Source organism: Legionella navarrensis, from assembly GCF_052527415.1.
Window position 1 is genome coordinate 57,672 of sequence record NZ_JBNVZR010000007.1, and the last position, 57,671, is coordinate 115,342.

Consider the following 57,671-nt stretch of genomic DNA (forward strand, 5'->3'; position numbering starts at 1 on the left):
GGCTCACCTGAGTTTTTGCGTGCGGTAAAAATGATTCTGGACGAGACGCATGAACTCACATCCAATGAAGCGGCTTTCCGTCGTAATTGTCTTAAGGACTTGTTTGCCAGGCCAGAACTGGCCGGGCATGTTTCGGCAAACGTGATTAAGGCGAGACGATATCAGAAGCAATTTAATTTTGAGCATTTTTCCAGGTTTCCCCAGGCCATCGACACGATTCTACTGAATGCCATGTTGAAAAAATATGCGTTGCTGCCCTATAAAAACCACATCCTGGAAATACCCTCTCTGCCTGACTTTATTCTCTCACCCTGGGTGTCTGAACGTTTTATGAATAAGCTGAGGGCTGATTGTGGGGCTGATTGTGTCGGACAAAAAACCTGGCTGGATATGTACAGGAAAGAGATGCCTCTGGTTGAGCTTTTGCATCGTCGTGGTGTAAAAACAATCGATATCGGGACCCTGAACGAAGAGTATGCCGCTGTCGTACGCATCTGTGATCGTGTTTTGACCATGCACTCGGAGTTTCAACGCACCCTGAACCAGTTTTTTTATGACTCAGCCCGCTATCTGCCTGGCAATGTTAATCCGGTTCGGGCTGTTAATGCCCTTGCTGATGCCGGCGCGGACAATCTCGTGCTGTGGCTGCGCCGAATGAGGGCCAGCAGTCCAGCCGAGGCTGCACGGATTTACATCAGGGCGGCTTGCCTGCTCGCCGAACAGGGGGCTTCATCGGAGCGATATAATGAGGTTTTAAATGCCCTGGAGTCCAGCGGGAATACCATGGAAGCACTGAGGCATGCTGCTAACGAAATCTGTGGCAGGAATGTCTGTGATCAGGTCATGGTAATCAGGCCTTACGCCGTGGGTAACCACGCCGTTGCAGTTCAGGATGAGGAACCCGTGGCCTTACAAATCATTGATCCCCGGAGTAACGTACTTGAAAAGCTGCAAAGGATCGGTGGTGGTCTGGACTGGTTACTCAGTGATTTTATTCAAAATACGCCGTCCTTGAATGAGTTTAATCATTTACTTAGTCTGGCCGATAGCGAAGATGACGTTTTTGCCTGCCTCAGACTGTGTGAGCAGCTGGATGCTCTGAGGCGCAAGGGCGCCAGCTTTGCTGTCGACAGTGAGCCCTGGCTGGCGTTTCAACGGCTGATTTCCAATGTCTCTGGCTCGATTGCCACCCGTTTTGAGAAGAACACCAATCCGGGATCACTATCCTTTGACAATCAGTGTCGTCTTTTGTATCGGGATGTCAGCCAGCATATTAATGAAGCGAGACCCGTATTGGGAGGGCACCGCGGCCTGTTAGGCTGGGTGGATTCCCTTCTGGCGGCCCTCGCGTCGCTCGTTTGTCTGCGCCCCGGGAATGGAGCCTCGCCGCATGCTTTTTTCCAGACCAGGTCCAACATCTTATTGAACCGCTTCGAACATACCGCACACAATATGTTGCCTTTCCAGGGAGCCTGACCATACCTATGATTTTGGGTGTTCAAAAAAAATATTAGATTTTTCAAACATGGATTGCGCAATAGTCTGGGTTTATGTCTATTATTTTATTAACACAAAAAAAAGGGAATGACTATCATGATAAACAAAACCATACTGGGTACAATAATGGGAGCCAGTTGTATTGTGTTAGCACCGATATCGTTTGCTGCAGCTGCAGAGGAAATGAGTAAGGATGAGTGGCTTGGTAAACTAAAAGACGTCGTTCCCGCCATGATCTGCACTAATTTTCTCAATAACGAAGGCGTCAGCAAACAGCTGAAAGTGTTTAATATTGATTACAGCAAATGCGTGTCCTTAATTCCTGCCAGCGTTGATAAATGTCGTGACAAGTATTACAAGGAAATTCCTGACAAGATTACCCGAGACAGCGCACAGCAATGGGGCAGCACCATTGGTCAGTGTATAGGAACGGATTTCGCCGTGACTCATTTATCATCTGCAGCACCTGAATCTGCCGCACCTGCGCCCAGTACAGCACCAGCCAGCGAACCCGTTACGGATACAGCCACGCCAGCCAAAACACCCACTCCGGAAGCAGCGGCTCCAGCTCCAGAGGCTTCTGCTTCTGATGCCTCGACCCTGACCAAAGATGCCTGGCTGGCAAAATTAAAAGCCGTGGTACCCGATTTAATCTGCAAAGGCTTTCTGGGTGATGAGTCACTGGGTAAACAGTTAGGCAAGCTGAACATCAATTACGATAAATGCGTGACCTTGATTCCAGCCAGCATGGACAAATGCGTGTCCGAACTTTATCCTGGCATTCCGGCAACGATTGACGATGAAAGCGCCGGCAAATGGGGACATGCCATTGGCGAGTGCATTGGCAAGGATTTCGCGGTTAAATACCTGATGTGATGAGGTAGATAGCGGAGCCTGTACATCATTGCGAACACAGTGAAGCAATCCCCGTTCGGAGCGCTGAACCATGGATTGCTTCGTTTCACTCGCAATGACGTATAGGCCCGGCCTCGCGCCCAATGCACGTTTTTTGCCTTTTTCCACACTTTTGCGCATAATACTCTGTCTTTTTTTAGTGGATGGTTTGAAATGGGCTTAATGAATATTGCAAGTGGTCGTAACGTACCGAACGAAATTAATGTCATCATCGAAATTCCCATGAACGGAGCGCCGGTTAAATACGAAGTAGACAAGGAAACCGGAACCCTGTTTGTTGATCGTTTCATGAGTACCGCGATGTTTTATCCGGTGAATTATGGATACATTCCCCATACGTTGTCTGAAGATGGTGATCCGGTTGATGTTCTGGTGGTCACGCCTGTACCCCTGGTCAGCGGTTCCGTTATTCCCTGCCGTGTCGTTGGCATGCTGAAAATGACCGACGAGGCCGGTGTGGACGCCAAATTGCTGGCTGTTCCCATCAGCAAGCTCACTAAAATGTACGACAACGTCAAAACCTACACAGATTTGCCTGAATCGCTGTTGGCTTCACTGGAGCATTTTTTCCAGCATTACAAGGATTTGGAAGTGGGTAAATGGGTGAAAATTGATGGCTGGGAAGGCATTGAGTCAGCGCACCGGGAAATTCTCGCCAGCGTCGAGCGTTTTCATCCTAAGGCATGATACAAGTAAACATCCCGATGCTTAGGCATTCGGGATGTTCCTGTGCTGTTACTCGGCAACTAAACCGATATTGACTCCGCGGCGAGACTGAATCCAGGTGCTGATAAACGGCGGCAGACACATCAGAAGCAAACCCGAAACCAGCGTTAACTCATAACGACCCACTGAACCAACATTGATACCATCTGGTGGCATAAAACTGACGACCAGCGTGGTGGTCACACCAATAATTCCGACGCCACACACAAACAGCAAACCAGGTAATCCCCCCGGAATACGAAAGCCTCGAGCCTGTTCTGGCTGTCTGATGCGCAGTTTAATGGCCGCGGCAAACATCAGCAGATACATCAGCATATACAATTGAGCGGCGAGGGCCGTCAGCAGCCAGTACGAACCGTTTACCGTCGGCATGAAGAGAAACAGCGTAGACAGGAGCGTTACAATAACTGCCTGGGCAACGAGCATGACAATAGGGGCGCCGTGTTGATTGGCGCGTTGAAAGAGCTGCGCCATGTTGCCATCGCGGGCTGCAACCATCAGGCCTTTGGTCGGGGCGATGATCCAGTTGCTGACGCCGCCCAGGCCACCCATCACCAGCATCAAGGCCACCACGGGCATCATGCCGGATAAATGATAACGGGCAAAGAACGCATCAAAAGCCTGCATGATACCGGCCACCAGATTAATATCCTGTTGTGGTAACACTACGGCAATGGCCAGTGAGCCTAAAATCAGGGTGCTGAGAATAATCAGCACAGAAATAACCAGCGCCTTGGGGAAGGCGTGCTGCGGGTTGTTGACGTCGTTGGCGTGTACGGTGGCAATTTCAATTCCACAAAAGGACATCATAATCGCGGTCAGGGAAACCCACAGAGATTTGTCCTGAATATGTGGGACGAGACTTTGTGCGTCGAATGACACCTGAGATGGATTGCCTCCCAGCAGCCAGGCGGCACCCAGACCGATAATCAGGGACATGGGCAGCAGCAGGCCTGACAGGGCACAGACGTTACTAAAGAGAGCTGAAGAACGCATGCCGCGCAGATTAATCAGCGTAGCGCCCCAAAACGAGGCCACGATAATGCTCCAGAGAAACCACGGATTACCAGTCAGGCCTGGGTTGATCAAATAACCAATAGTGCCTGCAACAAAAGATAAAATAGTCGGATACCAGATGACGTTTTCAATCCATTGCAGCCAGATAGCCAGAAAGCCGGTTTTTTTACCAAAGGCTTCCTTGACCCAGATATAAATACCGCCCTGTTTCGGCCAGCCAGAGGCCAGCTCGGCGGAGACAAGTGCTGTGGGAATTAAAAAAAACAAAGCGCCCAGTAAAAAGAAAAAAATCAACTGTCCGCCAAACAGGGCGGTAGCAGGCAAATTGCGGATGCTGTCTACGGAGCCTACCGTAATCATTGTCAGGCTGAAAATCGTTAATGCGTGTCTGTTACTGCTCATTGCATTCCTTCTTTGCTGTTAAAATGCGCGCTGATGGAGCATTATAACAACTTTTTATTAAAAAAAACTTAATAATAGAGTAAAAAATAAACAAAAAAACAGAGTAACTCTACTTTATACCGGCTGATTTGTAAATTGACTATCCTTCGGCCAGACCAAATAGTCACCGAACAAGTGACAGGCCTGACCAGCCTGCGCTAGACTGTGCTTTTTTAACTGGCGGGCTGTTCATGAGTGTCACTGATGTATTAACGACCCTGAGAGGGCGTTTGCCTGAACTGGAATGGCAGCTCCATAAGCCGGGCCTGTCCTTTTCGCCTAAATCCCTGCCTGCCGGTCTGTTCCGCACGCATCATGAAGAGCCAGCGCATTATATTGCTGAAATCAAAGCCGACATTAATACTCTCGCGGCACACCCCAATCCCCGTATTGTGCGTTATCTTGCTGAAAAAATTAATCAGAAAATCAACGTGCTGGTGAGCCTGTGCTCGCGTCATAACCGCGACAAACCGAGCCAGGAGCCAACAGGATTTATCGTGAATCAATTGACCACCAGGCGACAATGGCTGCAGTCTCTGGAGCTTGAAATTGAGCGGCTGGAAGAGCAGAAAAACGCGTTGTTGACAACGCTGTCTGAAAAAGACAGCCGCCGGGACAGCACGGTTGCTCTGAGGTTGCAGAGCGAGCTCGGTGCGCTGGAGAAAAAACTGACGCTGGCACGGGAAGCCTGGTTAAAGGCCACCCAGTAAAAGCCCGCCAGGTCAGGACTCGTTAAACAAGCGGATAGTTATCGATCAGGCGAACATCACCAATCAAGACTGCAGCGTAACGACGACCTTCATGTTCGGTCAGATACTCCACCTGAACACCCTGCTGCTGCAGTTCGGCCTGAATGCTGCTAAGGGGTTTGGTCTGATGAAAGCTACGGGCAAATGCCTCTGCCAGCAACTTCTGGGACGGGCTCAGACGATTATTGCGCGAACTGTATGCCAGACCGCTGCTTTCTCGAATGGTTGGGCAGGCCTGTATGTTGACTGGCATGAAAAAGGCCTTAACCATGTCTTTGATGAGCCGGTATTGCTGATAGTCCTTTTCACCAAAATAGGCCGTATGCGGCTTCACCAGATTTAACAGCTTCATGACGACCGTCAACACACCGTTGAAGTGACCAGGCCGGTGCTCCCCCTCCATCAGCAGACTCAGGGACGTCTCCTCCAGGCGGTAACGGTATTGATCCTGGTACATGGCCTCTTCGTCCGGCAGGAGGCAGCAGTCAACGCCTTCGCGTTCCAGCAGTTCCAAATCAGCGTCCACGCTGCGTGGATAGTGTATGAAGTCATCGGGTCGATTAAACTGCGTCGGGTTAATAAACAGGCTTACAACACTCATATCGTGTCGGGCCTTGCTGGTCGCCATCAAGGAGGCATGACCTGCGTGCAGATTACCCATGGTAGGTACAAAGCCAATCGATACGTCAGATTTGAGCGAGCGGCGGAATGCCTGCCACTCGTCCAGTTGGTGAAAAATGTGCATCGTGTATTTTCCTCGTTAAAACGTGTGTTCCAGCGCAGGAAACTGCGATGCGCGGACCTGTTGAACGTAGGCGTTGATGGCCTCAAGCAACAAGCCTTTGCCTTGCGCGTATTGTTTCAGGAATTTCGGCTTAAATTCATCCTGCAATCCCAGCATGTCGTGCCATACCAGTACCTGGCCATCCGTTGATGCGCCGGCACCGATGCCAATGACGGGTATCTGCAAGGCCTTGCTGATACGCCCGGCGACTGACTCGGGAACACACTCCATCACAACAGCCGAGCAGCCTGACTTTTCCAGCTGCTGTGCCTGATAGAGCAGACTGGCTGCGTCGGCATCATTTTTACCCTGCACTTTGTAGGTGCCGAGCTGGCAGATAGACTGAGGCATCAGGCCAATATGGCCAATCACTGGAACGCCTGAGTTGACCAGGTATGCGATGGTCTGACAGGTATCTGCGTCGCCACCCTCCATTTTAACCGCCTGGGCGCCGGCCTGGAGCAGGCGCCGAACATTGTTGATGGTATCGGCCTGGGAAACACGATGGCAGAGAAAGGGCAGATCGCTGATAATTAACTGCTGCTTAATGCCACGGGCAACTGCTGCGGTATGCAGCGTCATCATGTCCATATTGGCCATAATCGTGCTGTCGTGACCATGAACCGCCATGGCAACGGAATCGCCAACAAGCACACAGTCAAGATGGGATTCCGCGACGATGCGCGCGGAAGGGTAATCGTAGCAGGTGAGCATGGTGATTTTTTCGCCCTGCTGTTTTTTTCTCAGGAAGTCGGTAATTTTCATCGCCCGCTCCCAGGTTGAAATATCGTCTGTTGCTCAGGTACCCGTCTCATCGATCAAGTCCTCCATCAGGTTAATCATTATGTATCGTCACCGCAGGTATCTGTCGGCGCGTGGCAGGGCTTTCAAGTTAATTTTGACATGATGACTCTCCTGCCCTGACCTCAATTCTAAAGGACGCGCATCAAATTGCAAGATGCGTTATGATCAGGGATTTGATAACGAGAGAGATGAGATGATCCCCGCCCACGCTTTGCAAACACCAGGTGAACACCCGTTTTTTTTTGATGGGGCCGGCGTAAGTCTGGAAGCCATCCTGACGGTTCCTGATACCTTGTCTGGTTCTTACCTGGCTCTCTTAGGACACCCACATTCCCTGCAGGGCGGCAGCATGAATAACAAAGTGGTGACCACGCTGGCGCGGGCCTTTCGTGAGCTGGGCATACCGTCCATCCGCTTTAACTTTCGTGGTGTGGGACAGTCATCTGGTGTCTATGATGCCGGCGTGGGTGAAAGCGAGGATATGCTGGCGTTGAGAGCGCAATGGGATGCCTTATATCCAGGCACCCAGGTTATTTATGCCGGTTTCTCATTTGGAACCTATGTCACCTATCGGGCTGCTGCTCAGAGTGAGCATGAACTTTTAATCAGCGTAGCGCCTGCGGTGACGCATAATGATTACCATGAGTTTTCGCCGGCACCTGCGCCCTGGTTTATTATCCAGGGAGATGAGGACGAGGTGATTCCCTCGACCGAGGTGTATCAGTTTGCCGCCAGCTCGAAGCCTCCCATACCTGTGACTCGTTTTGCCGATACCACGCATTTTTTTCATGGCAGACTGCTGCCGTTGAAAACCGAAGTCATGCGTATCGTAACCGAACAGGTCTTGCCATCATGAGCCTGCTGCAGCAATACGAAGCGTTTGTAGCGCGTGGCGAACTGGATGACGATCCACTGCAGCGCCAGGTGCTGGCGCCTCTGGAAACGCTTGCCCTGGCTCTGGAGCGGTCCCGGCGTTCCTGGCTGCCCTGGCGCGCCAGAAAACCACTCACGGGGCTGTATATTTATGGTCCGGTGGGGGTGGGTAAGACTTTTATCATGGATTTGTTTTATGACAGCGTGACAACACAAGCGAAAAAACGCTTTCATTTCCATCATTTTATGCAGCAGGTGGACGCCCGTCTGCGTGCCTTGCAGGGGCAGAAAAATCCTCTGCAACGCATCGCGGATGAGATTGCTCAGTCTACCCGTTTGCTGTGTTTCGATGAATTCATGGTTGACGACGTTGCCTACGCCATGATTCTGGCTGAGTTGATGCAGGCTCTTTTTCGTCATGGCATCACCCTGGTTGCCACCTCCAACACACGCCCCGATGATTTGTACCTGAAAGGTGTTCAGCGCGCTCGCTTTTTACCCGCGATTGCCGCGATTAAAACGTATTGCGAGGTTGTCAGCCTTGGCGATAAGCGTGATTACCGCCTGGGACGTATGCCAGAAATTGATACCTGGCTGATGCCTCTTGGGCCCGCTACGGATGCCTTATTCGCCCGGCAGTTTGAGCGTCTCGCGCCCGATGCGCAGTCGGATGGGACAATCAGCATTCAAAATCGTGAGATCCCCTTTGTGAAATGCAAGGGGGCGATCATCTGGTTCGATTTTAAAGTAATCTGTAATCTGCCGCGCAGCCAGCTTGATTATCTGGAAATTTCTAATCGTTTCGATACCGTATTTGTATCAAACGTACCTGTCCTTGGTGAAAAAGACACCGTGTTTGCGATCATGCTCATTCACTTTGTTGATGTGATGTACGATCGCGGCATCAAGCTCATCCTTTCTGCCGCCGCCCCGATAGACGAGCTGTACACCAGCGGTGAGATGAGTCACAGCTTCAAGCGCACCGCCAGCCGCCTGCAGGAAATGCAATCGATTGATTACCTGCAGCGTCATCCGCATCGAGACGCCGAGGCCTTGTCGCATTTGGTTTGACAGGGCTGTCCCATCTTGATGTGAACTGAAGTTAATCAGTTGGCACCATCGGCTCCCTTCTCCCTTGAGGGAGAAGGGTCGGGGATGAGGGTGGTGGGTATGGCTCGTCCTGAATAAATACATTGACATACGCTACTTGATTTAACAGCATGAGGTTTTTAAAAATATACAGGGTATGATGGACGGGATGCTTAATTTACTCGAGACTGTGCCACACCCACCACCCTCATCCCCAGCCCTTCTCCCTCAAGGGAGAAGGGAGCCGATGGTGCCAACTGATTAACTTCCGTTCAAATTAAGACTGGACAGTTCTGGGGTATGAGAGGCCATTTTTGCAACTATATTGTACTTTGTGCTATATTTCGCCTTCTTTTAAACAGGCAGGCTGGGTTTTGGCCTTTAGCTGTCAGACTAAGAATATTTTTATGAGAGTCGTCCCCGCCTGCGCTGCTCCTACCTGAACTATGGATATATTCAATGGAAATCAAAGTAAATTTTCTCGACAATTTAAGACTTGAAGCCCGGTTTGATGACTTTGCGGTAATCTCCGACCAGCCGATTCGCTATAAAGGTGATGGATCGGCACCCAGTCCGTTTGATTATTTCCTGGCCTCATCGGCTCTCTGTGCCGCTTATTTTGTCAAAGTGTACTGCAAGGCCCGTGATATACCCACAGAAAACATCCGCTTATCGCAGAATAATATCGTTGATCCCGATGATCGCTATAACCAGATCTTCCAGATCCAGGTCGAGCTGCCTGATGATATTTCAGAGAAAGACAGGGAGGGTATTCTACGCTCCATCGATCGCTGCACTGTAAAAAAAGTTGTGCAGACGGGGCCGGAATTTAAAATTGAAACCGTTGAAAACCTGAGTGCCGATACCAGCGCCATGCTCATGGAATACCCAGAAGGAGGGCAGAGTACCTTTATTCCGGGTAAGGACGCGCCTCTGGAACAAACCATTAGAAACATGAGTCAGATAATAGCTGACCTCGGCATGAAGATTGAAGTATCTTCATGGCGCAACATTGTACCGAACGTCTGGTCCTTACATATTCGCGATGCCGCTTCGCCCATGTGTTTCACAAACGGCAAAGGCGCCACCAAGGAAAGCGCTCTGTGCTCGGCTCTGGGTGAATTTATTGAGCGCCTGAACAATAATTTTTTCTATAACGACCAGTTCTTTGGCGAGGAAATTGCCAACAGTGACTTCGTTCATTACCCCAATGAAAAATGGTTCGCAATCGAAGATGACTCCCTGCCGGCCGATCTTCTCGATGATTATTGCCTGAGTATTTATAACCCAGACAACGAATTACTCGGCTCGCACCTGATTGATACCAATTCCGGCAATAAAAAACGCGGTATTTGTGCCATTCCCTACAGGCGCAGGTCCGATGGCGAGACCGTCTGGTTTCCATCCAATCTGATTGAAAACCTGTTCCTGAGTAACGGCATGAGCGCAGGCAACAACCTGCAGGAAGCCTATGTGCAGTGCCTGTCGGAAATTTTTGAGCGCGCCATCAAACGGCAAATCATCGAGCAGGAAATCGTTCTTCCCGACGTACCCATGAGTGTCCTCGAACGTTATCCTCGTATTCTTGCGGGGATTAGAGGTCTGGAAGAGCAGGGTTTTCCCATTCTGGTGAAGGATGCCTCGCTGGGTGGGCAGTTTCCTGTTATGTGCGTTACCCTGATGAACCCAAAAACCGGCGGCGTACTGGCTTCCTTTGGCGCGCATCCTGATTTTGAAGTAGCCCTCGAACGCAGCCTCACTGAGCTCTTGCAGGGACGGAGTTTTGAAGGTTTGAACGATATGCCCAAACCAACATTTAACAGCATGGCTGTAACCGAACCGGAAAATTTCGTCGAGCACTTTATTGATTCGACGGGTGTCATTTCCTGGCGCTTTTTTAGCAGTAAACCCGACTATGAGTTCTGCGATTGGGATTTTTCTGGCAGCAGCGAAGAAGAAGCCGAGACGCTATTTGGCATTCTTGAAGACATGGGCAAAGAAGTTTATATTGCCGATCTTACCGATCTGGGCAGTTCGGCCTGCCGTATTTTAGTGCCGGATTTCTCCGAAGTGTATCCGGTTGACGATCTGATCTGGGATAACACCAATCACGCGCTGCATTACCGGGAAGACATCCTGAATCTGCATTCCTTAAGCGATGACGCGTTGCGCGGGCTGGTGGAGCGTCTGGAAGAAAGCCAGCTGGATAATCAGACCGATATTCGCACCCTGACAGGCATCGTGTTCGATGAGAACACGCCCTGGGGTAAACTGACCATTATTGAGCTTAAGATCCTGATTTATCTGGCACTGGGTGCTCATGAAGAGGCCCTTGAACTGGTTGGAGAGTTTTTGCAGTTTAACGACAACACGGTCCAGCGGGGATTGTTTTACCAGGCGGTTAATGCCGTACTCGAAGTCACTCTGGATGACGAGCTGGAACTCGAGGATTTTATTGAAAATTTCAGACGTATGTTTGGTGCTGAGATGATGGACAATGTGCTGGGCACGGTCACGGGCAAGGTTCGCTTTTATGGCCTCAGCAAAACCAGCATGGCCCTTGAGGGCATAGAGCCCCACTTAAGACTGATTGAAAGCTATAAAAAACTGCATCAGGCGCGCAGACTCAGGGCAGGGTTCTAAGACCCCGCCGCCTTTACATTCATCCTGCGTTAATTAAACGCCGGACTGCTTTCCTCTGCTGACCGCCTTTCTTCGCAGGGATGACTGGCCGTTCTTTGTTTTTTTTCAGGGGATTCTGGGGCTGTCCTGAAAAATGTCGGGCTGCTTCGTTTGGCAGAGGGGGGGCGCTCGGGCGAAGGCAGGGCCGGTGGGGGCGCATTCTCGTCATTGGGCGTCACGCTCTCTGCTGTCAAGGACACCTGTCTGGAGTTGTCCAGGGCTATTTGTGCCTGTTCATAAAAGGCATCGTGAACCAGATCCGGGGAATAAAAATTCTCGATATCAAATGTTGTTGTTGTGGCATGGACTGCTGTGACATGGGAACAGTCTTTAAACGATTCGATATGATACAGTGAATCATCCAGCATCACAAAATGCATTCCCTGAAGTTCCGGATGGCGATCGATGTAATTCTGCAGGCGCTCGTTTTTGGGTAAAAGCGCAATGTCTTCGGAAGAGAGACCTTTGTAGTGTTCAACCGTGTTTCCCGGTGTTATGAAATGGCATGCATCCAGTTTATCCGTGGTGCTTTCTGTGATATCAAGGTTATTTTTCAGGATATATTTTATGCTGTCCTCTCCCCAGAGGCCGGCTGTTAATATCATAATCCCGTCATGGTTTTCGCAGGCATGTTCTATCAGGGTACTCAGTTTTTTCGGGTTAATGATTCGCACATAATCTGCTTTCGGTTTGCCTCTACAAATGAGTTCGGCCCCCAGAGCTTTGCTAATCAACTCATGGGTAGAGCTATTAAGTCTACCCAATTCACTCTCGGCAACGATAACGGTGAAGTCAAGATCGAGAACCAGTATGCTCATAAATATTTGCCTTAGTTTTAGAAAAAGACAAAGATTATACGCTGTGCTTTAATACTGGTCAATCGAAGGTTGTACGATATGCCATGTTATCATGGTTGCCTGTAAACGACATTAATGCGAATGATAATCGCTATCATTTGAAATAGTGTGTTATAATAATACGTAATGTGGTAAAGGTGATGAAAATAAGATGCACATTCATGAGTTAAGCAAGGGTGATCATGTTCGCCTGATTGATTTTGGTGATACGCCGCTGGCCTATCGACGCCGAATGTTATCCCTTGGCATTACCCGTGGTTCAGAAATACGGGTTGTTCGCGTTGCACCGCTCGGCTGTCCCTTACAGGTGGACGTGCGGGGCACGTCTCTAACCCTGCGTAAAGATGAAGCAGATCAGTTATTGTGGGAGCGCGTATGACGCATGTGGTATTGGTGGGGAACCCCAATTGCGGAAAAACCACGCTGTTTAATGCATTGACCGGCGATAACCAGCGCGTTGGTAACTGGCCAGGTGTAACGGTTGAGAAGAAAACGGGCGCCTACACATACGCTGATCAGGCTGTGACCGTGACCGATTTACCCGGTATCTACTCGCTGACCATGGCCGATGAGGGGGCAAGTCAGGATGAGCGCATTGCCGCTGCGTCTATTGTTTCTCTGCCGGCTGATTTAATTGTCAATGTGATCGATGCCTGCCATCTTGAGCGACATTTGTACCTCAGTACACAGATTCTGGAACTGGGCAGGCCGCTGGTGATCGCACTGAATATGATGGATATTGCCTTACAGCGTGGAATACATATTGATCTGGACGCCCTGTCGCAGCAAATGGGCTGCCCCGTCATCCCATTGCAGGCGCATAAGGGCATAGGTATCGAGGCCTTGAAGCAGGCAGTCGGCCGGAAGGTTGAGCATTCCAGACCTCTCGCTTTGAATCTGCCTGATGCAATGAGCCGCTATGCCCGCGAATGCCAGCAGCAGCTGATGGCCGACGCCGACATCAGCCCTGAGCTGGCGGCCTATTATGTCTGGCGCAGCATCGAAGGGGATACGACCCTGGCTGAGCGCGTGCCTGAGCACAGGCTGGCAGCGGTCGCGGGATATGAGCGCGATTTTGATGTACTGCTGGCCGATGCCCGCTACCAGGCGATTCACCGGATTGTGAGCAGCGTACAAAGCAGGCGCAGCGATGCCAGCGAGCATTTTACGGCCAGGGTAGATAAGGTTGTCCTGCATCGATTCTGGGCCTTGCCGATTTTCTTTTCGATGATGTATCTGATGTTTTTGTTTGCCATTAACATTGGCGGTGCGTTCCAGGACTTTTTTGACCTATCCACCAACGCCGTGTTCGTGCAGGGCAGTGCCTGGCTGATGCAGCAGATTCATACCCCGCAGTGGCTGATTGCCTTGGTAGCCAATGGGATAGGAACAGGAATCAGCACCACCCTGACCTTTATTCCCGTGATTGCCGCGATGTTTTTCTTTCTTGCCTTGCTGGAAACCTCGGGTTACATGGCCCGGGCCGCCTTTGTGGTTGACAAAATCATGCGCGCTTTAGGTTTGCCTGGCAAATCCTTCGTGCCGATGATTGTTGGTTTTGGCTGCAATGTGCCGGCCATTATGGCGGCCCGCACCCTCGACTCGGAGCGCGATCGTCTGCTGACGGTGTTGATGAGTCCGTTTATGTCCTGTAGTGCGCGTCTGGCCATTTATGCCGTCTTTGTCGCTGCCTTTTTCCCGACAGGTGGCCAGAACGTGGTTTTTGCTCTGTACCTCGTGGGTATCTTAATGGCGGTATTTACGGGATTTATTCTGCGTAAAACCAGTCTGCGTGGCCAGTCATCGCCGCTGATTCTTGAGCTGCCCGCTTATCACAAACCTGCCTTACGTCGACTGTTCAAAGAAACCGGCATGCGGTTGAAATATTTTATTAACCGGGCTGGTCGTGTCATTTTACCCGTATGCGTGCTGCTGGGAGGCCTGAATGCCTTGACTGTGGATGGCGGATTAAGTGCGGGTGAAGCCAGCTCCAATTCCGTACTGTCCCTGGTTGGTCAATGGTTGACTCCAGTGTTTGCACCGATGGGCCTGACCCCCGATAACTGGCCGGCCACGGTTGGTCTGCTCAGTGGCATGCTGGCCAAGGAAGTTGTGGTTGGATCTCTGAACACCCTTTATGCTCAGGTCGGTCATCTGGCACAGAGCGGGGCGACTGACTTTCATTTCTGGTCGGACATGCAGGCCGCGTTTTTATCCATTCCGGCAAACCTGGGGGAGCTGGGGCACGCGCTGCTGAACCCGATTATGGCCAGTGCCCCGGATAGCGAGGTATCGAAATCGGTATACGGCATGATGGCCTCCCGATTTGACGGCAAAGCCGGTGCGTTTGCCTATCTTCTGTTCATTCTGCTGTACATTCCCTGCGTGTCAACCATGGCCGCCATTCGTCAGGAAGCTAATAAACAGTGGATGTGGTTTTCTGTAGCCTGGTCCTTTTTGATTGCCTATGCCGCCGCCGTGGTCTTTTATCAACTGGCCCGATTTTCATTGCATCCGCAGCAGTCTGTGATGTGGATATTGGCCATGCTGGCGGCAGTCGGTCTGTTCATCGTCGCCTTGCATCAGCGTCAGAAGCACACGTCAGGAGGGCATTATGCTGCTGGACATCCGTAATTATCTGCAAAGGGAGAAAGTAGCCAGTAATCAGCAGCTGGCCCGCGAGTTTTCTCTGGATATCAGTGCGTTACAGCCGATGCTGGATATCTGGGTGCGCAAGGGGGTCATTGCCCATTGCCAGGAGGAATCGGCCTGTAAAAGTCGATGCTTTAAATGCCGCATACCGCCTGCGTACTATCGCTTTGTTTCAGACAAATGACAGCATAATGATTGCACTCTAATGTGTTCCCTGCTGTGCTTTGGTACCCTGTTTGAGCTAAGATAGGAAAATAGAACCAGAACCAGGATCATAAAATGACCGACTCAGAAAACAATGAGATGGATTTTATACAGATGGCTGAGCAGGCACGTCAGCAGATTATGAGTGATGAACTCAACGACCCGGATTTACTGACAGAGCGCGTTTATCAGTTATGGCGTCGCTGGGCTGATTTTGAGCTTTATATTGTTTCACCCACCATAGACGTTATTTTTCCACCCTTAAGACTGATGCCCGAACTAATCAGCGGATCTAACAGCGGGGTTGAGGAGCGGGAGTTTGTCTATCCCATTCAGGACTTTGGTTACAAACTGGTGACCTCGAAAGGCCTGGACATGTCAGGTATGTCCATGTGCAAATTGTTCTTTACTATTGAAAAGATGATCTACTTACTGATAGAGCGTTTAAAATCAGGCGGTATTGAAAGTGAGGTTGAAGTGCAGGTTGCGTTTGGCGGTCATGAAATTGCTCAGCGCAAAGCCTTTGAATCGGTTATTAACCTCAGCTACAACGTGGTGGTCACCAATTTTGATCCGGGAGCCTGGGGCGAAATGTACCTGCAGAACATCAAGCGTATCGCCGACAAAGGCTATGGTTATCCCTCGGAAACACCTCGGGTCAATTTTCGCATAGCACACAATAGCACTCCAGTACCCGGCGGGTAATATCCCGTGTTTTGGCTGTTGTGCCATGTGTCCGACACCCTGGTCTCATAAAATCGCAATGTTTTAATTTTAACCATCCGGTGATATTATGCGCCTCACTATTTCGACGCAAGTGAGGCACTCATGTCACTGATTAATCATAAGCTGACTGCGGCACAGGTACAAATGCTCTTGTCCAGGCGTGCATCTATTACCGAAAACAGAGATGGATCAAACGCGCTGCACTTTGCAGCTTCAAGTCCGGTCGATATGAAAGAAAAGCTCGGCCTTCTGATTGACGCGGGCGTAGACGTTAATCAAATCAGCAGGATGTCCGGGTATGGCAACACGCCATTGCACACCTTAATTGCCAACGAACGTCATATTGAGGCCGTCTTTTTTATCGAGCGTGCCGGCCAGCAAATTAATTATGAACAAAAAGACCGCGAAGAAAAAACAACACTGATAACAGCCACCAAAATAAATGCCACGGCTATTGGTCTGGCTCTCTTAAGTCAGATTCCGGATAGATCTCCTGTTCTTGATGCACAGGATAAAGACGGCATGACGGCTCTGCATTATGCCTGTCTGTATGGAAATATCGATCTCGCATGCACGCTAATCAGCAAGGGAGCGTCAGAGAGTATCCTGAATCAGGACGGTAAAACGCCTATGGACTGCGTGGTTTCAGGAATTACAAAAATACGCGAGACCCTGCGCTCCATCTGGATCAACCCCGATCGTGATGAACGAGCCTCATTAAATGTATTCTGTGCTCTGGACGGTCAGCTGTTTACCTATCCAGACGAATTCCTCGAGGACATCCCCGCGACACGAGAGAATATTCCGGCTCTGCTGGCCACGCTCTCTCTGCCCTTGTCCGATACGACATCCAGCTTCATTGGCAATCCACGTGACATCAGCGCGGAGGAAAAAGACGCTATCGTGGCCAACGCCATGCAGTTCACAGGAAAAAGTGTGGCTCAGGCCGCCTTGGAATCGGCAGCACGGTTGAAAGATTATTTGATTAACAACGGTCATTTTTCAGGGTTGGTACTGCGTTACGAAGCCGCGCTTGGTTCCTTGCCATCCGTTGAAAAGCTGATCGGCACTGCGCCCCATGCCATTAATGAGCCGGGCAGGGCGACCCTCAGAACGGCTTTGCACCAGGCTGCCATTCATGGGCATGCGGCCGTGTGTCAATGTTTAATAACCAACGGAGCGAGCCTGTCCCTGACTGACAAAGATGGCAACACCGCGCTGCACCATGCCGTGCAGCAAGGCCATTATGATCTGGCTGAAAAGCTGGTGGCGCTCGGCGCTGATATCTGCATTAAAAATAAAGCAGGTCAAAACGCCATTGCCACCCTCGTCACACCGGGTACTCAGGCGATCAGACTAAGATTGATTGAGCTGCAGCGGGATTATGAAGAAAACTGCAATAACGTCGCGGAGCCGGCATCGTCATGTCCGACAGTCTGACAGCCGAACATCGCTCAAGGAATATGGCGGCCATCAAAGGTAAAAATACAAAGCCAGAACTGGACGTGCGCAGGTTTTTACATCATCAAGGCTACCGATATCGTCTGCACAGAAAAGATTTGCCGGGCAAGCCTGATATCACCCTGACGAAATACAGGGCCGTGCTGTTCATCAACGGCTGTTTCTGGCACCGTCATGAAAACTGCCGACTGGCTTACAATCCAAAGTCAAACAGTGATTTCTGGCAGCAGAAATTCCAGAAAAACGTGGAAAATGATTTAAAAAAACACCAGTCTCTCCGGGATCTGGGATGGAAGGTTATCGTGATCTGGGAATGTGAAATTAAAAATCGAAGCTATCGGGAATGGATCTGCGAGAGGATTAAAAATTGAATTGACTGAGTATACTGGACTTCAAACCCCAAAAAATAATACCATCCATCGTGATAAATATATTACCCAGATTACAAGATGTATATTTTCCAATATGAGGAATGTTTGAATGTTCGAAGAAGATGAAAAAAGCGAAAAAAAATATACAACAGCTTGTGAAATTTATTTTAGAATGCTTTCAGAAGCTCCAGTTGTTAGAGAAGAAGAAATTGCTGGCGGCCCAGGCTTAGGTGTATCGACAGACGGCCAGGTTATCCTCTCAAGGCAGGAGCGGTCAGTCAGAACAAGTTATGATAAAGATACTAATGATCTCCTTCGCGCTAGATTTGCTTGTCAGGAAGACATGTTTGTTAGTCCTTTAAGCACCCAAAATCAGACTTTTTTTGCAAAAAAAGAAACGCTTAAAAGACATGAAGAAATCGCAGAACAACGCATGCGCAAACTTGAGGAACAACGTGCACAGGAACCGCAGGAACAAGAACGTAGATGCTCTATTCAATAAATGAATTTTAGCAGAATTTCATAAACTGTACCCCTGTTCCAGTTCTTTTAAAATAGATAAACAGACTTAAATTGTAACTACTCAGGAACGTCATCCAGAGCGTAGCGAAGGATCTCAAATGGTTTAGCATTGAGCCAAAATCAGGAGATCCTTCGCTACGCTCTGGATGACGTTCCTGGGTAGTTACCCAATACGATACCTCCTGTGTCCACGCTTCTAAAATAAGAGAAGCAGGTTTACCGAATTCCTCACTGGTCATTTTTCGTTATTAGCGCGGCCCCTGTTGCATTTGAGAGACAACACCCAGGCTGGTTGCCAGCAAATCGTCCAGCTCATCCTCATGACAGCCTGCGATCTTCCCATAATATTGGATCATGGCGTTGAACGTATTGATGGCGTCAGGGATTGCGCTCCCCAGGCTGCTCTGGCTTGTTGCGAGGATAAGGTAAGCCCTGTGATTATCAGAGGAAGGTTTGTGGCCTGGGCATCCCAGGATACTTTCGACCAGCGGGATAAAGCTTCTCTGAGAGGTGGACGCTTCTGACAGGCATTGCTCCAGAATATCAAGTATTCCAGACCTCAATGCATCGTCTTTATACAGGGCAATTTTCTGATAGTGGGCACTGCTGGGTGGCGTTTCTCCCCATTGAGCCGGATGTGTGTCTTCGCCGAAAAAACGCCACCAGTGCCCGGCATTTGCAGCTGCCATGGCTCTATTCCCTTCGGGTACATAATGCGGGTAGCGTTGAGCCAGCCCCCTCGGTTTCTGTTTTTCAGAAGAAGCAATCGACGGAAGCCGTGGCGCGGAGTCGGGCAGGTGTGTCTCAACGGCTGTCCAGGGCTCTTTTGCCTCTCGTCTGGCAAGGTTGAGCAAGTCGCGAAAGCAGGGCTGTGGTGTGAGGTGATGCTGCCTTGCGAAGGCGCTTTGTCTGTTGTAAGCCTGTACCAGTGTCATGGCTTTTTCAGGATGGATGCCGGTCGATACGCATAAAATATTGCGCATTTCCTCGCTGCTGTAGTCTGACAGGGTAGCGGTAATCATGCGGCGGGAAAGAGCGGTGCTTTGCGCCTGGCGACCAGCCATGGTAATGGGGTTTTGGGTACCGATTAGCATGAATCCGGGGTTATTCGGGCGTTCTCCATTAGGTCCTATGCCCATGAGCAGGCCATTGAGGAGCTTTTCCATCATGGGCGAGCTGTTGATTTCATCCATAATGACGACGGCTCCTTCATGAAAGGCTTTTAGCAGGAAGTCCTTTTTCTCCTCAATCCCAAGGCTTACAGGGATTTTATAATAGTATTGTCCGGGCGGACACTCTATGTGAGACAACGGCTTTTTTGTGTAACCGTGGTGTCGCAGAAATTGTCTGACGAACTTGCTTTTACCGACGCCTGGCTCACCTTCGAGAATGATGCCGCCGAGGCCGCCATAGCGTTGCGCTTCGTTTGTGGCTCTTCCAGACAGGCGAAACTGCCGAAGCTCCAGCATATTGGCAAACAGCGCCATGAGGGGTTTGCGTGAGGGCGGGACGAGAAAATTACCGGCCAGGATAATGGGTTCTGCATCAGCCAAAGACCCTGCTTCGGGTTTAAATTGCCGGTCAAAGTCGTGCCTGAGGGCCTCTGGCAAGGCGTGCCTTGCAATTTCCCAGGCGTAATGACGGGCCTCTGTAAGGGAGGGGTGGGGGGCTGAGTTGAGGAGCAGTGCCATCATTTGCAGCTCGCGCGGGGTGATAACGACTTCGTCATGCGAGCGCTCACACAGAAAGCGATAGACGTCCAGTATGGGCTGGCAAAGAGTGGCGGCCTGCTCTTCCAGGGCGCTGCCTTCAAAAACGGGCCGCAGGATTTCTTCATAAATATTGGCCAGCGGCAAGGGTTCAAAAATCAGCGCGCTGCCATGACGGGCAAACAGCGAAGCCAGACTGCGGTCATCGCCATAACTGACCGGGTTGCCGGCAAAGACGACACGATGATGGGCTGACAGCTCAACCAGCTGTCCTTCGACCAGCAGGGTGGGGGGCGTATGAAACAATCCCTCAAATTGACTCCATTGGCGCAAGTCGAGATTGGCTTCATCGATAAAGAGGATTTTAAGGCCGTCAGAATCATCGGCCAGCCATTTATTGAGTCTGTCTTCGCCGTAGGTTACGGAGCCGATTTCCGGCAGATGGTTTCTTGCAAAAGTGGTTTTTCCAACACCCGTCAGGCCGCTTAAAAACACATAAGGCGAGTATTGCAGCACGCTCTGAACGGCTATCAGTCGATTACGGTTAAAACGGGCGGACTCATTTGAGCTGCTTTGTGCGTTAAAAGGCGCAAGGGTAATCCTGCCCGGCAGGCTCAGCATGCCCTGCCAGGCGTTCTCCTGAGGCTGGCCGGGGTTATGGTGGGCGAAGTGCGTTTTGGTTTGCAGGATGGTAAACGGACTATCCTCCAATCCCTCGTTTCCCAGACCCAGCAGGTGTCTTTTCAATCCAGGTGTGACTTTGTGCTCAGCTGGTTGGGTAAAGGCGAATAGTTCGGGATTGTGCGTGACAATCATCAGCCGGCCTGACGCAGGCTGGTGCGCCCGCTCATGCAGAAGAACGGCCAGTGCGTCAGCGAGTTCAGGGGATACCTCGCCGCTCAGGAGGACTGATTTACCCTCAGCCAGAGCATGGGTGAGGGCGCAGGTTTTTTCCGAGAATGTAAAGCGCAGAGACTCCTGGTCGAGCTTACCCTGCAGGGACCTGAGCAAGTCGGATGCGCTGCATTCCGAGACATCAATCACGGTCCATTGCAGTGGTTCGTTTTTAACGATAAGTGCTATGGTGGCATCAGGATCGTTGCTCAGCACGACCGAGGTGTGGTCCGCTTCTTCCTGCCGCCACGGACGGCGTTCTGGCGAGACTTCGGTTTGGCTGGATGATGCCGCAGCACCTCGCGGCGCGATAAAATCAGGCAGGTTGAATGCCGGCGGAATGTGGAGATGCAGGGCGACGTCAAACTGTCTGGCGACGCTCAGGCATTCTGCCCACTCGTCTTGTGAGAGTTCGCGTGTCATATTCAGATGCAGCACGCCCCCCTGATGTTCTTCAAGCAGGCCCGGCATAGTATGCAGCGCGTCTCCCCGGCATTCATAACGATGAAACAGTGTCAGCAGTTGCTGGGGATTGCAGATAACACCCTCAGCTGCCCACTCACGGCTCGTGGTGATTGAAGCGGTGAGCGCTTGCCAGTCATAACCTTCTTGCTGTTGCAGGTGGGTTGTAGGCGGAAACGGTAATAAACCACGGCTGTAGGGAATGTTGCCGTCAACCAGCGCCTGGCGCCAGAAACGTTGAAATTCAGGATCATTCCAGGGTCCATTGTCAATGACAATGGGCTTGCCGGTTTGCAGAGCCTGAGGCAACAGACCTTCTTTAAAAAACAGATCATTTCCCTGCAAAACCCAGCGACCCAGCAGGCGCTCTTTCCAGTCTGTGGCATGAAAGAGATTGATGTGCACCGCGTCTTGTCCGGGTGTTGGCTCAACGTCCGCTCTGGGAATCGCGTCTCTGAGCACGTCCTCACTCAACGGGCAGGTTTCAACGGCGAGGGCAAAGCGTGAATAAAAATCAGAGCCGGTGTAGCGGTCGGGTTTTTGAGTGTTGACCAATCCGATGATAATGGCCTCTTTTGGAACGGCCACGCCATCGACAACGCGTCTATCATCCAGCAGGGAATTAAAGCGTACAAGATCATCGGCAGAAAAGTTGCTGTAATTTATCAGCAGTATGGGCGGATTGTCCTTACTGTAATCCTGATTTAAATAGTCAAACAGGGCGCCACCTGGACCTTTATGGGGCACTCCTTCCTGACCATCGGGTGTTTTAAGGCGAATAAAAGGTGCCTGGCAAATCAAGTCATCGGGCGAGTTAATATAAAAAACCGGACGACTGATATTTTTGCAATGCCTTTGCAAAGCGTATTGCAAGCCTTGCAAGGCGGTGTCTGAAGGCAGCTCAATAAGGCGTTTTTTGCATTCGTTAATCTGCACTTTTTGCTGGCAGTATTTTCTAAGAGACGTAGTCCGCGGACGTTTTTTCTCCCAGGTTGTCAGGCTGCGCTCATAGCGCAGATCATCGGAGATGGGAGGGTTTATACAGGTTTCCTTCCCTGACGCGTCAAGCTGTGCCTCAATTATGACTGGGACAGTTGCCGGCGCGACCCTGCCGTCATCGGGACGCAGTGAGTCATCAATTTTCAGGCTGGCCGGGTAGCCGCCAAAGTCCATTTTTTTCCAGTGACCGTCAAGGTAGACTTCGGCAAAGGCGTGAACGTCGTTGGTAATGATACGAACAGGAATCTCCGGGTGTGATTCCGCCATGGCGGCCTTAAAGGCGAGCGCTCTGTGGCGACAGGCGCCTTTTTTTTGGGCACGGATGGCGTCGAGATAGTCCCGCCCCGTCCAGCTGCCTGAAACGCCTTTAAGCGCGCCCTTGCCATAAGCGCTCATTTCCTGCTGCAGGCGATGAATGTATGGTGGCAGAGGGGCAGACGTGGCTGACGGCTCTTGACGGCGCAGAACAAATTGCAGAAGGATGGGGCAGGCTGGACCCTTTGTCCGGATAAGATACTGATTGTGTTTGTTTGAATAGTTAATCTCAATGTCGGCATCGACCGGCTCGGTGAGCAGGTGCGAGATCTGTTCATCAGGAGATAATGACGCGATGGGCTGCCAGGTTGCGTTAACGGTTAATTTCTGAACTCCAAGAAAAGCGGGCATCGGGCTATGCGGCAAGGTCAGCGTTTGCAGAGCATCCCGCGAGGCAAGGCGGGTAACGTGGGTTTCCTGATAGTTATCGGGATGGTCGGTGTGGGTGAGCATAAAAGCGCAGTTGATATCGCAGGTGATATTGGCTACCTCCAGGCGGTCAAACGTTTGCAATCGATAGCTGCTGATTTTTGGTTCCAAAACCCCGGGACTCATGGGGTAAAATATACGCATGGTTGAATAGTGGGTGTCGCGGACGGTGGTATCGGCATCAACGGTTTGTCCGGTGGGGGAGCTGGTTGAGCTGGTTGAGCTGGTTGAGCTGGATGAGCTGGATGAGCTGGATGAGCTGGATGAGCTGGATGAGCTGGACGAGCTGGACGAGCTGGATGAGCTGGATGAGCTGGACGAGCTGGATGATCTGGATGAACTGGATGAGCTGGATGAACTGGGATAGGATGACGGTACCCTGCTGTAGAATGCCTGTTGCACTGGGTACTTGACCGTTGGAATCCTGGCAAGCAGCTCTTTTAATTCGCTTGAAAGGTTTTCCTGATAAAACTGGGGGCTGCCTTCCAGGTTCAGATTTTCCAGGTTGGGGGCTTTCCTCAGGATATGTATCAGGTTTTTGCGTGAGAGATTACTATGGCGGGCCTGAAGTGTTTTAAGTTTGGATAAATCGCCACACTCAAGCGTGTCCTGGATATTTTCGCAAGAGCTGATATCGAGCGATGATAATTTCGGGGCCTTGGTCAGGATATTTGAGAGGCTTTGGCTTGAGATGGTACTTCTGTCTACTTTGAGTTCTTCAAGTTCGGATAAATCGCCGCAATCAAACGTGTCCTGGATATTTCCGCAAGAGCTGATATTGAGCGATGATAATTTCGGGGCCTTGGTCAGGATATTTTCGAGGCTTTGGCTTGAAATGGGGCTAACACTTGCATTTAATATTTCAAGCGCAGATAAGTCGCCGCAATCAAAATCTGCCTGGATATATCTGCATCCGACAATCTCAAGCGATCTTAACTTCGGTGCCTTAGCCAGGATATTTGAGAGGCTTTGGCTTGAGATGCTGGAATGGGTTGCCCTGAACCGTTCAAGCACAGATAAATCGCCGCAATCAAACGTGTCCTTGATGTTTTTGCAGGTGGCAAGATCAATCGACGATAACTTCGGTGCCTTGGTCAGGATGTTTGTAAGGCTTTGGCTTGAGAGCTTGCTTAGGCTTGCCTTGAGGCTTTCAAGTGCGGATAAATCGCCGCAATCAAACGTGTCCTGGATATTTTCGCAACAGGAAATGTCAAGCGATTTTAAGTACGGTGTCCTGGTCAGGATGTTTTCGAGGCTTCGGCTGGATAGGGTGCTATGGCTTGGGTTGAATACTTCAAGCGCGGATAAATCGCCGCAATCAAACGTGTCCTGGATATTTTCGCAACTGGCAATGTCAAGCGATGTTAACTTCGGTGTCTTGGTCAGGATGTTTTCGAGACTTCGGCTGGATAGGGTGCTATAGCTTGCGTTGAATACTTCAAGCGCAGACAAATCGCCACAATCAAAATCTTCCTTGATATTTTCGCAGCCGGCAATCTCAAGCGTTCTTAACTTCCGTGTCTTGGCCAGGATGTTTTCGAGGCTTCGGCTTGAGAGGGAGCTGGCGCTTGCGTTGAATAGTTCAAGCGCGGATAAATCACCGCATTCAAAATCTGCCTGAATATTTTGGAATCTGGCGATATCAAGCGATGTTAACTTCGGTGTCCCGGTCAGGATGCCAGCCATGCCTGCGCTTGATATGAGGGGTGTTAACTGGAGGGTCTCAAGATTTTGCAGGACATGAGGGGAGAGAGGCTGGGCGGTGTAATCACCCGACAGGCTCAGTGTTTTCAATTGACGAGGATGTTGTAATAAAACATTCAGATCCGCACTTCCATCGGTAGCGAGGGACTCGAGAGCAGACAGCGCGCTTCCGTCGAGAGTGCTCCAGTCGAGATTTTTGCACGCCACTATTCCCAGTTGTTTAAGACATGGGCTGCTGCCAGCCAGAGCCGCAAGCGTGGTATTGGAGACGTCAGAGCCAGAGAGATTCAGTGTTTCAAGATTAAGGCCTGCGGTTTCCAGTTCCAGGCTGTTTATGTTGTCGACCTTAGGAAGGTTCAGGTATTTCAGGGAGGTGAACTGCCGCAGAACAGCAGCAAAACCTTCGGGCAGTGTCAGCACATCGCTGTCACAGGGGTAAAGGCTTAGTGACTCGACATCGCTAAAATGCCTGGCATCGAAAGATATTCCGTGGTGAACAATCCGGCCGTCACGCACAAGCTGTTGTAGCCTTTCCAGATCGAGGTTAACGCTGCGAAAACGGTAAATAACGGGGAGATTAAGGGCGCTGGCCAACTCTCCTGCAAAGCGAACATCATCTGGGAAGATGCTGCAGATAATGGCGTCAAAGAGTGGCTGGGCCTGTTGAATTTGTCGGAGCAACTCAGGGCGATTCCCCAGGTGCATGCGACGCCAGTCCTTTGCTTCCAGGGTTCTGTATTCTGGCGCTTTTTTTTCAATCAGAGCATTGATTCTATGATAGTCAAGAACGTGCAGCTGATCTTTGGCCATTTTTCTTTGCGTACTGGCGACAAGCATCAGCTCCTCGTCGGAGGCCATGTAGGTGTTTGTGTTAAGTATTTCGACCAGCTGTCTGCCATTTTGAATGGGTCGTATTATTCCTTTGTCCAAAGCAAGAACTTGATGACCTTCCCGAATAAGCTGTTCAGCAAGCCTTGCTACCTGTGTCGACTTGTTCAGGTCCCAGCGATCGGCCGACCAGTCAGAGAATATAATGTCCTGCTTTACCCGCTGCTGTTGCGGATGGGGACTTACAAAGCAGGGTTTATCAGCGAGCAATCTTCCTACGTTTAATGGGCCGCGCGGCAGGGTCGAATAGCTTGCCTGGCTGCTTTTTTTGTGCCGGGACAAATCGATGTCGAGTTTTTTTTCGGGGCTGATGGTCAGACAATCTGGCTGGCAGTTGGCCAGGGTTATAACCGCCTCATAGCCCTGCAAAAAGGTCTCAGGAAGAGGGCTTGTGAGGCCCGAAAGTTGAATCGTGCCTGCCGGATTGCCCGATCCAAGGGCCAATAGCTCCTGAATCTGCCAATATTCATCAAATTCTTCACGAGCCAGAGTGTACTTAATTGCATAGTCTTCTCCAGGCGTTGATAAGTTAAACGAGACTTTCATTTTTTACCCTCTGTCAGGGATAAAGTGATAATACAATTGTAGCATCACAAGCTCATTAAACGCTCATCTCGGTCTTTTTTTGATATTTTGTGAGTTTCTGGAAGAGAAAAGGGTTTATGTAATCGGGGCACGTAGGCGGCAGGGTGAGTTGTCAACACGCCCTAAAGTAAAAGCGATTATTAATGATGTACTTTCAGGCAACCCTGGGGCAGGGGGCTCGTCGCTATTGCTTCTTTGCCTACCCTGCCCCAGGATTCAATATTGATAGCGCACCAGGTTTCAAAAGAATTTCCTATCTCTTTTTTCATGGCCTGGGGCTTTGATCCGATTTAAAACTACCATAGTACTCGTTTGTAACACCTGAGCGCGACCAAAAGCTCATGGTTTTAGGATGCGTTAACGCGTCGCTACTGAGCTGCTGAATCTTTGCCCAACTGTCGGCATAGCTGAACCATTTTGACTCTGCGTTTTGAATATGCGTCCATTGTTTGGCAACGGTAGACGGTACCGCCTTGGTGAGGCCATTGTCCAGCTGAATATTGACCCCGCCCCAGAGACCTACATTAAAATCTGTATCGATAATGCGCTGTTTGAGTTCTTTAATGTGAATTTGCCCATTTTTTTCAGCTTCAGGCGTAATGTGCGCTATAAAGGCCTCATGATGCTCCGCATGTAATCTCGATAAAATTGCTCTTTGCGGTCTCATGTCTCCGAAAACAGGTACAATGGCGCGCAAGGTATCAATATCCAGTACGTCAACTAAAAATTCAAATCGATCTTCCTCACGCAGTGCTTCCAATACGGATTCCAGACTATACAAGTTCTTGTCAATAAGGCTCTTGATTGTGTCAGCGTAAAGAACTCTCTTGATATAACTCAGTTGTTCAGCAGGGGCAATGTACCTTAATTGACTTTTAACATTGTAGTAACTTGTCGTTAGCGAATTAATTTTTTCTACGCCAACTACGGCTATTAAGTAGTCTGTTTTTGAGATGTCCTCTGGCAGAGTATTTCTTAAAAATTCTTCAAATTCGTAGCTGCTATTAAGTAATGCGCGTAGATTTTCAGGCTTGACCAGCGTCGATAACCATTGCATGCGAGATGCACTATCCAGATATCTAAGCATAGGGCTCAGTTCGTAGATTTTGTTTATCTCAAATGGGACAGCACTCTCTGATAACCAGGATAACCATTCAATACGGGCTTGTTGATAGGTACACCGCGACAGGATACTTAAAAAATCAGCTTGTGTGGTGATGAGAGAACCAGAGTACATTTTAAAGCGATTGATATAGACCAGTTGCGCTTCTTCATTCAATTTACATAAAAAACTAATATGAGCTCTTAAATCCATGCCATCAAGGGGTACCAGGCGCACAAGCTCAGCCCTGAGTTCGGATGATGGCAGCATGTGTAATATCTTTGAAAGGGCCTGTACTCTGGCGTCAGGATCGTCGCCCCCACATCTATCAAACAACGCTTCTGGAATCAGGTTCTTCACACAAAAATCTGCCAGGTCGGGGTATTGCGTTGCGTTAGCAAATTTTAACGCCTGTGCCGCACTCTCTGCCTCATGAAAGCTGGCTGGCGCATGCCCAAGGTGGGTTTCGATTTCTGACGCCAGGTAAAAAACAGGCAATGCCACCCTCTCTCCCTGCTCCTGAATGATGGCTCTCCATGCCGGCAAATCAACTGGGTTTTTCTCATTATTTATGAGACGTAATTTTTCGTAGATCCCGGCAAGATTCGATACGATTGATGGATCATTTTTTAAGTTGAATGTTTCGCAATACGATTCGCAGGCTGATAAGGCTTCCTCAACACACGCCTCTCCACCGAATAAAACCAAAAACAAATAAGCCGCCTGAGGCGCCTGTTCCCTCGTCATAAAACGAGCTTGGGACATGGCCTCTATTTCTGCAAACAAAAGATACACCGACCGGTAGGCCGCGAGCGTGGCGGATTGATCCAGATTGCGTAAGTAGCCATATGTTTGTTCATATAACGCGAATCTACGGGCAATAAAATCATAAGGTTCATCAGGTTCGTATTCGGACTGGGAAGAACTTGCCTGGCATTTTTTATTGCCAGACATTTCTGAATATAACCTTCTTCCCCTGGGTGAATGCTGAAGCGTGTGATAACGATCATATTTATCCATGAACGCCGGCGCCTCTGCGCGCTCGATCTCCGATAAATCCTGCCAGTTTATATTAAGGTATCGATATAATTGTCTGATGAACATTCCCAAACTCCCTTATCAAGAACAGAAGCGCAGTTTAATTAAAGGGACACCTAATGTAAACGTGTCCATTTTGCTTCACAGAATGTGCGCCGAACTACGGACTCAATAAAATTCAGAGTATCAATTGTTATGAGCCACAAACCTTAAAGCAGATGCGGGATTTCCGCCAGCCACAACAATATCTGCTGGTCCGTAATTGCAAATGAATAAACCTTTCTCCAGCTCATAGGCGTACTCATCGTCTACGTATTTACTGTTTATAACAATGATGATTCCCTTGAGAAGGGCCTCTTCGGGAGAGGGTGCCATCACCCTGTTTACCCCAACTATCCATTGTAAATCACCATCAGTAAAATAGTTTGTGGAATGAACGGAATACCCAAATATGTCGGTTTCAACGGCATCAATTTTTGTAGCGTGTTGCTGGATGGTGTTGAGAGAAGGGCAGGCTATTTGCTCACTATGGGCAATCGTTGCTGCTGTCAGAAGCGATATCGTCAGCCCAAACCGTCGTAAAAATTTTATATCCATGTAATTAAGACTCCTTGTAATTTTTGGCATTTCAGACCATTCAAGCATGGAGCCCGTTTTATTTCAATGGAAACAGTACTATTAAGTTCAACGAAGTAAAAAGCGCGATACGTTGATGTTACAGGCCAATTGTCAACACGCCCCTGATATAGAATAATCGAAGAATTTATTTTAGAGATTGTCAAACCACATAAACAGGAGATAGGGGTGCCCTTTAATATACTAAAAAAATGGTTAAGCATGGAAAAAGAACGAGGAGTTGAGGATCCTTTCTGTGCGGTTTTAAGCACGTGTAGCAGCTCAGGTGAGCCTCATAGTCGAGTGGTGGCCATTCGCGAAATTGAAACCGAGAGTCTTTTATTTTTTACCCAGAAAAAAACACGCAAGGTTGCTGAATTATTAAACAACCCTAAATCCTGTTTAAATTTTTTATTTGCAATGCAGAGCCGACAGGTTATTTTAGAAGGCATGGCAACCCCCCTTTCCCGTGAAGAAAATGAAGCTTTTTGGAAAACTCTTCCTCGTGAGCGCCAATTAAAATTTTCTACTTATGCCCCTTCCTCAGGTCTTGTCATTAAAGACCCAGGTCAATTGGAAGCCAGAAAAAAAGAATTGAGCGAACAATTTGCCAGCGCTCCTGTCCCCATGAGCGAATACTATTTTGGCTTTCGCTTTATCCCAAAAACATGGATTTTCTACACCGTCGGTTCAACTTCTTTTTCTGAGGTAGTTCGTTACACGAAGATAGAGGATTCCTGGAAAAAAGAATTAATTTCTCCATAGGTGATACCCTGTATTTGCTTTGTACTTTTGCTTTAGAGGCACATTTATAAATTATTTAAAATGCTATTTCATATTACATGGACAGGACGTGTGGAGTATTATCAGCAGGGGTTTTTGATTTAATGACCTGGCATACGCCTCGCGGTGTGACACCTGATCAAAGGGACGTATCATTGTGTAGTCCGGCCGCTGCGCTCAGAGTGACCGGCAGGTTTTTTCTATGGAGCAGCCCCGGTTGTCAAGGTAACACCGGTGCTGGCATCGGCGCTTAATCTGCAAAACAAAAAGGTGTTTTTCACGACTTTGTAGTTAGTTGGATCGATTTCCTGCTGAATGACTTCGGTTGTGCCGTCTTCGAATATGCGATACACGGTGCGCATCATGTGTACAGAATCCCGTCCTGTATAATCATGCTCGGAGGTAGCAACGAGGCGCATTTTATTACCGTGTTCGATATCTTTACCCACCCGCTCGTAAATATGATCGAAAACCACGCCCAGTGTTTTAGTTTCCCAGGGATCGACTTCGTTGTCGCTGTAATGGCATTTATCAACATCAATCACCATATTGACAGGCACGCCAGCGCGTAAGCTGGCAACCAGATCCGTATAGTTACTAATGTTGGCTGCGCCTGCCAGCGTACAGGCTGTCATGAGCAGTCCGGCAGTTATTTTTTGTATTGCGTCCATTTAACTATCTCTTCATGAGAATTGAAGACATTATCAGGAGAGTAAGACTGACAAGTCAAGATGCAGATTACTATCATTTCTCTGAGCAGTAACATTTAACACCACAGTTTTATTTAAATGTGCATACTAACTTTGCGCTGAAAAAACAGAGTGGTATACTTATGGTTCTATTTTTCTTTATATCGTAAGGGTGAGCCATACAGTGAATAAAAAAAGACCAATAAACCTTGATTTGGGGACCATGAAGTTTCCCGTTATGGCGATTGCTTCCATTTTGCACCGCATCTCCGGCCTTGCCTTGTTTTTGCTGCTGCCGGTGATGCTCTGGTTTCTGCATCAGTCTCTGGAAAGCGTGGAATCGTTTACTGCCCTGCAGACATCCTTGACAGGCACGGGTTATAAACTGCTGCTTCTCGCTTTCTGTGCGGCGCTGGTGTATCACGTTCTGGCGGGGATTCGCCATGTGTTAATGGATGTTGGACTGGGTGAACATCTCGTCGCTGGCCGTAACAGCGCTCGCTTTGTTATTGGCCTGGCGGTCATTTTAACTATTTTACTGGGGATCTGGATATGGTAACTAACGTCACCAGTTTAACGGGTAACGGTTTGAAGGATTGGTTGATTCAACGTGTTACTGCCATTTATCTGGCCGTATATACCCTGTTTTTATTTGGTTTTATTTTTTTGCATCCTCACGTTTCTTATGACGCCTGGGTAGCATTATTTCATTGTTCAGTGTTTAAAACTGCCAGCGTGATTGCCCTGCTTGCCATCCTGCTGCATGCCTGGATAGGGCTGTGGACGGTTACGACGGATTATCTTTCCTGTACAGCTTTGCGTCTGTCGGTGCAGATGCTGGTGCTGGCCTGGTTGCTCGGACAGTTTGTCTGGGCCTTAATGATTTTGTGGGGGCGGTAGTCATGGCAATTGCACGAAATAAATTTGACGCGGTAATCGTTGGTGCCGGTGGTGCCGGCATGCGCGCGGCACTTCAGATGGCCAGTTCCGGCCTGAAGGTTGCCTTGCTGTCCAAGGTGTTTCCTACCCGGTCGCATACCGTATCCGCTCAGGGTGGTATCACCGCAGCACTGGGCAATGCGGATGTCGATGACTGGCGCTGGCACATGTACGATACCGTCAAGGGCGCCGACTACATTGGTGACCAGGATTGTATCGAATATCTGTGTAAAACCGGGCCTGAAGCCGTGTATGAACTCGAGCACATGGGCCTGCCTTTCTCGCGCATGGAAAATGGCCGTATTTATCAGCGTCAGTTTGGCGGTCAATCCAAAAACTTTGGTGGTGAGCAGGCGGCGCGTACCTGTGCTGCAGCTGACCGGACAGGTCATGCCTTACTGCATACCCTGTATCAGCAGAATCTGAAAGCCAAAACCAACATATTCAGCGAATGGTTTGCGCTGGACCTGGTCAAAGACGCCTATGGCCGAATCGCCGGCGTGATGGCCATGTGTATTGAAACAGGCGAAGTAGTCTGCTTTCAATCGCGCGTCTGCATTCTCGCTACCGGTGGTGCCGGTCGTATTTACCAATCAACCACCAATGCCCATATCAATACAGGCGATGGCTTTGGCATGGCGTTGCGTGCCGGCATTCCGCTGCAGGATATGGAAATGTGGCAGTTTCACCCAACAGGCATTGCCGGTGCCGGAACGCTGGTAACCGAAGGCTGTCGCGGTGAGGGTGGGTATCTTATCAATAAAGACGGTGAGCGTTTCATGGAGCGTTATGCTCCCCGTGCCAAGGACCTGGCTTCCCGTGATGTGGTGGCTCGCTCCATGGCTCTGGAAATCCGCGCTGGCAAGGGCTTCGATCCGGCCGGTGTCGATCACGTTAAACTGAAACTTGATCATCTTGGTGCGGATCTGATTATGTCGCGTCTGCCCGGTATTCGTGAGTTGTCCATGAAATTTGCCGGCGTGGATCCCATCAATGAACCTATCCCGGTTGTTCCTACCTGCCATTACAGTATGGGAGGTATTCCAACGAACATGCATGGTCAGGTTATCAGTCGAAAAGACGGTGTTGAGCATCTGGTCGATGGTCTGTATGCCGTGGGTGAGTGCGCCTGTGTTTCGGTTCATGGTGCTAACCGTCTGGGTGGAAATTCGCTGCTTGACCTCGTTGTATTTGGTCGTGCCGCTGGTCTGCATGTAGAAGAACTGTGGCAGTCAAATCAGCTGCCGGAGCTGGCCTACGTCAGTGATGATGATCTGGATGCGGCCATGAGCCGTTACCGTCACTGGGATGAGTCAAGCAACGGCGAAAGCCCGGCTGTCATTCGTGATGCCATGCAACGCGTGATGCAGGAAGATTTTGGTGTGTTTAGAACCGGCGATGTCATGCAGCAGGGCTTATTGCGCCTGGATGCCTTACGTGAGCGTCTGTCGCATGCCAGCCTTCAGGATAAGAGCCAGGTATTCAATACTGAGCGTGTCAGCGCATTTGAACTGGATAATCTGATGGCGACCGCCTATGCTACAGCACAATCCGCTCTGGCACGTACGGAAAGTCGAGGCGCACACAGTCGCGAAGATTTCCCGAAACGCGATGACGCTAACTGGATTAAGCACACGTTGTATTTTGAAGAGGGTGATCGTATCGATTACCGTCCGGTGAATGCAGCACCTCATTACATCGAGCCATTTGAGCCGAAAGAACGCGTATATTAAAAAGGGTATGCTACCATGGCTGAAGAAAGAATGATTAACCTGTCCATATATCGTTACAACCCCGAGGTTGATGAAAAACCATATATGAAGCAGTATGACCTGGCAATCCCGGTTAAAAGTGATCCCATGTTGTTAACCCTGCTCGAGCGGATTAAAATCGAGCAGGATCCCACCCTGTCATTCCGACGCTCCTGTCGTGAGGGTGTCTGCGGATCAGATGGAATGAATATTAATGGTACAAACGGCCTTGCCTGTATCACCACTCTGTCGCAATTAAAAAGCGACAAAATTGTGATTCGCCCACTACCTGGTTTTCCGGTCGTACGTGATCTGGTGGTCGATATGAGCCAGTTTTATCACCAGTACGAACGCGTTGAACCCTATCTGCAAAACGCTGACGTGGCGCCTGCGCGCGAGCGTTTGCAATCACCGGAAGAGCGGGCACAGCTGGATGGATTGTACGAGTGTATTCTGTGCGCCTGCTGTACCAGTTCCTGCCCATCGTTCTGGTGGAATCCGGAGAAATTTGTGGGTCCAGCCGGCCTGTTGCAGGCACAACGCTTTTTAGCGGACAGCCGCGACACAGCAACGACTCACCGCCTGAACAAGTTACAGGATCCGTTCAGTGTGTTCCGTTGCCGCTCCATTATGAATTGCGCAAATGTTTGCCCGAAGGGACTCAATCCAACGCAGGCGATTGGCCATATCCGCCAACAAATGCTTGATCAGGAAACATAAATATCATGTTCCGGATCGCGGTTAACGACTGACGGCGATCCCGGGTACCTTTGGAGAATATTAAATGAGCAGTAACGACCTGCAAAATCAATGGTCATCCGCCTGGCTTTCTGGCGGCAGTATGGCTTTTGTTGACGCCCTTTACGAAGATTATCTTGCTGATCCCGCATCGGTTCCTGACGACTGGCGTAAGGCTTTCTCAGCCCTTGCCAACGGCAACGCCTCCTTAAAAGACGTGCCTCACCGTGATATACGCGCACATTTTCTGGATAATGCCGACAGCAAACGAGTCGCAGCCGTTGTTTCCGAAGACAGCAAGCAATACCAGGTCGCTAATCTGATAAATGCCTATCGCACACACGGACACCAGGCGGCTAAGCTGGATCCACTGGAGATGTCCGTACGTTTTCCGGTTCCCAGTCTCGATCTGGCTTATCACCAGCTTGGTGAGGCCGATCTGAACCGCGGCTTTTATCCCGGCAGTTATTTTAATGGCAGCCAAATGCCTCTGCGTGAGATTTATCAGGCTCTGAGAGACACCTATTGCGGCAGCATCGGTATTGAATACATGCACATTGCCGATAACGTCGAAACAGAATGGCTGCAGGGAAAAATGGAAGTGGCCCGTGGCCGTCCTCAGTTTGACGCGGCCAAAAAGAAAGAGATTCTTGCTGATCTGATCGCAGCAGACGGCCTGGAGCGTTACCTTGGTACGCGCTACGTCGGTCAAAAACGATTTTCGCTGGAAGGCGGTGACGCATTGATTCCCATGATGAAAGAAATTATTCGTCAGGGTGGCCAGCAAAATGTCAGGGAAATCATCATTGGCATGGCGCATCGTGGTCGTTTGAACGTGCTTGTGAACGTACTGGGTAAAGAGCCCGGTCGTTTGTTTGATGAGTTTGAAGGAAAAGTAAAATCCGAGCGAACCGGTGATGTGAAATATCACATGGGCTTTTCTTCTGATATTCGTACGGAAAGTGGCGCCATTGTCCATCTGGCCCTTGCCTTCAATCCCTCGCATCTGGAAATTATTGGACCGGTGGTGGAAGGATCCGTTCGGACGCGTCTGGAGCGCCGTGACGATCTGCTCAACAAAAACACCGTGGTTCCTGTGGTTATTCATGGTGACGCGGCCATGGCTGGTCAGGGCGTGGTAATGGAAACCTTTAACTTTTCTCAGGCCCGTGGTTATTCCACAGGAGGCACCGTACATATCGTTATTAATAATCAGATTGGATTCACCACCAGTAATCCGCAGGACTCTCGTTCTTCGCTGTATTGCACGGATGTTGCCAAAATGGTTCAGGCACCCGTTATTCATGTTAACGGTGATGATCCGGATGCCGTCGTATTCGCAACGCAGATTGCCTTTGACTATCGTATGAAATTCAAGCGTGACGTAGTGATTGATCTGGTTTGCTATCGTCGGCATGGCCATAACGAAGCGGATGAGCCGTCCGTTACGCAGCCAACCATGTACCAGAAAATCAAAACCATGCGCCCGCTGCGGGAAATTTATGCGGATGAATTGATTAAACAGCAGATCATCAGCAAGGTTGAAGTTGACAAACTGGTTGACTCTTATCGTGATACGCTGGACAAAGGCGAGGCGATCGTTGAGCTGGTTCATGGGGATTATCCTGGTAAGATCTCCATAGACTGGACGCCTTATATTGACGCGAAATGGACTGATAAGGCTGACACATCGATCAGCGCCACGGCCATCAAGCGCCTGTCAAAGACTCTGCACGAACTGCCTGCCGGTTTTGAATTGCACCCGGTCGTAGCTAAACTGATGGCGGATCGCGAAAAAATGAGCAGCGGCGAGTTGCCCATGAACTGGGGTTACGCCGAAACCATGGCCTACGCCAGTCTGCTGGATGAAGGCTATGGGGTTCGTTTGTCAGGACAGGATTGTGGTCGAGGCACCTTTGCGCATCGTCATGCTGTTCTGCACGATATTAAAACCGGTGAAAACTACACCCCGCTGGAAAAAACAGCCAAAGACTCCCTGAAGCCCTTTGTGGTGATTGACTCTGTTCTGTCTGAAGAAGCCGTACTGGCATTTGAATACGGATACGCTTCGTCAGCACCCTCATCACTGGTACTCTGGGAAGCGCAGTTTGGTGATTTTGCCAACGGTGCTCAGGTTGTCATCGATCAGTTCATCAGCTCCGGTGAACAGAAATGGGGACGCCTCTGTGGCCTGGTGATGCTGTTGCCACATGGTTATGAAGGTCAGGGCCCTGAGCATTCATCGGCACGCCTTGAGCGTTACATGCAGTTGTGCGCCCAGCAGAATATCCAGGTGTGTACACCCACAACACCGGCTCAAATGTTCCATTTGCTGCGTCGTCAAATGCTGCGTAATTTCCGCAAGCCCCTGATCGTGATGACACCCAAGAGTCTTCTGCGCCATAAGCTGGCGGTATCGCCTTTGTCGGATTTGACCAAAGGTAAGTTTCATACCGTTATTCCGGAAATAGATAAGCTGGACGCATCCAAAGTAACCCGCATCGTTCTGTGTGGTGGTAAGGTTTACTACGATCTGCTGCAGAAACGTCGTGATGAAGGATTGAATCACGTTGCCATTATCCGTATTGAGCAATTGTATCCATTCCCGAAAAAAGCTCTGGAAGCGGAACTGGCTAAATATGCAGGCTCTGCAGACGTTATCTGGTGCCAGGAAGAGCCAAAAAACCAGGGCGTGTGGTTCTCGTCCCGACATAATATGCAGGACTGTTTACCCGATAATCAATATCTGGGCTATGCTGGAAGAGAGTTTGCCGCATCACCCGCCGTTGGAAGTCCTATTTTGCATGCACAACAACAGGAGGCACTGGTTAACCAGGCGCTGAAGGGCTAATTACTAATACCTAATAAATAATGTAAGGACTAACCATGTCTATAGAAGTTAAAGTACCCGTATTACCGGAATCGGTAGCCGATGCGACCATCGCCACCTGGCATAAAAAAATTGGTGATCAGGTTACGCGTGACGAAAATCTGGTTGATTTGGAAACTGATAAGGTCGTTCTGGAAGTTCCAGCTCCTGCGGACGGCGTTTTGACAGAAATCATGTTTAAAGAAGGCGATACAGTTCAATCCAGCCAGCTGCTGGCTCGAATTGAAGCCGGTGCGGCCGCGGCTGTCAAGGCCGAAGCGCCTGTGGCTGCGTCCAGCACAGCATCTGCTGCCGTTGAACCGGCATCCGGCCCAGCCGTGCGCCGACTGTTGACTGAGCATGACCTGCAGCCAGCGCAGATCAGCGGTTCAGGAAAAGATGGCCGTCTGACCAAAGACGACGTAGTATCCTTCATTGAGTCAGGCCGTAAAGGCAGTGCTGACACGACAGGCACGGCAGCTCCAGCTGTCCAGCCAATGGGGCTGCGGGAAGAGCGTCGCGTGCCCATGACGCGCCTGCGTGCCAAAATCGCCGAGCGTCTGGTCGAGGCACAACACAATGCCGCCATGCTGACAACCTTCAATGAAGTTAATCTCAAGGCGGTCATGGATCTGCGCGCACAATACAAAGACAGCTTTGAGAAAAAGCACGGTGTGCGTCTGGGCTTCATGTCCTTTTTCACCAAAGCCGTGGTTGAGTCCCTGAAACGATTCCCATCTGTGAATGCCTCCATTGACGGCCAGGATGTGGTCTATCATGGCTACTATGACATCGGTATTGCCGTTTCTACAGAGCGTGGTCTGGTTGTTCCAGTCCTGCGTGATGCTGATCAGATGAGCATGGCCGGAATCGAAAAAAGCATTAATGATTCAGCCAGCCGAGCCCGTCAGGGTAAGCTGTCTATCGAGGAAATGCAGGGCGGTACCTTCACCATCACCAATGGTGGCGTCTTCGGTTCCCTGTTGGCAACTCCAATCATCAATCCACCACAGACCGGTATTCTGGGCATGCATAAAATTGAAGACAGGCCCGTGGTTGAGAAAGGTCAGATTGTTATCCGTCCCATGATGTACGTTGCTCTGTCTTATGATCATCGTTTGATTGATGGAAAGGAATCGGTGCAGTTTCTTGTCAGCGTGAAAGAGCTTTTGGAAGATCCGTCTCGTTTATTATTGAACGTATAACGGGTTATTAATTTATTTATAAAGGTAGCAAGAATGAATTTACATGAATACCAGGCCAAACAATTATTTGCAAGCTACGGTTTACCTGTTCCCAAAGGCTTCGTAGCCTACAATGTTGACGATGCGGTTCAGGTTGCCAGCATGCTGACCACACCGCGCTGGGTAGTAAAAGCCCAGGTTCACGCCGGTGGGCGCGGAAAAGCCGGTGGTGTCAAGCTGGTTTCCAGCAAGGAAGAGCTGGCTGCTGTGGCAAAGTCCCTGCTTGGTACCCGCCTGGTTACCTACCAGACAGATGCCAAAGGCCAGCCTGTTAACGCGGTACTGGTTGAAGAGACCTGTGATATTGCCCGCGAGCTGTATCTGGGAGCGGTCGTCGATCGCGCCACACAGCGTGTTGTAATCATGGCCTCAACCGAAGGCGGCGTTGAAATTGAAAAAGTCGCTCACGAAACACCTGAAAAGATTTTTAAAGTCGTGGTTGATCCACTGGTTGGCGTAATGCCGTTTCAGTGCCGCGATGTAGCCTTCAAACTGGGCCTGCAGGCTGACCAGATCCGAAGCTTCACTCATTTAATGACTCAGCTCGGTGAGATGTTCGTCAAATGTGACCTGAGCCTGTTGGAGATCAATCCGCTGGTTGTGACCGGAAGTGGGCAGCTTGTCTGTCTTGACGGTAAGGTAACCATTGATGGCAACGCTCTGTACCGTCAGCCCAAACTGAAAGAAATGCGTGATGCGTCTCAGGAAGATGAGCGTGAAAACCGCGCCACCGACTGGGAACTGAACTACATTCCACTCGACGGCAGCATCGGCTGCATGGTTAACGGTGCCGGTCTGGCCATGGCGACCATGGACGTGATTAAGCTGCACGGCGGCGACCCGGCTAATTTCCTCGATGTTGGTGGTGGCGCGACCAAAGAGCGTGTGACAGAAGCCTTCAAAATTATCCTGTCGGACGACAAGGTCAAAGGTGTACTGGTTAACATCTTCGGTGGAATTGTTCGTTGCGACCTGATTGCTGACGGTATCCTTGCTGCGGTGAAGGAAGTAGGGGTGACGATTCCAGTAGTCGTTCGCCTGGAAGGTAACAACGCGCAACTCGGTGCTGATATTTTAAATAAAAGCGACATGAATGTGATTGCTGCCAACAGTCTGACTGACGCAGCGAAAAAAATCGTGGCGGCAGTCGCCTGATTTTCACTGACATAAATTATTGAGGCAAGCAATGAGCGTATTAGTAAACAAGCAAACAAAAGTATTGTGTCAGGGATTCACTGGCAAACAGGGTACCTTCCATTCGGAACAGGCCATTGAATACGGAACCCGTATGGTCGGTGGCGTCACGCCTGGCAAAGGCGGTCAATCGCATCTGGGATTGCCGGTATTTGATACCATGCGTGATGCAGTAGAGGCCACAGGCGCTGATGCCAGTGTGATCTACGTGCCAGCTCCGTTTTGCAAGGACTCCATTCTGGAAGCGGCTGATGCCGGGATCAAACTGATCGTCTGCATCACGGAAGGGGTTCCGGTCCTGGATATGCTGCAGGTAAAAATTTACCTGAAAAACAACAGCGATGCGCGTTTGATCGGTCCTAACTGCCCTGGTATTATCACACCTGGCGAATGCAAAATCGGTATTATGCCTGGTTCTATTCATCTGCCCGGACGTGTGGGTATTGTGTCGCGCTCTGGTACCTTGACCTATGAAGCGGTCAAGCAGACTACGGATGCCGGTTTTGGCCAAAGTACCTGTATTGGTATTGGTGGCGACCCAATTCCTGGCACCAGCTTTATCGATGCACTGGAATTGTTTGAGAAAGATCCTCAAACGGAAGCGATTATTCTGGTGGGCGAGATTGGCGGCTCTGCGGAAGAGGAAGCGGCAGAATACATCAAATCCAACGTAAGCAAGCCTGTTGTGTCGTATATTGCCGGTGTTACTGCACCTGCTGGTAAACGCATGGGACATGCCGGTGCGATTATTTCTGGTGGCAAAGGAACCGCAGCTGAAAAATTTGCGGCCCTGGAAGCGGCCGGTGTCCGCACCGTACGTTCGCCTGCCGACCTGGCGGCGGCTGTAGCCGAGGTAACGGGCTGGTAAGCTACGCACCGAGCTGCTCCCTTCTCCCTAAACACAGGGAGAAGGGAGCTTCTCTGTGACAGAATGGATTTTTCTCTTATCCTGACGGCTGTGGATCCAATCTCAGCCTGTTCCCCCCACCCGGAGCTTTAATGAGTCGCTCTTACATAAGCAACTTCAAAATCCTTTTCGACGAACACGGGAACATTCTTCCCAATCTGCCCAGACAGGTGAGACAGCTTACCGAACAGCTGCTGCCTCTGGTTGCCAACGTCAGCAAAACACCTGATCAAGGTCCCAAAGATGTCATTGTCTGCTGGAAAAAAGTCGCACGGAAACGCTGTGCCGGTAAAATTGCGGCCAGCATTGAGCTGAGCAATCTGGATATAGTCTGGCATTGTCTCGTCTGCGGTGATCACGGCTCTATCAGTAACTGGCAGAACACGCGTTGGGATGGCTCGCATCGGTGATATGATGGGCCGCATCTGATTATTTTTTGAGCTACACTTAGTAAAAGAGCTGAGAGAATGCTTATGATATCAAGACATGGCTGGATCATCGGAATCTTGTTGCTGCTTGCTCTGTTCTGGTCAGAAGCTGCCGCCTGCCCTTGCTTTAATGAACGATTTCTTTATGACACGTTTATAAAAAACAAAAACATACGCTGTTTTGTGACCACGATTAATGACAAGGATTCCAGTGCCACGATTTCAAATCCTGTCAGTCAAGCCAGTTCAACTCTCAGTGATTGTCGTATTCACACCCAGTTCCAGACGCAGGCACAGAATCTTCCTGAAACCTCCACCGATCAATCCGTATGCATCCGCGTGATTCGACGCGCCTGTGAGATGCTGAAGGTGCCTGTGCAGATGTATTGATAACCTTGGGAACGTGACCTGGTTAAACTTTCATAACGGCCGAATCATATCCTGATGCGGAATTCCGGCATCCATATATTCGTCACCACACACAACAAAGCCCAGTTTCTCATAAAAAGGAATGGCATGAACCTGAGAGCTCAGCTTTGCCTTGCTGTAGGTCGTGTTTCTGGCCAGATCGGACAGGATACCGTTCATCAAATGCCTGCCGAGGTTTTGGCCCCGAAATGCATTCAGGATTGCAACCCGCTCAATTTTTGCAAATTCATCCACGTAGCGAACCCGTGCCGTTCCGCAGGCCTGATCGTTTACGTACAGCAGGAAATGCTCACTGTCCCTGTCCTTTCCATCCACTTCTTCATCCAGTGGTACCTGCTGTTCCTGGACAAACACTTCATTGCGAATAGCGAGGCAGCGTTGCAGGTCGTCTTGGGATAAAACACGTCGGGTTGAAATCGTCATAGCGTATCGTTGGTCAAAATAATTTCGCAATGTACGTTAATAAATTTTCATGGTCAACTGAAATCACACACATATCGTGCCGACTGATTAACTTCCTTCTGTGGTGTTTGCGTGTTCCGCTTAAAATCAATAAGATGGCAGCCTGATTTAAATTGAAATGAGGGATTCTCATGGCTGATTGGCAGAAGGTGGCAGATAGTCGTCGTAATTATGGCAAGTCCAGACTGGATGAAGAGCACATGGAGAAAAATCCCGTGGAGCAGTTCAAGCGCTGGTTTGCGGATGTAGCAGACTCAGAGACAGGTGACCCAACGGCAATGGTTCTGTCGACTGTGGACGAGCGAGGATTACCTGATTCGCGGGTAGTGCTTTTAAAGGGAATTGACAACAACGGGTTTGTTTTTTACACGAATTACGACAGCGTCAAAGCCATGCAGCTGCGTCATAAGCCTTATGCCGCGCTGAATTTTTACTGGCCGTCTCTGTCACGCCAGATACGAATTCGTGGCTCCGTAAGCTGCGCCAGCAGAGAGCAGTCGGATCAATACTTTGCCAGCCGACCCTTCGAGAGTCAGCTAAGCGCCATCGCCTCGCCACAAAGCCGTGAAATAAGCAGCCGTCAGTGGCTCGAGGACGAATTTAATAAACTGCTGGCCCGCCATGAGCAGGAACCCATTGTGCGCCCAGAGAACTGGGGAGGATACGTGTTGATGCCTGACGAAATGGAGTTTTGGCAAGGCCGTGATAATCGTCTGCATGACCGCCATCATTACCGTCTTCACGAGCAGGGCTGGCAGCGTCGACGCCTGGCACCCTGATCTTGTTTTAACCTGTCCGGCGCTTAAAAAAAATATTGTCAAAAAAATGTAAAGTAATAACTTGATGAAACCAGTGTTCTCTGACTAAGCTTAAAATTGTAATCAGACAGGCAGCAAAAGCCTCCCGTGAACTGATGCGGGAGCGCATGAAAAGCGCCTGAAAACAAGAGGGTATCAACATGAACGATATGAACGTTTTGTTACCACACATCAAATTACGATTAAACATCGATCATCCGACCTTTGAAGAATGCTATGCGTATGGATATGAATGTGCGGTTGCGGAAGTCGCTGAAGAGGAAAATCCTTTCGCCGAGGGTAGTGAAGAACATGAACAATGGGCGGAAGGCTGGTGGGCTGGGTTTTATGGTGAGGAGCCGTTGTTTCCCTTAAAGGAGGCCGGTGTTGAAGAGTCTCCGGTGACAGAAAATCTGGTGGCGGCAAATGAGCAGGAATATCACCCTTTTCTGGATAAAGTACTGGAAAAATGCCTCAATTTGACGGGTGCGCTGGTGGCCACGGCCATTGTTGGCTATCAGGTATTCGATCTGGTAGCCTGAAGCCTCAGGTCCAGCGTTCATCCGTCGTAAAGGATATGGTAAGCCAGCGCTGGGGGCTATCCTGCCCCAGCGCCAGGGCAATTTCATCACGAATCGCATCCAGGCTTTCAATTTTCGATATCTCATGTTCTTTGGGCAGCACAATATGAATTTCAATGAACTGCGCCCGTCCGATTTTAGCCACGTAGCTGGTGTAGGATGTGAAGCCCATCCGCATAATCAGCCCATCAAGATACAGGCGTACTTTCTGGTCTAGCCCAAAGGGAGCTATCAGGAAGATGTCGCGCATGGCGTCACGCACAGCAGCCATCGGTGCGAAAATCAGACAGGACGTGAGCACGATAAGTATCACCGGATCCACATAGGGAATCAGGTAGTGATAGGGGCTGTGCTCCAGCAGCTTTGCGATGCCAAAGGCAACGAGCAGAGACGAGGAGATCCAGGCCGAAATAAACCAGCTTTGAATGTCCAGGCGTAAAAACTCGGATTTCAGTCTGGCGTTTTTCCGGCGGACATAAACATAAAGCACTATGGATAGAATCGACATCAGCACCGCAAAGGCAAAAGCCCAGCCAAAATCCAGAACGCGCCCACCCGACAAAAGGCTGCCAATGGCGTTCATCAACGCATAGGCACACAGGAGAATCAGGATCCCACCATTAAAAACCAGCACCAGAGGTTCTACATGCCAGAATCCATACTGATAGCGGCGGTTTCCTTCACTGATCAGCAGGCGAACCACCAGTAAAGACATGACCGACATGGCTGTATCGGCCAGATTGAACATCCCATCAAAAACAATCGCCAGCGAACCGGACAGCAGACCAAACAGGACGCCGGAAGTGGCCAGTATAAAAGTAGCTGCAATCGATATTTTGAGTACGCGCTGTTCGGATTCGTTGTTATTGCTGGTCATGTTCGTTCTGCCCTGAACTGTTCTGGTGCCGGAGAGTTCCGATTATGCCAGTATAGCAGATTCACAGAGGGGGAGGGGCATAAGTAAACTGTTTTATTGCCCGGAAAAAACCGCCAGCAATTCCTGTACCGGTTGACGCGTCAGGGCGTTGCAGCTGATATAGCGTCTGACTGGAAAGGATGAAATCTGACCTGTCTGGTAATGGTGTCTGGTGAACGGGGTGTCATGATTGGACAGGATGACGGTAATGCCTTTTTCTGCACTGGCCATAGCCAGTTGCGCGAGGTCAATTTGATCCTGCTCTCCAAAATGCCTGTCAGTGTAGGAGACGAAACTGGCGCTGGCAGATAATGGTACGTAAGGAGGATCGCAGTAGATAACATCGCCGGGAACAGCCAGAGCAAAGGTAGCGCGAAAATCGTTTTGAATAAAACGCACGCCATGGCTTTTTTCGTGAAAGTACAGCATTTCTCTGCGCGGAAAATAAGGTTTGCTGTAACGGCCAAAAGGAACGTTAAATCCACCGCTCTGATTGTAGCGGCATAGACCGTTATAGCCGTGACGATTGAGGTACAAAAACAGAGCCGCCCGTCGCCGGGACGCTTTGCACTGGTTGAATTCTTCACGCATCAGATAATAGCGGGTGGCACAGTTGTTTTTTGCGACGAACAGCTTTTCACAGTAATCAATAAAAGCCGGGCCTTGTTGCTGTACGTGCTGAAACAGATTGACCAGATCTGGATTTTGTTCGGCCAGCAGATAGCTGCTGTATTGTGAGTTCATGAAAATGGCACCAGAGCCAGTAAACGGCTCTATCAGCCGCTCGGCTTCGGGCAGGGCGGAGAGGATGGTGTTGATGCAGCGGAACTTACTGCCGGCCCACTTGAGAAAAGGTTTCGTTCTGGTCATATTGAAAACAAAAATGTATTGTCAGAAGTATTACGCAATTTCACGTCAAAGGATAGTCCCTGCGCTTAAAAACTGTGTTTTGAAAGATCACTGTCATATAGGGTAAACTGGGCAGACAGGATAGGTTTACCTCCGGGGACATTGCATGAATCGCACCGTATCATTTGCCGCTGGCCTTGTTTTGGTCTGGATTGTCGGGTATTTATTAATCGCAGGCCGCAGCCTGTTGATTCCGATTGTCATAGCCATATTTATCTGGCATCTGCTGAATACAGCCAACGTGTCCATCAGGCACTTACCGGTCATTGGTAAAAAGCTGCCACAGTGGCTTAGCATGATACTGGCGCTGGCCCTGATGTCTGTTCTGGTTAAAATTCTGATAGATATCATTGCAAACAACGTCAATGAAGTCGTGGCCGCCTCGCCACGCTATCAAGATAACCTGACGGCTATTTTCAACCGCATCGACAGTTATTTTCATATTAAAATTCTGGCGAATGTCAGCAATTTTTTAAAAGGGCTGAGCGTTCAGAATCTGATAGTCAATATCTATGGTATGTTCACCACCATCACTGGTTCGGCAGTTCTTATTACCCTGTACGTCGTATTTTTGTTTGTCGAACAGCATTTTTTTCAACAGAAAATGGATGCGCTGTTTCCACAGCCCGGTCACCGTGAGCTGGTCAATAACATCCTTAAGCATATTGTGAACGATACGCAGACCTATCTGGGCCTGAAGACCCTGTTAAGCATTATCACGGCCACGGCCAGCTGGGTGATTATGAAGTGGGTAGGGCTGGATTTTGCCGAATTCTGGGCCCTGCTCATCTTTTTCCTGAATTTTATTCCCAACATAGGCGCTATCATCGCCACGATGTTTCCTACGCTGCTGGCTCTGGTACAGTTTGACACCTGGCTGCCCTTTGTTGTGATTACATCCGGGATTGTCAGCGTTCAGTTTGTGGTGGGTAATGTGATCGAACCAAAATTTCTGAGCCGATCCCTGAATCTGAGTCCGCTGGTTATTTTGTTTGCCCTTGCTTTATGGGGAGCTGTCTGGGGGGTGCTGGGCATGTTTTTGTCCGTTCCCATTACCGTAATGATGATGATTATTTTCGCGCATTTTGAAAAAACCAGGCCGATAGCCATTCTTTTGTCCAAAGACGGCTTGATTCAGAATGCCTACGCGCCCATTCCACCGTCTGCGGATACCATGAATTAACGACTTTGCAACTGCCACGAAAAAGCGCATAATAGCAGCTTTTTGACGAGCATAAAAAACCATGAAACAACTTGTCGAGCAGATCCTGTCCAATGCCTTTAACCGACTGAAGTCTGAAGGAAAAATTCCCGCAGATGTATCGGCCGAAATCAAGGTCGAACGCACCAAAGACAGCAGTCATGGTGATTTTGCCTGCAATCTGGCTCTCCTGCTTGCCAAACCCTGCCGTCAGGCACCCCGTCAGGTTGCTGACATGCTGGTGGCTGCCATGGAGAGCCATGAGCAGCTTGATCGGGTCGAGATTGCCGGCCCCGGTTTCATCAATTTTTTCCTGCGTGCCGATGCCCTGACTCAGGTTGTCAAAACGGTATTGGAGCAGGGTGAGCAGTTCGGTCGCAGCCGTATCGGCAACGGGCAGAAAGTGCTGATTGAATTTGTGTCTGCCAACCCCACGGGGCCCCTGCACGTTGGGCATGGGCGCGGAGCTGCTTATGGCGCAACCCTGGCTAACATCATGAGTGCGGCAGGCTATGATGTCAGTCGCGAATATTATGTGAACGACGCAGGCCGGCAAATGAATATTCTGGCTGCCAGCGTCTGGATGCGCTATCTGACCATTGCCGGTGTAGACAGTGTGTTTCCAACCAATGCCTATCGCGGTGATTACGTACAAACAATAGCCCAGAACATTTTTGATCAGCACGGCCACCGATATGCACAGCCCTGGTCTCTTATCAGCGAGGGTCTCCCAGCCGATGAGCCGCAGGGCGGTGACAAGGAAATCTACATTGACGCCCTGGTTGAACGCATGAAAAAGCTGCTGGGTCAGGAGGGGTTTGTCTACATTCATGGCCAGGCCCTGAATTCGGTGCTTGATGATATCAAAGACGATCTCGATGGCTTCGGCGTGCGCTTTGAAACCTGGTTCTCTGAGCAATCCCTGCTTGACAGTGGAGCCATTGACGAAGGCATCAATGCGTTAAAGCAGGCTGGCTGTACCTATGAAAAAGAAGGCGCTCTGTGGTTTAACGCGACTGCGTTTGGCGACGAGAAAGATCGGGTTCTGGTGCGTGCCAATGGTCAGACTACCTATTTTGCCTCAGACGTAGCCTATCACTGGAACAAGTATAATCGACAGTTTGACCGCGTCATCGATATTTTCGGTGCTGACCATCATGGTTACGTGTCGCGCATTACCTCCGCCGTAAAGGCCCTGGGGCATGATGAAACAGCACTGACCGTTTTGCTGGTGCAGTTTGCGATTCTGTACCGCCAGGGTGAGCGGGTGCAGATGTCTACACGAAGCGGTTCTTTTGTTACCCTGCGTGAGTTGCGGGAAGAAGTCGGCAACGATGCGGCGCGTTTCTTCTATGTCATGCGTAAACTGGAACAGCATATGGATTTTGATCTGGATCTGGCAAAATCAGAATCCAGCGACAATCCGGTTTATTACATCCAGTATGCTCATGCCAGAATCTGCAGTGTGCTGCGTCAGTTGCAGGAGCGGGGGCTGACCTGGGATGAGCGAACCGGGCTTGAGCATCTGAACAGGCTGACCGAGCCACAGGAAGTCGCGCTGCTGACCCTGCTGGATCGGTACCCCGAGCGTCTCGAAGCCGCAGCCAGAGATTGCGAGCCTCATGTTCTGGCTTATTATCTGCGCGAGCTGGCCAATGGTCTGCACAGCTACTACAATGCGGTTCCTTTGTTATGCGAAGAAGAAACCCTTCGCTGCGCCCGCTTATGCCTGTTGACAAGTACGCGTCAAGTGTTGCGTAATGGCCTGCAATTATTAGGTGTATCCACTCCCGAGAGTATGTAACATGGCCAAATCCTATGCTGGAAATCGTAGATCAAGACCGCAACAACAGTCCTCCGGCCGTTTTGTTGTTGCTCTCGCTTCTTTTTTATGCGGTTATCTGGCGGCGACGGTGTTTGATGTAGCCAGCCTGAGTGCCTGGGTTAATAAAAACGTGCTGAATCAAAACAACAAAAACAGCAAACCCGTGGCCAATGTTGCAGTAAAACAATCGGAATTACCCAAACCAAAGTTTGAATTTTATACCCTGCTTTCCAAAGACAACAGCGCGCCGGTCGTGAACAGGCCGGCACCTGCGACCACAACAGCCGCACCCGCGGCAGCCGTTGTGGCTACACAGAAACCCGCAATTACCCCTGCCGTTCAGGCGGCGGCCCAACAGGCCACACAGGCTGTAGCGGTGGCAGAAAGCCGGCCGGTGGCGCCTGTTGGCAAGCCAGCCCCAGCCAGAGGATCCTATCAAATCCAGATTGCATCCTTTAATCGCCGTGGTGATGCGGAGCATTTGAAAGCTTCGTTACTGATGCGGGGGTTTGATGTGGGGGTTGTGCCTGTCACGCAGCGAAACATGACCTGGTACCGTGTGATTATCGGGCCGTTTGTATCTCGAAGCGATGCTGAAAAAGCTCAGGCTGTGGTGGCGCGCAGTGAGCGTATGCAGGGTATGATTCGCAAAGTTGAAGGCTAAGGCTATGTCGTTTACAACCTATACGTTTAACCTTCCCCACGTTAACTGTATTAATTGTGTCGGCGGACTCGAAGCGGCCTTGATAGCCTCCCAGGCTGACTGGAAAGACTCCCAGGGAAACAAGTACACTGCTCGTATTCACAATGTCTCGCTTGATCTCGCTGCTGCCGTCAAAACTGTCGCGATTAGTATTGAAGGCGATGTTCCTGAGCAGTATCTTATTGGGATGTTAAGCGGGGTCATTGATGACATGGGGCTTACGAATAGCCTCCACAGCGTGATCCGGCAAGAGCCCTCTTTGCCGCAGTCGTTCGATAGCGGAGAGTTTTTCGATCTGTCTGCGTACGAGGCTGTCTGGCAAAACGACAACACACTGCCTTTGCCCGAAACCGACGAAGAAGAGCCAGTGCCGCAGTCTGAGTCATCCGGGCGATGGGCAAAGCTGCGCCGTTTCCTCCTGTCACATGCGTTTCAGGGAGCGGTAGGTCTGACTCTTGGTCTGGCCTTGATGGCCGTATGCATTGCCTTTCCCGCCATGCCTTTTGCGGTGATGATTTCTCTCGGCGTTGCCAGCATCATCCTGACCTTGATCCTGGGGGCGCGCTCGTATTATGAAGCCGCACAAAAGCTGATTAAGTCGCGAACCCTGACCATGGATACGCTGTTTGCCATCAGTACACTGACGGTAATAGGCGTATCGATTGCTGCTTTTTTTGTTCCCTGGCTGCCCATGATGCTGGATGCCGGGCTGTTGATTTTTGGTTTTCGCCACGTTGGCCAGGCTATTGAGGAGTCGGTTAAACGGAGCATGTCGCTGGATAAAAAATTTCAGGATGACCTGCCAAAGCGGGTACGAGTCTGTCTGCCCGAGAATAAATGCTGGCGCGCGCTGACTGAGATTGTTCCGGGTGATATCCTGCGCATTGAGGCTGGCGAGTTAATTCCGGTTAATGGCGAATGCCTTAATGATGGCGCTGATTTGTACGATACCATCAAAACCGGCGCCAGCCAGGCGCGGGCTGCTTCCAGAGGTGAGCCTCTGCTGTCAGGCATGCGTCTGCATGAAACGTCGCGGCCGATGTATATACGCGCAACCGCCACGATGACCAGTTCGCATCTGGCTGTACTTGATCAGAATATTGCTCTGGCCAACAGCGAAAAGGCACCCATTCAGGAAGTCACCGGCCGGATTCTGCAGTACTTTATCCCGGCGGTCATCGCGCTGGCGATCATTTCAGGTATTGTTATCGGCGTGCTGTTTCCTCCCGCTCTGGCGATACAGTGTGCCGTCGCCGTATTGGTTTCAGCCTGTCCCTGTACTCTGGGTCTGGTCGTGCCGCTGGCGGTTAAAATCGGCATGCAAAAGGGTGCGCAGCACGGCGTACAGTTCAAAAGTGGTAAAACCCTGCAGGCTGCCGATGCAATCGACGTTGTTGTGTTTGATTTGAACGGTACTTTGACGGAAGGCATGCCGGCGGTCGATTCGTTCGTTTGTGTTGCTGATGATGCCGAGCCACGCGCCTTGCTGGCCTTCGCGGCGGCCATGGAGCGCAGCTCCGATCATCCCATGGCGCGGGCAATCAGTCAGTACGCGCAGTCTCTGTCCATCGACACATTGCCCGTTGACTGGGACGCCGAGATAGACAGTACCCATCATTCGGGCCTGTCGATCATAAGCGGTGATGAGCAATGGTCGATTGGCAATGCCACGATGATGAGGGAGCAGGGTGTTAGTGAACTACCGTCGCCACCGGCTCTGCAAGGCGGAGAAACACTGATCTATTTAAGTAAAAACCGGGTGGTGCAGGGCTATTTTGTCTTGAGCGATCCGCTGCGCCGGGAAGCTTGTCATACCATCCATACGCTGATGAAGCTGGGCAAGGAAGTGCATATATGCACGGGGGCCGACGAGGCCACTGCCAGGAGATACGCCGGCTTACTGGGTATTCCACCGGAACGGGTTGCCGCTGCCTGTGTTGGACTGGCAGAGAGCGGGCAGGAGCGAGACAAGCGCGCCTATATTCAGTCTCTAAGGCAGCGCGGTTTGCGCGTAGCCATGGTGGGTGATGCAGGCAATGACTCTCTTGCTCTGGCCGAAAGTGATTTTGGTATTGCGGTTAAATCCAGCTCTGGCAGTCTGATTACGCAGCAGGAAGCGGGTGCGGTCGTTCAAAGCGGTTCCCTGCTGCCCATCGCCAGTGCTTTTGAGGTAGCACAGCAAACCGTGCGCAACATTAAATACAGCCTGATATTCAGTCTCGGTTATAACACCGTCGGCATCCTGCTGGCAGGCGGCCTGATGGTGGCTGCTATTGGTTTTGCGTTTAATCCGGGCTTTGGTGCGCTGCTGATGGTTGTGCAGGTGGCTGTCGTTCTTGGTATTGCCTGTTACCTGAAAAACAAGCCATTAAAGCATTTGAGCGAGCCGTCTGTCACAGAAGAATACACACCAGGCGAGCCCCGCTCTTCCTACCACTATCTGTCGCAAACCATGACGCCAGGTAATCAGTCCGGCTTTCATGTCGATCTGGACAGCGATCAGGATGAACAGTTTGCACCGCTGTTATCTACGGGTACTAAAGAATGCCAGAGTGTCCAGGCAGGCGAGTACGGATTAAATAATCCGATCACTCAGCCATGATACCGGACTCTCTCAACAACTAAGCTGCCGTACGCGTCACCGTAACCTGGATATTGCGCGCCTGCCTTACCGCATCCGGCTTACTGACGCTGACAGTCACGGACGGGGTTGAAAACCTTTCGTTGATGAAGGTGGCCACTTTATCCGCCACGGTTTCAATCAGCTGAAACGATCGCGACTCCACAAACTGAATGACGTCCTGGCACAAACGATCATAATCAATTGTTTTAGCCAGATCATCTTCACAGTTACGAAAGTCACTGGGCAGCGATATGTCCAGCAGAAGGCGCTGAGAAATGCGCTGTTCCCAGGCGTGGACGCCGATTCGAGTGCTCACGGCAAGGCCGCTGATGTTTAAAATATCCATGATGAATTATCCCCAGTTAAGGCAAATGCAAATATACAACACAAAGTATATAATGCAAGGTCATTACTACCTGACAGGTGAACGCATGGCCGATGTTAACGACTCCCTTTTTTTGCGCGCTCTGCGCCGTGAACCCGTATCCCGAACCCCAGTCTGGCTGATGCGGCAGGCGGGACGATACCTGCCTGAGTATCGGCAGACCCGGGCGCAGGCGGGGGACTTTTTGAGTCTGTGTAAAAACACCGAACTGGCCTGTGAAGTCACTCTGCAGCCTCTGCGGCGCTTCCAGCTGGATGCGGCCATTCTGTTTTCTGATATTTTGACCATTCCCGACGCCATGGGCCTTGGTCTGTATTTTGCTGAAGGGGAGGGGCCTTGTTTCCGTCACCCCTTACACAGCATCAAGGCGATTGAACAACTGCCTCTGCCTTCGATGGCCGACAGCCTGAGTTATGTCATGGACGCGGTGCGCATGATTCGTCGCAATCTGCCTGCTGATTTGCCGCTGATTGGTTTTTCCGGCAGCCCCTGGACTCTGGCCTGTTATATGGTCGAGGGCCGTAGCAGTCCTGATTTTCACCGCATGCGCACTTTGATCGATAATGAACCTTCTGCGGCACAGTTATTGCTTGAAAAACTGGCAAAGGCGGTCACTGAATACCTGAGTGCGCAGGTACTTGCAGGCGCCAATGCCTTGATGATTTTCGATACCTGGGGAGGTTTGTTGTCGACAGAGCAGTACCAGCGGTTCTCTCTGGCGTACATGCACACCATCGTGACGGAGCTGAAAAAGCAATACCCCCGGATACCGGTTATTCTCTTTACCAAAGGGGGTGGGCAGTGGCTGCAGCAAATGGCTGATACCGGCTGTGATGCGCTGGGGCTGGACTGGACCTGCGATTTGGGACAGGCCAGACAGGTATTGAATGGACGGGTTGCCTTGCAAGGTAATCTGGCGCCGACTATCTTATTAGAAGAGGAACACCGCATTCGTCAGGAAGTGGAGAAGGTGTTGAATTCCTATGGCCATGGCTCTGGTCATGTGTTTAATCTGGGGCATGGTATAACACCCGATGTGCTGCCTGAGCGAGTCAAGGCGATGGTGGATGCGGTTCATGAATTGAGTCCCGCGTTTCATTTGGAGGCAACATGATAACGGACAGCGGATTTAAACCAGCCTGGTGGCTGACCTCGTCACATGCACAGACCATGTTTCCGGCTCTGGTCAGAAAAATACAGGTGCCGGTTGATAAAACAGAGCGTATTGTGCTGCCGGATGGTGATTTTGTTGATTTGTCATGGGTCATTAACGGCCTGCCTGATTCTGCGCCCCTGATGGTGGTGCTGCACGGACTGGGGGGCGGCATTCGGTCGGGTTATGCTGCTGGCCTGATGCATAGCCTGAATAAACAAGGCTGCCGTGCTGTCATGATGCATCTGCGTGGCGCCAGTGACGAACCCAACCGCATGGCGCGAGCCTATCATTCCGGCGATACAGCCGATTTTAATTTTGTCATGAATCTGCTTGCCGAACGTGAATCGACGATCCCCAGAGCCGCCATCGGTTTTTCTCTTGGCGGAAATGTGCTGTTGAAATGGCTGGGAGAGCAGGGAAGCCGTGCGCCACTGGATGCGGCTGTCGCGGTTTCAGTGCCTTTTCAGCTGGGTCGGGCTGCGGACAGGATGGGGCATGGTTTTTCCCGCTTGTACCAGGCATACCTGTTGAACAGCCTGCGCGATGTGTTGTCGAAAAAACGTATGGCCTGGAAGGGCGATATCCCGCCAGCCTTGCTGGACGCGGATAAATGGGACTGTTTCTGGACCTTTGACGAACACGTAACCGCGCCATTGAATGGCTTTTCCAGTGTACACAGTTACTATCGGCAATCCAGTTCGCGCGCGTATCTGTCCTCTATTCAAAAGCCCACCCTGATAATTCATGCTCTGGACGATCCGTTCATGACCGAAGACATTCTGCCCGGTCCCGACGAGTTATCCAGCCATGTCACGCTGGAACTGAGCAGCAAAGGCGGTCATGTTGGTTTCATCAGCGGTAATATCCCTGGAAAACCGGTGTACTGGCTGGAACAGAGAATTCCTGATTTTATCGGATCGTTTGTACAACGAACCCAGGACAGGTCTTGATCCTGACGGTCACGGTTCTGAGTCTGCCTCGTTCCTCGATTGCCTGTCTGATGCTATAATGGAACTCACTGGCAAAAAACCACTTTTACAGGATGTAATATGGCTCTCTCTCCCTCATGGTTTCTTTCCGGGCCAATCCCGGATAATGCGATTGATGCTCACTACGATTGGGTCTTATACCTTTTATCCTTTGCGGTGGCGGTCTTCGCGTCCTATGTAACCCTCGGTCTGGTCAGTCGTTTACGCGCCGAAAAAGATCCGAAAACGCGCCTGTACTGGCTGTTCGGTGGGGCTTTTACCCTGGGTGCAGGCATCTGGTCCATGCATTTTATTGGCATGCTGGCACTGGTGATTCCGGTGCGAATGGAATACGACGCGCTCTGGACTGCCGGCTCTCTGTTTGTTTCTGTTCTCGTCTCCGCCTGGGCTCTGTTTATTCTGCAGCGGCGCTATTCCGTTACCCGCCTTGCGCTGGGCGGTGTGCTGATTGGCTTTGGTGTAGCCCTCATGCACTACATGGGCATGGAAGGAATGAAGGTGCATTTGTCTGTTCAATACCGCCCAGATGTGTTTATCTACTCCATCTTTGTGGCAATTGTCGCGTCAGAGGCGGCCTTGTGGCTGGCCGTGCGTAATGACAGACCCCTCGGGGAAAAACAGTTCGGCGTGCAGATTCTGAGCGCACTGGTCATGGGGCTGGCCATGTGTGGCATGCACTATACGGGTATGTCGGCGGCAGTTTTTACACCAGGTTCAATCCTGACTGACAACCCAGACTACCAGACTCTGTCGACCAACCATCTGGCCTTGTTCGTTGCCAGTGTAACCATTCTGGTGATAAGCCTTGCCCTCGTGATTTCGGGTTACTACAAAAAAATGGTCATCGCCATTGAAAATGAAAAAGAATTTTTAAACGCCATGCTTGATAACATTGAAGATGGCATCATCGCCTGTGACGCGCAGGGTAAAATCACGGTTTTTAACACAGCTCTGCAAAAATACATCAACTCTAACAAGGTCAATAAATCACTGGACGATCTCCCCGATTTATTCAGTCTTTATGACCTTAATAATAAGCCTCTCGATAAAGAACGTTATCCTCTGAGGCTGGCGTTGAAAGGCCATTACGTGCACGGCATGGAGTTAATTGCCCGCTTTAAAAACAAGATATCAAGGCGCGTAATCGTTGATGGCCAGAGCATCATCAACTCACAGGGGATTAAGCTGGGTGCGGTGATTGTGATTCATGACGTAACAGACTTGAAGCAGACTGAACGTCTGAAGAATGAATTTGTTTCAACCGTCAGCCATGAGCTGCGCACACCGCTTACCTCCATCCGTGGCTCACTCGGTCTTTTGAGCAGTGGCGTGATGGGAACCTTTTCCGATAAGGCCGGCAAACTGTTGACAATAGCCAATAACAACTGCGACCGCCTGCTGTTCCTAATCAACGATATTCTCGATATGGAAAAAATCGAAGCCGGCAAAATGCAATATGACATTAAGCCGGTTTCCATTAACGATCTCGTACGTCGCTGTATCGATGATAACAAAATGTATGCGGAAAAATTTCAGGTCAAGGTGCAGCTGATGGAGCCAGCCATGCAGATTCAGGTGTTGGCCGATCCCGACCGGCTGGCACAGGTACTGGCCAATCTTATTTCCAATGCCTGCAAGTTTTCACCCGCTGGTGGCCGGGTCACCATCAGCATCACGCATGACGACGACAAGGTGCATGTGGCCATAACCGATACCGGCGCAGGTATTCCACATGAATTTCAGTCACGCCTGTTCCAGAAATTTTCTCAGGCAGACGCCTCCGATACGCGCGTCAAGGGTGGCACGGGCCTTGGCCTGTATATCAGTAAATGCATTATCGAAACCTTCGGTGGCAAAATAGGCTGCTTCAGCAAACCGGGTGAAGGAGCCACGTTCTACTTTGATCTGGACGTAATGCATCTCACTGAGCCGGTTCTGCAACCGTTATCTGACGCGATTAAGTCTCCCGACGTGAAGCGCCTGCTGGTTTGCGAAGACGACGAAGATCAGTCAGATTACCTGAAGATTCTGCTGGAATCAGCCGGCTTTACTGTCGACGTGGCCGACAGCGTTGAGCAGGCAAAAAAACTGCTGCAGCAGCATCGGTATGAAATTCTGTTACTGGATTTGATTTTGCCTGATCAGGATGGTATCGCCTTCATCCGAGAGCTGCGCACCTCAAAGCAGACGGAAGAGCTGCATATTATTGTTTTATCGGTTATCGCTCAGACCGGGCGTGCCCTGTTGAAAGACGACGGCATATCGATTATAGACTGGCTGGATAAACCAGTTGATTTTAAAAAACTGTTACAATCAATAAAGGGAATTTGTTATGCAAAATGAAGACATGCTTTCCATTCTCTACGCAGAAGATGAAGAAGATATTCGATCCATTGCGCAAATTGCACTGGAAGACATCGGTGGGTTTTCCGTCACCTATTGTACGAATGGTCTTAATGCCCTGCAGCAGGCCGATACCATCATCCCGGATCTGCTCCTGCTGGACGTGATGATGCCTGACATGGATGGCCCTGATACGCTGAGAGAGCTACGCAAACGTCCCGGTTACGCGACGATTCCGGCGATTTTTATGACCGCAAAAATACAGGCCGACGAAGTGGAGGAATACAAAGCCATGGGGGCGATTGACGTCATTCCCAAACCCTTCGATCCCATGACCCTGGCCGATGCCCTGAAGCAAGCCTGGAAGGCTCACCATGGTCGATAACATTCAGGACAGACTGCATCAGCTATTTGTGAAATACGCGCAGTCTCTACCGGACAAACTGGAGCGGATAAACGCCAGATGGCAGGGTTTGCAGGCAGAGTGGAACAACGGTGATATGCAGGTTTTTCACCGGGAAGTGCATAGTCTCTCTGGTTCGGCGGGCACCTATGGGTATCAGGACATCAGCGTGTGCGCCCGGCAGCTCGAACAGTATCTGAAGACGGTGCTGGATGCTCAGAGCATCCGTCAGATTAATGTGGATTTTGTCTGTGAGCTGCTGGCGCGCTTACAGGCGCTGGTAGAACTTATCCTGCATCATAAGACAATAAAAGAGGATGTTTTGGAGGAGCTGGACTCCGTTAATCCAGTTGTTAACATGTGTATCTACCTGGTTCAGCGTGATGTGCAATCGGGCATCGACCTGAGCGAATCCATAGAACACGCCGGATACAGTGTGCAGTCGATATCGGATTTACAGGCTTTGGAGCAGGCCGTTTACCATAAGAACCCTTTGGCCATCATTGTTAATACGGATTTTCTCGATAACAGCGGCATACTTTGTCTGCAGCGCATTCAAAAACTGCATAATGTATCGGCCTACGTGTTTTGCATTGTGCCTAATGCCGACCTGCTGCCACGATTACAGGCCATTCGCGCTGGCTGCCATGGTTTTTTCCAGCATCCGGTGGATGGGTTTCAATTGACGCAGCTGTTAAAACAGAAGCTCAGTATGAGCAATCGTGAGGCCTGGCGTATTTTGATTGTGGAGGACTCAGAGTCGCTCGCAGAGTATTATTCCCTGATTCTGACACAGGCCGGTATGGTTACACACATCGTAACTGATCCCATGCAGTTACTGAATGAGCTGGCTGGTTTTCTACCCCATCTGATTCTGATGGATATTTACATGCCGTCCTGTACGGGTCTTGAGCTGGCAGCTGTGCTGCGCCATGAGCATCGTTACATGAAAATACCGATTATTTTCCTGTCCACCGAAGACGACAGGCATAAGCAGCTATCTGCCATGAGCATGGGCGGCGATGATTTTCTGACCAAACCGGTTTTGCCCCAGCATTTGGTTTCGGCAGTACGGGCACGCTCGAGACGGGCCGGGATGCTCGATTATTTTATGACGACCGATGGTTTAACCGGCCTGTTAAACCACTCCAGCGTGCTGGGGCGTCTGGACATGGAAATTGCGCATGCCAGGCAGAAAAAAAGCCCCTTATCACTGGTGATGATTGATATTGATCACTTTAAAAAAATCAACGACACCTGGGGGCATCCTGTCGGAGACATGGTGTTAAAGAAACTG

At 50.3% G+C, this 57,671-nt stretch carries 48 protein-coding genes (2 of these 48 cut by a window edge); 36 read left to right on the forward strand and 12 right to left on the reverse strand.

Features of this window, described 5'->3' with window-relative positions; translation table 11 throughout:
• The 3 genes from ACQUTA_RS06005 to ppa all read left to right on the forward strand — a co-directional run.
• Positions 1 to 1,476, forward strand: the 3' portion of a protein-coding gene (locus tag ACQUTA_RS06005) for a protein kinase domain-containing protein (RefSeq protein WP_444987314.1). 1,251 nt of this gene lie to the left of the window's left edge; the window shows 1,476 of its 2,727 coding nt (coding positions 1,252-2,727); its start codon lies off the left edge, out of view; it ends in the stop codon at positions 1,474 to 1,476.
• Between the two features lie 117 nt (positions 1,477 to 1,593).
• Positions 1,594 to 2,373 carry a hypothetical protein gene (locus ACQUTA_RS06010; protein ID WP_444987315.1) on the forward strand — a complete coding sequence of 260 codons (780 nt, stop codon included), beginning with the start codon at positions 1,594 to 1,596 and terminating at the stop codon, positions 2,371 to 2,373.
• 192 nt (positions 2,374 to 2,565) lie between these two features.
• On the forward strand, positions 2,566 to 3,099 hold the full coding sequence (ppa, locus tag ACQUTA_RS06015) for an inorganic diphosphatase (RefSeq protein ID WP_444987316.1): 534 nt from the start codon (positions 2,566 to 2,568) through the stop codon (positions 3,097 to 3,099).
• Between the two features lie 48 nt (positions 3,100 to 3,147).
• Here ppa and ACQUTA_RS06020 read toward each other — a convergent pair whose 3' ends face one another.
• Positions 3,148 to 4,557 carry an APC family permease gene (locus tag ACQUTA_RS06020; protein WP_444987317.1) on the reverse strand — a complete coding sequence of 470 codons (1,410 nt, stop codon included), beginning with the start codon at positions 4,555 to 4,557 and terminating at the stop codon, positions 3,148 to 3,150.
• Between the two features lie 230 nt (positions 4,558 to 4,787).
• Here ACQUTA_RS06020 and priC point away from each other — a divergent pair, with 230 nt between their 5' ends.
• Entirely contained in the window at positions 4,788 to 5,306 is a 519-nt protein-coding gene (gene priC, locus ACQUTA_RS06025; RefSeq protein WP_444987318.1) for a primosomal replication protein PriC, read from the forward strand.
• Positions 5,307 to 5,328: 22 nt separating this feature from the next.
• Here priC and panC read toward each other — a convergent pair whose 3' ends face one another.
• Together panC and panB are read right to left on the reverse strand one after the other, a co-directional pair.
• Positions 5,329 to 6,090, reverse strand: a complete 762-nt coding sequence (gene panC, locus ACQUTA_RS06030) for a pantoate--beta-alanine ligase (protein WP_444987319.1) — start codon at positions 6,088 to 6,090, stop codon at positions 5,329 to 5,331.
• Between the two features lie 15 nt (positions 6,091 to 6,105).
• Positions 6,106 to 6,894 carry a 3-methyl-2-oxobutanoate hydroxymethyltransferase gene (panB, locus tag ACQUTA_RS06035; RefSeq protein ID WP_444987320.1) on the reverse strand — a complete coding sequence of 263 codons (789 nt, stop codon included), beginning with the start codon at positions 6,892 to 6,894 and terminating at the stop codon, positions 6,106 to 6,108.
• Positions 6,895 to 7,126: 232 nt separating this feature from the next.
• Here panB and ACQUTA_RS06040 point away from each other — a divergent pair, with 232 nt between their 5' ends.
• The 3 genes from ACQUTA_RS06040 to ACQUTA_RS06050 all read left to right on the forward strand — a co-directional run bounded on the left by ACQUTA_RS06040 (position 7,127) and on the right by ACQUTA_RS06050 (position 11,538).
• Positions 7,127 to 7,789 (forward strand): alpha/beta hydrolase, encoded by a 663-nt coding sequence (locus ACQUTA_RS06040; protein WP_444987321.1) that lies wholly within the window; start codon positions 7,127 to 7,129, stop codon positions 7,787 to 7,789.
• Positions 7,786 to 8,877, forward strand: coding sequence for a cell division protein ZapE (gene zapE, locus ACQUTA_RS06045; RefSeq protein ID WP_444987322.1), 1,092 nt, complete (start codon positions 7,786 to 7,788; stop codon positions 8,875 to 8,877). The genes ACQUTA_RS06040 and zapE overlap by 4 nt, the downstream gene beginning before the upstream one ends.
• A 477-nt stretch (positions 8,878 to 9,354) precedes the next feature.
• Positions 9,355 to 11,538: an OsmC domain/YcaO domain-containing protein gene (locus ACQUTA_RS06050; protein ID WP_444987323.1), complete on the forward strand. Its 2,184-nt coding sequence runs from the start codon at positions 9,355 to 9,357 to the stop codon at positions 11,536 to 11,538.
• A gap of 29 nt (positions 11,539 to 11,567) precedes the next feature.
• On the opposite strand, the gene ACQUTA_RS06055 is transcribed toward ACQUTA_RS06050, so the two are convergent.
• Entirely contained in the window at positions 11,568 to 12,395 is an 828-nt protein-coding gene (locus ACQUTA_RS06055) for a hypothetical protein (protein WP_444987324.1), read from the reverse strand.
• A gap of 190 nt (positions 12,396 to 12,585) precedes the next feature.
• Between ACQUTA_RS06055 and ACQUTA_RS06060 the strand changes: the two genes are divergently transcribed.
• The 7 genes from ACQUTA_RS06060 to ACQUTA_RS06090 all read left to right on the forward strand — a co-directional run bounded on the left by ACQUTA_RS06060 (position 12,586) and on the right by ACQUTA_RS06090 (position 18,350).
• A complete protein-coding gene (locus ACQUTA_RS06060) occupies positions 12,586 to 12,813 on the forward strand; it encodes a FeoA family protein (protein ID WP_444987325.1) in 228 nt (75 codons plus the stop codon).
• Positions 12,810 to 15,068, forward strand: a complete 2,259-nt coding sequence (feoB, locus tag ACQUTA_RS06065) for a Fe(2+) transporter permease subunit FeoB (protein WP_444987326.1) — start codon at positions 12,810 to 12,812, stop codon at positions 15,066 to 15,068. Before ACQUTA_RS06060 ends, feoB begins: the two co-directional genes overlap by 4 nt.
• On the forward strand, positions 15,049 to 15,270 hold the full coding sequence (locus ACQUTA_RS06070; protein WP_444987327.1) for a FeoC-like transcriptional regulator: 222 nt from the start codon (positions 15,049 to 15,051) through the stop codon (positions 15,268 to 15,270). The genes feoB and ACQUTA_RS06070 overlap by 20 nt, the downstream gene beginning before the upstream one ends.
• Before the next feature lie 95 nt (positions 15,271 to 15,365).
• Complete coding sequence (locus ACQUTA_RS06075) at positions 15,366 to 15,995, forward strand: PX domain-containing protein (RefSeq protein ID WP_444987328.1); 630 nt, start codon at positions 15,366 to 15,368, stop codon at positions 15,993 to 15,995.
• 123 nt (positions 15,996 to 16,118) lie between these two features.
• Positions 16,119 to 17,456, forward strand: coding sequence for an ankyrin repeat domain-containing protein (locus tag ACQUTA_RS06080; RefSeq protein WP_444987329.1), 1,338 nt, complete (start codon positions 16,119 to 16,121; stop codon positions 17,454 to 17,456).
• Positions 17,441 to 17,848 (forward strand): very short patch repair endonuclease, encoded by a 408-nt coding sequence (locus tag ACQUTA_RS06085; protein WP_444987330.1) that lies wholly within the window; start codon positions 17,441 to 17,443, stop codon positions 17,846 to 17,848. Before ACQUTA_RS06080 ends, ACQUTA_RS06085 begins: the two co-directional genes overlap by 16 nt.
• A 109-nt stretch (positions 17,849 to 17,957) precedes the next feature.
• A complete protein-coding gene (locus ACQUTA_RS06090) occupies positions 17,958 to 18,350 on the forward strand; it encodes a hypothetical protein (protein ID WP_444987331.1) in 393 nt (130 codons plus the stop codon).
• Positions 18,351 to 18,618: 268 nt separating this feature from the next.
• Here the strand turns inward: ACQUTA_RS06090 and ACQUTA_RS06095 are convergent, their stop codons facing one another.
• The 3 genes from ACQUTA_RS06095 to ACQUTA_RS06105 form a co-directional block, all read right to left on the reverse strand.
• Positions 18,619 to 26,316: an AAA family ATPase gene (locus ACQUTA_RS06095; protein WP_444987332.1), complete on the reverse strand. Its 7,698-nt coding sequence runs from the start codon at positions 26,314 to 26,316 to the stop codon at positions 18,619 to 18,621.
• Positions 26,317 to 26,620: 304 nt separating this feature from the next.
• On the reverse strand, positions 26,621 to 28,477 hold the full coding sequence (locus tag ACQUTA_RS06100; RefSeq protein WP_444987333.1) for a hypothetical protein: 1,857 nt from the start codon (positions 28,475 to 28,477) through the stop codon (positions 26,621 to 26,623).
• 204 nt (positions 28,478 to 28,681) lie between these two features.
• Entirely contained in the window at positions 28,682 to 29,092 is a 411-nt protein-coding gene (locus tag ACQUTA_RS06105; protein ID WP_444987334.1) for a hypothetical protein, read from the reverse strand.
• Positions 29,093 to 29,332: 240 nt separating this feature from the next.
• Between ACQUTA_RS06105 and ACQUTA_RS06110 the strand changes: the two genes are divergently transcribed.
• Positions 29,333 to 29,875, forward strand: coding sequence for a pyridoxamine 5'-phosphate oxidase family protein (locus tag ACQUTA_RS06110; protein ID WP_444987335.1), 543 nt, complete (start codon positions 29,333 to 29,335; stop codon positions 29,873 to 29,875).
• Positions 29,876 to 30,093: 218 nt separating this feature from the next.
• Here ACQUTA_RS06110 and ACQUTA_RS06115 read toward each other — a convergent pair whose 3' ends face one another.
• The gene (locus ACQUTA_RS06115; protein WP_444987336.1) at positions 30,094 to 30,564 is read right to left on the reverse strand and encodes a VirK family protein; all 471 of its coding nucleotides are present in this window, start codon (positions 30,562 to 30,564) and stop codon (positions 30,094 to 30,096) included.
• A 202-nt stretch (positions 30,565 to 30,766) separates the two neighbouring features.
• On the opposite strand from ACQUTA_RS06115, the gene sdhC reads away from it, so the two are divergent.
• The 10 genes from sdhC (at position 30,767) to ACQUTA_RS06165 (ending at position 41,042) form a co-directional block, all read left to right on the forward strand.
• Entirely contained in the window at positions 30,767 to 31,141 is a 375-nt protein-coding gene (gene sdhC, locus ACQUTA_RS06120) for a succinate dehydrogenase, cytochrome b556 subunit (RefSeq protein ID WP_444987337.1), read from the forward strand.
• On the forward strand, positions 31,135 to 31,482 hold the full coding sequence (gene sdhD, locus ACQUTA_RS06125; RefSeq protein WP_444987338.1) for a succinate dehydrogenase, hydrophobic membrane anchor protein: 348 nt from the start codon (positions 31,135 to 31,137) through the stop codon (positions 31,480 to 31,482). Before sdhC ends, sdhD begins: the two co-directional genes overlap by 7 nt.
• Positions 31,483 to 31,484: 2 nt before the next feature.
• Positions 31,485 to 33,254: a succinate dehydrogenase flavoprotein subunit gene (gene sdhA / locus ACQUTA_RS06130; RefSeq protein ID WP_444987339.1), complete on the forward strand. Its 1,770-nt coding sequence runs from the start codon at positions 31,485 to 31,487 to the stop codon at positions 33,252 to 33,254.
• Positions 33,255 to 33,269: 15 nt separating this feature from the next.
• Positions 33,270 to 33,992, forward strand: coding sequence for a succinate dehydrogenase iron-sulfur subunit (locus tag ACQUTA_RS06135; protein WP_444987340.1), 723 nt, complete (start codon positions 33,270 to 33,272; stop codon positions 33,990 to 33,992).
• 64 nt (positions 33,993 to 34,056) lie between these two features.
• Positions 34,057 to 36,861 carry a 2-oxoglutarate dehydrogenase E1 component gene (locus tag ACQUTA_RS06140; RefSeq protein ID WP_444987341.1) on the forward strand — a complete coding sequence of 935 codons (2,805 nt, stop codon included), beginning with the start codon at positions 34,057 to 34,059 and terminating at the stop codon, positions 36,859 to 36,861.
• 35 nt (positions 36,862 to 36,896) lie between these two features.
• The gene (gene odhB, locus ACQUTA_RS06145; RefSeq protein WP_444987342.1) at positions 36,897 to 38,084 is read left to right on the forward strand and encodes a 2-oxoglutarate dehydrogenase complex dihydrolipoyllysine-residue succinyltransferase; all 1,188 of its coding nucleotides are present in this window, start codon (positions 36,897 to 36,899) and stop codon (positions 38,082 to 38,084) included.
• A 33-nt stretch (positions 38,085 to 38,117) separates the two neighbouring features.
• Positions 38,118 to 39,278: an ADP-forming succinate--CoA ligase subunit beta gene (gene sucC, locus ACQUTA_RS06150; protein ID WP_444987343.1), complete on the forward strand. Its 1,161-nt coding sequence runs from the start codon at positions 38,118 to 38,120 to the stop codon at positions 39,276 to 39,278.
• Positions 39,279 to 39,309: 31 nt separating this feature from the next.
• Positions 39,310 to 40,185, forward strand: coding sequence for a succinate--CoA ligase subunit alpha (gene sucD, locus ACQUTA_RS06155; protein ID WP_444987344.1), 876 nt, complete (start codon positions 39,310 to 39,312; stop codon positions 40,183 to 40,185).
• Positions 40,186 to 40,316: 131 nt separating this feature from the next.
• Positions 40,317 to 40,634 (forward strand): hypothetical protein, encoded by a 318-nt coding sequence (locus ACQUTA_RS06160; protein ID WP_444987345.1) that lies wholly within the window; start codon positions 40,317 to 40,319, stop codon positions 40,632 to 40,634.
• A gap of 57 nt (positions 40,635 to 40,691) precedes the next feature.
• Positions 40,692 to 41,042, forward strand: a complete 351-nt coding sequence (locus ACQUTA_RS06165) for a hypothetical protein (RefSeq protein WP_444987346.1) — start codon at positions 40,692 to 40,694, stop codon at positions 41,040 to 41,042.
• A 30-nt stretch (positions 41,043 to 41,072) separates the two neighbouring features.
• Here the strand turns inward: ACQUTA_RS06165 and ACQUTA_RS06170 are convergent, their stop codons facing one another.
• Positions 41,073 to 41,504, reverse strand: a complete 432-nt coding sequence (locus ACQUTA_RS06170; protein ID WP_444987347.1) for a GNAT family N-acetyltransferase — start codon at positions 41,502 to 41,504, stop codon at positions 41,073 to 41,075.
• A 170-nt stretch (positions 41,505 to 41,674) separates the two neighbouring features.
• On the opposite strand from ACQUTA_RS06170, the gene pdxH reads away from it, so the two are divergent.
• Both pdxH and ACQUTA_RS06180 read left to right on the forward strand, forming a co-directional pair.
• On the forward strand, positions 41,675 to 42,322 hold the full coding sequence (gene pdxH / locus ACQUTA_RS06175) for a pyridoxamine 5'-phosphate oxidase (protein ID WP_444987348.1): 648 nt from the start codon (positions 41,675 to 41,677) through the stop codon (positions 42,320 to 42,322).
• Between the two features lie 179 nt (positions 42,323 to 42,501).
• Positions 42,502 to 42,882, forward strand: a complete 381-nt coding sequence (locus tag ACQUTA_RS06180) for a transmission trait enhancer LetE (RefSeq protein ID WP_444987349.1) — start codon at positions 42,502 to 42,504, stop codon at positions 42,880 to 42,882.
• 4 nt (positions 42,883 to 42,886) lie between these two features.
• Here the strand turns inward: ACQUTA_RS06180 and ACQUTA_RS06185 are convergent, their stop codons facing one another.
• Positions 42,887 to 43,798, reverse strand: coding sequence for a cation diffusion facilitator family transporter (locus tag ACQUTA_RS06185; RefSeq protein WP_444987350.1), 912 nt, complete (start codon positions 43,796 to 43,798; stop codon positions 42,887 to 42,889).
• A 93-nt stretch (positions 43,799 to 43,891) separates the two neighbouring features.
• A complete protein-coding gene (locus ACQUTA_RS06190; protein ID WP_444987351.1) occupies positions 43,892 to 44,707 on the reverse strand; it encodes a Dam family site-specific DNA-(adenine-N6)-methyltransferase in 816 nt (271 codons plus the stop codon).
• 145 nt (positions 44,708 to 44,852) lie between these two features.
• Here ACQUTA_RS06190 and ACQUTA_RS06195 point away from each other — a divergent pair, with 145 nt between their 5' ends.
• The 4 genes from ACQUTA_RS06195 (at position 44,853) to ACQUTA_RS06210 (ending at position 51,077) form a co-directional block, all read left to right on the forward strand.
• Positions 44,853 to 45,929 (forward strand): AI-2E family transporter, encoded by a 1,077-nt coding sequence (locus ACQUTA_RS06195; protein ID WP_444987352.1) that lies wholly within the window; start codon positions 44,853 to 44,855, stop codon positions 45,927 to 45,929.
• Positions 45,930 to 45,990: 61 nt separating this feature from the next.
• Positions 45,991 to 47,751, forward strand: a complete 1,761-nt coding sequence (gene argS, locus ACQUTA_RS06200) for an arginine--tRNA ligase (protein WP_444987353.1) — start codon at positions 45,991 to 45,993, stop codon at positions 47,749 to 47,751.
• Between the two features lies 1 nt (position 47,752).
• Entirely contained in the window at positions 47,753 to 48,436 is a 684-nt protein-coding gene (locus ACQUTA_RS06205; protein WP_444987354.1) for an SPOR domain-containing protein, read from the forward strand.
• Between the two features lie 4 nt (positions 48,437 to 48,440).
• A complete protein-coding gene (locus ACQUTA_RS06210; protein WP_444987355.1) occupies positions 48,441 to 51,077 on the forward strand; it encodes a heavy metal translocating P-type ATPase in 2,637 nt (878 codons plus the stop codon).
• Positions 51,078 to 51,096: 19 nt separating this feature from the next.
• On the opposite strand, the gene folB is transcribed toward ACQUTA_RS06210, so the two are convergent.
• Positions 51,097 to 51,444: a dihydroneopterin aldolase gene (gene folB / locus ACQUTA_RS06215; RefSeq protein WP_444987356.1), complete on the reverse strand. Its 348-nt coding sequence runs from the start codon at positions 51,442 to 51,444 to the stop codon at positions 51,097 to 51,099.
• Between the two features lie 85 nt (positions 51,445 to 51,529).
• Here folB and hemE point away from each other — a divergent pair, with 85 nt between their 5' ends.
• The 5 genes from hemE to ACQUTA_RS06240 form a co-directional block, all read left to right on the forward strand.
• Positions 51,530 to 52,597, forward strand: a complete 1,068-nt coding sequence (gene hemE, locus ACQUTA_RS06220) for a uroporphyrinogen decarboxylase (protein WP_444987357.1) — start codon at positions 51,530 to 51,532, stop codon at positions 52,595 to 52,597.
• Positions 52,594 to 53,589 carry a hydrolase gene (locus ACQUTA_RS06225; RefSeq protein ID WP_444987358.1) on the forward strand — a complete coding sequence of 332 codons (996 nt, stop codon included), beginning with the start codon at positions 52,594 to 52,596 and terminating at the stop codon, positions 53,587 to 53,589. The genes hemE and ACQUTA_RS06225 overlap by 4 nt, the downstream gene beginning before the upstream one ends.
• A gap of 99 nt (positions 53,590 to 53,688) precedes the next feature.
• Positions 53,689 to 55,971, forward strand: a complete 2,283-nt coding sequence (locus tag ACQUTA_RS06230; RefSeq protein ID WP_444987359.1) for an MHYT domain-containing protein — start codon at positions 53,689 to 53,691, stop codon at positions 55,969 to 55,971.
• Positions 55,961 to 56,356, forward strand: coding sequence for a response regulator (locus tag ACQUTA_RS06235; protein ID WP_444987360.1), 396 nt, complete (start codon positions 55,961 to 55,963; stop codon positions 56,354 to 56,356). The genes ACQUTA_RS06230 and ACQUTA_RS06235 overlap by 11 nt, the downstream gene beginning before the upstream one ends.
• Positions 56,346 to 57,671: the 5' portion of a diguanylate cyclase gene (locus ACQUTA_RS06240; protein ID WP_444987361.1), read on the forward strand. Its footprint extends 324 nt past the window's final position; only the first 1,326 of its 1,650 coding nucleotides appear in the window; the start codon lies at positions 56,346 to 56,348; its stop codon lies beyond the right edge, outside the window. Before ACQUTA_RS06235 ends, ACQUTA_RS06240 begins: the two co-directional genes overlap by 11 nt.

Coding starts and splice junctions, on each gene's coding strand:
- ACQUTA_RS06040 (WP_444987321.1), top strand. CDS start 7,127: ATGATCCCCGCCCACGCTTTGCAAACACCAGGTGAACACCCGTTTTTT.
- ACQUTA_RS06180 (WP_444987349.1), top strand. CDS start 42,502: ATGAACGATATGAACGTTTTGTTACCACACATCAAATTACGATTAAAC.
- ACQUTA_RS06075 (WP_444987328.1), top strand. CDS start 15,366: ATGACCGACTCAGAAAACAATGAGATGGATTTTATACAGATGGCTGAG.
- ACQUTA_RS06050 (WP_444987323.1), top strand. CDS start 9,355: ATGGAAATCAAAGTAAATTTTCTCGACAATTTAAGACTTGAAGCCCGG.
- ACQUTA_RS06190 (WP_444987351.1), bottom strand. CDS start 44,707: ATGACCAGAACGAAACCTTTTCTCAAGTGGGCCGGCAGTAAGTTCCGC.
- argS (WP_444987353.1), top strand. CDS start 45,991: ATGAAACAACTTGTCGAGCAGATCCTGTCCAATGCCTTTAACCGACTG.
- sucD (WP_444987344.1), top strand. CDS start 39,310: ATGAGCGTATTAGTAAACAAGCAAACAAAAGTATTGTGTCAGGGATTC.
- ACQUTA_RS06100 (WP_444987333.1), bottom strand. CDS start 28,477: ATGGATAAATATGATCGTTATCACACGCTTCAGCATTCACCCAGGGGA.
- ACQUTA_RS06090 (WP_444987331.1), top strand. CDS start 17,958: ATGTTCGAAGAAGATGAAAAAAGCGAAAAAAAATATACAACAGCTTGT.
- ACQUTA_RS06020 (WP_444987317.1), bottom strand. CDS start 4,557: ATGAGCAGTAACAGACACGCATTAACGATTTTCAGCCTGACAATGATT.
- ACQUTA_RS06140 (WP_444987341.1), top strand. CDS start 34,057: ATGAGCAGTAACGACCTGCAAAATCAATGGTCATCCGCCTGGCTTTCT.
- ACQUTA_RS06170 (WP_444987347.1), bottom strand. CDS start 41,504: ATGACGATTTCAACCCGACGTGTTTTATCCCAAGACGACCTGCAACGC.
- sdhA (WP_444987339.1), top strand. CDS start 31,485: ATGGCAATTGCACGAAATAAATTTGACGCGGTAATCGTTGGTGCCGGT.
- ACQUTA_RS06085 (WP_444987330.1), top strand. CDS start 17,441: ATGTCCGACAGTCTGACAGCCGAACATCGCTCAAGGAATATGGCGGCC.
- sdhD (WP_444987338.1), top strand. CDS start 31,135: ATGGTAACTAACGTCACCAGTTTAACGGGTAACGGTTTGAAGGATTGG.
- ACQUTA_RS06185 (WP_444987350.1), bottom strand. CDS start 43,798: ATGACCAGCAATAACAACGAATCCGAACAGCGCGTACTCAAAATATCG.
- ACQUTA_RS06115 (WP_444987336.1), bottom strand. CDS start 30,564: ATGGACGCAATACAAAAAATAACTGCCGGACTGCTCATGACAGCCTGT.
- ACQUTA_RS06055 (WP_444987324.1), bottom strand. CDS start 12,395: ATGAGCATACTGGTTCTCGATCTTGACTTCACCGTTATCGTTGCCGAG.
- folB (WP_444987356.1), bottom strand. CDS start 51,444: ATGGATATTTTAAACATCAGCGGCCTTGCCGTGAGCACTCGAATCGGC.
- ACQUTA_RS06080 (WP_444987329.1), top strand. CDS start 16,119: ATGTCACTGATTAATCATAAGCTGACTGCGGCACAGGTACAAATGCTC.
- ACQUTA_RS06195 (WP_444987352.1), top strand. CDS start 44,853: ATGAATCGCACCGTATCATTTGCCGCTGGCCTTGTTTTGGTCTGGATT.
- ACQUTA_RS06210 (WP_444987355.1), top strand. CDS start 48,441: ATGTCGTTTACAACCTATACGTTTAACCTTCCCCACGTTAACTGTATT.
- ACQUTA_RS06110 (WP_444987335.1), top strand. CDS start 29,333: ATGGAAAAAGAACGAGGAGTTGAGGATCCTTTCTGTGCGGTTTTAAGC.
- panC (WP_444987319.1), bottom strand. CDS start 6,090: ATGCACATTTTTCACCAACTGGACGAGTGGCAGGCATTCCGCCGCTCG.
- ACQUTA_RS06010 (WP_444987315.1), top strand. CDS start 1,594: ATGATAAACAAAACCATACTGGGTACAATAATGGGAGCCAGTTGTATT.
- sucC (WP_444987343.1), top strand. CDS start 38,118: ATGAATTTACATGAATACCAGGCCAAACAATTATTTGCAAGCTACGGT.
- ACQUTA_RS06225 (WP_444987358.1), top strand. CDS start 52,594: ATGATAACGGACAGCGGATTTAAACCAGCCTGGTGGCTGACCTCGTCA.
- ACQUTA_RS06205 (WP_444987354.1), top strand. CDS start 47,753: ATGGCCAAATCCTATGCTGGAAATCGTAGATCAAGACCGCAACAACAG.
- priC (WP_444987318.1), top strand. CDS start 4,788: ATGAGTGTCACTGATGTATTAACGACCCTGAGAGGGCGTTTGCCTGAA.
- ACQUTA_RS06105 (WP_444987334.1), bottom strand. CDS start 29,092: ATGGATATAAAATTTTTACGACGGTTTGGGCTGACGATATCGCTTCTG.
- ACQUTA_RS06070 (WP_444987327.1), top strand. CDS start 15,049: ATGCTGCTGGACATCCGTAATTATCTGCAAAGGGAGAAAGTAGCCAGT.
- feoB (WP_444987326.1), top strand. CDS start 12,810: ATGACGCATGTGGTATTGGTGGGGAACCCCAATTGCGGAAAAACCACG.
- ACQUTA_RS06135 (WP_444987340.1), top strand. CDS start 33,270: ATGGCTGAAGAAAGAATGATTAACCTGTCCATATATCGTTACAACCCC.
- odhB (WP_444987342.1), top strand. CDS start 36,897: ATGTCTATAGAAGTTAAAGTACCCGTATTACCGGAATCGGTAGCCGAT.
- ppa (WP_444987316.1), top strand. CDS start 2,566: ATGGGCTTAATGAATATTGCAAGTGGTCGTAACGTACCGAACGAAATT.
- pdxH (WP_444987348.1), top strand. CDS start 41,675: ATGGCTGATTGGCAGAAGGTGGCAGATAGTCGTCGTAATTATGGCAAG.
- ACQUTA_RS06160 (WP_444987345.1), top strand. CDS start 40,317: ATGAGTCGCTCTTACATAAGCAACTTCAAAATCCTTTTCGACGAACAC.
- hemE (WP_444987357.1), top strand. CDS start 51,530: ATGGCCGATGTTAACGACTCCCTTTTTTTGCGCGCTCTGCGCCGTGAA.
- zapE (WP_444987322.1), top strand. CDS start 7,786: ATGAGCCTGCTGCAGCAATACGAAGCGTTTGTAGCGCGTGGCGAACTG.
- ACQUTA_RS06230 (WP_444987359.1), top strand. CDS start 53,689: ATGGCTCTCTCTCCCTCATGGTTTCTTTCCGGGCCAATCCCGGATAAT.
- ACQUTA_RS06095 (WP_444987332.1), bottom strand. CDS start 26,316: ATGAAAGTCTCGTTTAACTTATCAACGCCTGGAGAAGACTATGCAATT.
- ACQUTA_RS06165 (WP_444987346.1), top strand. CDS start 40,692: ATGCTTATGATATCAAGACATGGCTGGATCATCGGAATCTTGTTGCTG.
- ACQUTA_RS06235 (WP_444987360.1), top strand. CDS start 55,961: ATGCAAAATGAAGACATGCTTTCCATTCTCTACGCAGAAGATGAAGAA.
- ACQUTA_RS06060 (WP_444987325.1), top strand. CDS start 12,586: ATGCACATTCATGAGTTAAGCAAGGGTGATCATGTTCGCCTGATTGAT.
- panB (WP_444987320.1), bottom strand. CDS start 6,894: ATGAAAATTACCGACTTCCTGAGAAAAAAACAGCAGGGCGAAAAAATC.